Below are 56,456 nucleotides of genomic sequence, written 5' to 3' on the forward strand. Positions count from 1 at the left end.
GGGCGCCGCAGTACGTGGAGGCGGGCGCGGGGTCGGTCACCTTCCACGTCGAGGCGGCCGCCGCGCCGGTGCGGCTCGCCCGGGAGATCCGGGCCAAGGGCGCCCGCGCGTCCATGGCGCTGAAGCCCGCGACGCCGATCGAGCCGTACGAGGATCTGCTGCCCGAGCTGGACATGCTGCTGGTCATGACGGTTGAGCCGGGCTTCGGGGGGCAGGCGTTCCTCGACATCATGCTCCCGAAGATCCGGCGCACGCGTGAGCTGATCAAGAAGCATGGACTGGAGCTGTGGCTCCAGGTCGACGGCGGGGTGTCGGCGTCGACGATCGAGCGGTGCGCCGAAGCCGGCGCGGACGTCTTCGTCGCGGGTTCCGCCGTGTACGGGGCATCCGACCCGGCCGAGGCGGTACGTGCACTGCGCACGCAGGCCGAGGCGGCGACCGCCAAGGCGTCCTGGGCGTGCGACCACTGAGGAACAGAACGTGAACGGCTCCCATCAGGGCTGATCAAGTGCGCCGAATCTGCAAGGATGAACGGCGTATCCAGAGTGTGAACAGCAGTGAGGAGATCGCCGTGTCGGGTATGTCGGCGGGCCGTTCAGCCATGCGGATGGGACCCGCTGAGCTGGTCCAGGCGGCGGCCATGGCCCGCCGCTTCTACCTCGAGGGCAAATCCAAGATCCAGATCGCCGAGGAGTTCGGCGTCAGCCGCTTCAAGGTGGCCCGGGTCCTGGAGACCGCCCTCGAGCGGGACCTTGTACGAATCGAGATCCGGGTGCCGGCCGAGCTGGACGCGGAGCGCTCCGACGCCCTGCGGGCCCGCTACGGCCTCAGGCACGCCGTCGTCGTGGAGTCCCCGGCCGACGCCGAGGAGACCCCCGACCCGGAGAACCTGGGCGAGGTGGCCGCCGACCTGCTGGGCGAGCTGGTCAACGAGGGCGATGTGCTGGGCCTGGCCTGGGGCCGTTCCACCATCCACATGGCGGCGGCCCTGGACCGGCTGCCGCCGTGCACGGTGGTGCAGCTGACGGGCGTGTACGACGCCGGGACCGCCGAGCGCGGTTCCGTCGAGGCGGTGCGCCGCGCGGCCCAGGTGTCGGGCGGCGACGCCCACCCCATCTACGCGCCGATGCTGCTGCCGGACGCGGCCACCGCCGAGGCGCTGCGCCACCAGACCGGGATCGCCCGGGCCTTCGAGTACTTCGACAAGGTCACGGTCGCCTGCGTCTCCATCGGCTCCTGGGAGCCGGGCATCTCGACGGTGCACGACATGCTCAGCGACGAGGAGCGCGCGCACTACGCCTCGCTCGGCGTCGCCGCCGAGATGTCCGCGCACCTCTTCGACGCCGAGGGGCGCCGGGTCGGGCGGGACCTGGGGGAGCGGTGCATCACGGTCAAGGCCGACCAGCTCCGCCGCATCCCCGAGGTCGTGGCGATCGCGGGCGGTCAGCGCAAGGCGGCGGCGATCGACGCGGTGCTGCGCTCCGGGCTGGTCACCAGCCTGGTGACGGACACGTCGGCCGCGGACTATCTGATGACGACGGGCTCCGCGCCGAAGTCGACGCTCAACCGGACGGACCCGGACGGCGTCTGACAGCCGGTCAGGGCGGAAGGAAGGGTGCGAGATGACCGAGGACCCCGCGGGGCGGCTCGTGGTCACGCTGGACCTCGACGGGGTCACGGACAAGGCGGGCCTGATGGACCGCTGCGCCCGTGACCTGGCCCTGCCCGAATGGTTCGGCCGGAACTGGGACGCGCTCGCCGACTCCCTGGCCGACCCCTCGGTCTGGCCCGGGGAGGCGGCGGAGCGGGGGCTGGTCCTCGTCGTACGGGGCTGGCGGGCGTACGCCGAGGCGCGGCCGGACGAGTGGGCCGTCGCCGAGGAGGTCTTCGCGGAGGCGACCGACCGTGGTCCGGGGCTCTTCGTGACCCTCGGCCCTGGAGGATCCTCCAAGGAGGTCGCCGAGCAGCCTGGATGATCCGACCGGGGGTTATCGGCCACCGGCCATGGGAGAATGAAGTACGTGCTCTTTCCCCCTGGCTGACCTGTCCGGGGGCCACCTCTGATCGACTGGGATGTGCAGCACGTGCGTTTCCTGAATGACATCCAGCCCTCGTACGACCTGACGTACGACGACGTGTTCATGGTGCCGAGCCGCTCCGCCGTCGGCTCCCGGCAGGGCGTGGACCTCGGCTCCCCGGACGGCACGGGCACCACCATCCCGCTGGTCGTCGCCAACATGACCGCCATCGCCGGCCGCCGGATGGCCGAGACGGTGGCCCGGCGCGGTGGCCTCGTGGTCATCCCGCAGGACATCCCGATCGAGGTCGTCACCGACGTCGTCACCTGGGTGAAGAGCCGCCACCACGTCCTGGACACCCCGATCGTGCTGGCCCCGCACCAGACCGTCGCCGACGCGCTGTCCCTGCTGCCCAAGCGGGCGCACAACGCCGGTGTCGTCGTCGACGAGGACAACAGGCCGGTGGGTGTGGTCACCGACGCCGACCTGACCGGCGTGGACCGCTTCACTCAGCTCGAGGAGGTCATGTCCAAGGACCTGATCCTCATCGACGCCGACGTGGACCCGCGCGAGGCCTTCAACACCCTCGACGCCGCCAACCGCCGCTACGCGCCCGCCGTGGACCAGGACGGCCGCCTGGCCGGCATCCTCACCCGCAAGGGCGCCCTGCGCGCCACCCTGTACACCCCGGCCGTGGACGCGAACGGCAGGCTGCGCATCGCCGCCGCCGTCGGCATCAACGGCGACGTGGCCGGCAAGGCGAAGCAGCTGCTGGACGCGGGCGTGGACACCCTCGTCATCGACACCGCGCACGGCCACCAGGAGTCGATGATCAGCGCGGTCAAGCTGGTGCGCGACCTCGACCCGCGGGTCCCGATCGTCGCGGGCAACATCGTCTCCGCCGAGGGCGTGCGCGACCTGATCGAGGCGGGCGCCGACATCGTCAAGGTCGGCGTGGGCCCCGGCGCCATGTGCACCACCCGCATGATGACCGGCGTCGGCCGGCCGCAGTTCTCCGCCGTCCTGGAGTGCGCCGCCGAGGCGAAGAAGTACGGCAAGCACGTGTGGGCCGACGGCGGCATCCGCCACCCGCGTGACGTGGCGATGGCCCTCGCGGCCGGCGCGTCCAACGTGATGGTCGGCTCCTGGTTCGCGGGCACCTACGAGTCCCCGGGCGACCTCCAGCACGACGCCAACGGCCGCCCCTACAAGGAGTCGTTCGGCATGGCCTCCGCCCGCGCGGTGCGCAACCGCACCTCGGAGGAGTCGGCCTACGACCGGGCCCGCAAGGCACTGTTCGAGGAGGGCATCTCCACCTCCCGGATGTTCCTCGACCCGACCCGCCCGGGCGTCGAGGACCTGATCGACTCGATCATCGCCGGTGTCCGCTCCTCGTGCACCTACGCCGGTGCCGGCTCCCTGGAGGAGTTCGCCGACAAGGCCATCGTCGGCGTCCAGAGCGCCGCCGGATACGCCGAGGGCAAGCCGCTGCACGCCAGCTGGAGCTGAGCGCCGAATCGTTCCCGCGGCCCCGGGCCCTCCCCTCGCCGGGACGGTCCGGGGCCGCACGGCGTTCCGGCGTCCGCGGTGGTGCGCCCGTCGCCCGGGCGCTGCGGAGCGCCCCCCGGGGACACCGCTGACCAGGGACGACGACCGGGTCGGCGCCGTTGTCGGAACGTTTCAACGACCCCCGCGCAACGAACACGCGCCGCGCCCCGGCGAACGCAACGATCGTGCGGGGACGCGCAAGGTTGCTGCATTACCCGGGCACCGCACCGCTCGTAGTGTTCTGCGCTGTACGTGGCGTGGCGGGAACCCCGCTCGGTGGGTTCCCGCTTTTTCACGGGGTGCCCGCCGTTCCCCGCCGCTCCAGAGACCCGCCGGGAGCCCGCCCGCTCGTCACCGGCGGGCGACCGGCAGCGACAAAGGAGTCAACGCGTGCTCGACCAAGGCGCACCCCCGCACCACGGCGCATCGGCCGGCCCCACGTCCCCGGGCCCGGTCGCGCGCCTCATGCGCCGCAAACCCGTGGAACGGCTGGTCGCCGAGGGCGGCCAGGGCGAGGGCGGAACACTCCGGCGCTCCCTCGGCCTGTGGCAGCTCACGATGATCAGCATCGGTGCCACCCTCGGCACCGGCATCTTCGTCGTCCTCGGCGAGGCCGTCCCCAAGGCCGGGCCCGCCGTCACGCTCTCCTTCGTCATCGCCGGCCTCACGGCGCTCTTCTCCGCCCTGTCCTACGCCGAACTGGCGGGCACCATCCCCGTGGCCGGGTCCTCGTACTCGTACGCCTACGCGACGATGGGCGAGCTGGTCGCCTGGGTCTGCGGCTGGTGCCTGGTCCTGGAGTACGGCGTGTCGGTCGCCGCCGTCGCCGTCGGCTGGGGCGAGTACCTCAACGAGCTCCTCGACGGCACCATCGGCGTCACCATCCCGGCCGCGCTGTCGGCCCCGCCGGGCGACGGCGGCGTCTTCAACCTGCCCGCGCTGATCGTGGTGCTCCTCGCCATGGCGTTCCTGCTGGGCGGTGCCCGCGAGTCCGCCCGCGCCAACACGATCATGGTGCTCGTCAAGATCGCGGCGCTCGTGCTGTTCTGCGCGATCGGCGTGCAGGGCTTCCGCTCCGGCAACTACGAGCACTTCATGCCGCTCGGCATGGCCGGCGTCAGCGCGGCCGGCGCCACGCTGTTCTTCTCGTACATCGGCTTCGACGCCGCCTCGACCGCCGGCGAGGAGGCGAAGAACGCCCAGCGCGACCTGCCCCGCGCGATCATGCTGTCCCTGGTCATCGTCACCGTGCTGTACGTCCTCGTCGCCGCCGTCGCCGTCGGCGCCAAGCCCTGGCGGGACTTCACCGACTCCGAGGCCTCCCTCGCCCAGATCATGACGGACGTCACCGGCCACGACTTCTGGGGCACCCTGCTGGCGTTCTGCGCGGTCGTCGCCATCGCCAGCGTCGTCCTGACCGTGCTCTACGGCCAGACCCGCGTCCTGTTCGCCATGTCCCGCGACGGACTGGTGCCGAAGGTGTTCTCCCGGGTCCACCCGAAGACCGGCGCGCCCCGCGCCAACACGCTCATCGTCTCCCTGTTCTGCGGCGTCCTGGCCGCCGCCATCCCGCTCGGGCAGCTCGCCGACGCCACCAGCATCGGCACCCTCTTCGCCTTCGCCCTGGTCAACGTGGCCGTCGTGGTGCTGCGCCGGACCCGCCCGGACATGCGCCGCACCTTCCGGGTGCCGCTGTCACCGGTCCTGCCGGCGCTGGGCTTCGCCCTCTGCGTCTGGATGATGGGCAGCCTGTCCACCGTCACCTGGGTGGTCTTCGGTGTCTGGATGGCCGTGGGGCTCGTGTTCTACTTCGTGTACGGCCGGCGCCGTTCCCGGCTGGCCGCACCGGACACCGTGACACCAGAAGTGAAGTGAACCACCCGCAGTGCTGAACGATCTCGACGAACGCATCGTGCACGCCCTCGCCGAGGACGCCCGCCGCTCCTACGCGGACATCGGGCAGTCGGTCGGCCTGTCCGCGCCCGCCGTCAAACGGCGCGTGGACCGGCTGCGCGCCACCGGAGCCATCACCGGATTCACCGTACGGGTGGACCCCGCCGCGCTCGGCTGGGAGACCGAGGGGTTCGTCGAGATCTTCTGCCGCCGCAACACCTCGCCGGAGACCATCCAGCGGGGTCTGGAGCGCTACCAGGAGGTCGTGGCCGCCTCCACCGTCACCGGGGACGCGGACGCGGTCGCCCAGGTCTTCGCCTCCGACATGCGGCACTTCGAACGGGTGCTGGAGCGGATCGCCGGGGAGCCGTTCGTGGAGCGGACCAAGTCCGTGCTGGTGCTCTCGCCGCTGCTCCGGCGCTTCTCGTCAGGGTCGCCGGCCTGATCGCCGATTTGATCGCGGTGCCGCTCGCCGTCCTGCTCGCCCGTCCGCCTGACCGGGGCGGGGAACCCGACTAGCATCGGTGCCATGACCTGGCGACATTGATCCACCAGCCGTGCCTGCCCCCGAGGGCCGCCTCGGACGCCGTACCTCCGGTGTCCGAACCGCCCTCTCGGGAAGGCCTCATGACTCTCTCACCCTCACCCGAGCGTGCCCCCGCCACCGCCGGTACCCGGCGGCTGTCGCGCACGCTGTACGCCTCCGCGTTCTGCGAAGACTTCGTCCTGCTCTACCCGGTGTACGCGCTGCTGTTCAGCGACACCGGTCTGTCCGTCTGGCAGATCTCCTCCCTGTTCGCCCTGTGGTCGCTCACCGGCGTCGTCCTGGAGGTGCCCTCCGGCGCCTGGGCCGACGCCACCTCGCGGCGGCGGCTGCTGGTCCTCGGCCCGCTGCTCACCGCGGCCGGCTTCGCCCTGTGGGTGCTCGCGCCCTCCTACGGCGCCTTCGCGCTCGGCTTCGTCCTGTGGGGCGCGGGCGGAGCACTCGGCTCCGGAGCGCTGGAGGCGCTGGTCTACGACGAACTGGACCGGGACGGCGCCGCCGACCGGTACGCGCGCGTGATGGGCCGGGCCCGCGCGGTCGGCATCGCGGCGACGATGGCGGCGATGGGCCTGGCCGGCCCGGTGTTCTCCTGGGGCGGTTACCAGGCGGTGGGTGCGGCGAGCGTCCTGGTCTGCCTGGCCGGAGCGGCGGTGGCGACCCGCTTCCCCGAGCGCCGCACCCCGCCCGCCGGCGGCGGTCACTGGACCGCCACCCTGCGCGCCGGCCTCGCCGAGGCCCGCACCGACCGCTCCGTGCGCGGCGCGCTGCTGCTCGTCCCGGCGGTGACCTCGGTGTGGGGCGCGCTCGACGAGTACACGCCGCTGCTGGTGCGCGACACCGGTGTGGCGCAGGAGGCCGTCCCGTGGCTGCTGCTGGTGATCTGGGCCGGCGCCACGGCCGGCAGCCTGCTGGCCGGGCCCGCCGAACGCCTGAGCCCGGCCGGGTTCGCCGCGCTGCTCACCGGCTCCGCGCTCGCCCTGGCGGTGGGCGCCGCCGCCGGCACCCCGGCAGCCCTGGTCCTGGTCGCGCTCGCGTTCGGCGGCTTCCAGCTGGCGACCGTGCTGGCCGACGCCCGCCTCCAGCGACGCATCGAGGACACCGGGCGAGCCACGCTGACGTCGGTCGCGGGTCTCGGCACGGAGCTGGGCACCCTCACCGCCTACGCCGCCTACGCGGCGACGGCCACGGCGGCCGGGCACGGGGCCGCCTTCGCCTGGTCCGCGCTGCCGTACCTGCTGACGGCGCTGGTGCTCGTGAGGGCCGCCCGCACCTCGGCCGCCCGCGCCGCGGCCGCCAGGGCACGTCCCTGAAGCCGCCGGTCCCCTTCCTGACCTTCCCGGAGGAAGCCGACCGGCGCGTCCCCGCAGCCGGAAGGTGCCCTCGAGGCACCGGAGTCTCCGACGGGCGCGTCCCGCGCTGCCGGGGGCTCACGTGCCGGGGGTGGGTGTCGGGGGCGTCGGTTTCCGGTGTGGCGTGGCGCGGTCGGGGGCCCGGCGGGCGAGGTGCGCAACGAATCGCCGTCGGGCGTCGAGTGGACGCAACGAACCGCTCACCAGCGCGCAACGGCTCCCGCTTGTCCGGTCGAGACCGCCGACCGTACCGTCTATCTGGCCCCCCGACCCCCTCCCACCGGTGAGGATCACGCATGCGCACCGCCCTGCTCCAGAGCTCCGGCCGGCCCGGCTCCACCGCCGAGAACCTCAAGGTCCTCGACGAGGCCGCGCGCCGCGCCGCCGCCGCGGGCTCCGGGCTGCTGGTCACCGCCGAGCTGTTCCTCACCGGGTACGCGATCGGCGACGCGATCGCCGCCCTCGCCGAGCCCGCAGACGGCGACGCGGCCGACGCCGTCGCCGAGATCGCCGGGCGCCACGGCCTCGCCGTCGCCTACGGCTACCCGGAGCGGGCCGGCGCGGACGTGTTCAACTCCGTCCAGCTGATCTCCGCCGACGGCACCCGCCTGGCCAACTACCGCAAGACCCACCTCTTCGGCTGCTTCGAGCGCGAGCACTTCACGCCCGGCGAGAAGTCCGTCGTCCAGGCCCAGCTCGACGGGGTCACCGTCGGCCTGATGATCTGCTACGACGTGGAGTTCCCGGAGAACGTCCGCGCCCACGCCCTGGCCGGCACCGACCTGCTGCTCGTGCCGACCGCGCAGATGCACCCGTTCCAGTTCGTCGCCGAGTCCGTCGTACCGGTGCGGGCCTTCGAGAACCAGATGTACGTGGCGTACGTCAACCGCGTCGGTCAGGAGGGCGAGTTCGAGTTCGTCGGCCTGTCCGCGCTCGCCGGACCCGACGGGACCGTCCGCGGCCGGGCCGGACGCGTCGACGAGCTGGTCCTCGCCGACGTCGACACGGTCCTCCTCGCCGCCTCCCGCGAGGCCAACCCCTACCTGAAGGACCGCCGCCCCGGTCTCTACGGCTCCCTCGTCTGAGTCCCGCGCCGAGCCCTCCCCCTGTTCCACCTGTGCAAGGAGTCCGTACCCCATGACGTCCACCGTGCCCAACGCGATCGAGCACGCAGACGAGCAGCAGCCGCCGATCACCATGTTCGGTCCGGACTTCCCGTACGCGTACGACGACTTCCTCGCCCACCCGGCCGGTCTCGGGCAGGTCCCCGCGACCGAGCACGGCAGCGAGGTCGCGGTCATCGGCGGCGGCATGTCCGGCATCGTGGCCGCCTACGAGCTGATGAAGATGGGCCTCAAGCCCGTGGTGTACGAGGCCGACCGGATCGGAGGGCGTCTGCGCACCGTCGGCTTCGAGGGGTGCGACCCGTCGCTGACCGCCGAGATGGGCGCGATGCGCTTCCCGCCCTCCTCCACCGCGCTCCAGCACTACATCGACCTGGTGGGACTGGAGACCCGCCCCTTCCCGAACCCCCTCGCCGAGGCGACGCCCTCCACCGTCGTCGACCTCAAGGGCGAGTCGCACTACGCGGAGACCCTCGCCGACCTGCCGCAGGTCTACCGCGACGTGGCCGACGCCTGGGCCAGGTGCCTCGAGGAGGGCGCCGACTTCTCCGACATGAACCGCGCCCTGCGCGAGCGCGACGTCCCGCGCATCCGCGAGATCTGGGCGAAGCTGGTCGAGAAGCTCGACAACCAGACCTTCTACGGCTTCCTCTGCGACTCCGAGGCCTTCAAGTCCTTCCGCCACCGCGAGATCTTCGGCCAGGTCGGCTTCGGCACCGGCGGCTGGGACACCGACTTCCCCAACTCCATCCTGGAGATCCTCCGCGTCGTCTACACCGAGGCCGACGACCACCACCGCGGCATCGTCGGCGGCTCCCAGCAGCTGCCGCTCAGGCTCTGGGAGCGCGAGCCGGAGAAGATCGTCCACTGGCCGTACGGCACCTCGCTGCGGTCCCTGCACGTGGACGGTGAGCCCCGCCCGGCCGTGACCCGGCTGACCCGCACCGCCGGCAACCGGATCACGGTGACCGACGCCGACGGCGACATCCGCACCTACCGGGCGGCGATCTTCACCGCCCAGTCCTGGATGCTGCTCTCCAAGATCGACTGCGACGACTCGCTCTTCCCGATCGACCACTGGACCGCGATCGAGCGGACCCACTACATGGAGAGCTCCAAGCTCTTCGTCCCCGTGGACCGCCCGTTCTGGCTGGACAAGGACGAGGAGACGGGGCGGGACGTCATGTCGATGACGCTCACCGACCGCATGACCCGCGGCACCTACCTGCTGGACGACGGCCCGGACCGGCCCGCCGTCATCTGCCTCTCCTACACGTGGTGCGACGACAGCCTGAAGTGGCTCCCGCTGTCCGCGGGCGAGCGGATGGAGGTCATGCTCAAGTCGCTCGGCGAGATCTACCCGAAGGTCGACATCCGGAAGCACATCATCGGCAACCCGGTGACGGTCTCCTGGGAGAACGAGCCCTACTTCATGGGCGCGTTCAAGGCCAACCTGCCCGGCCACTACCGGTACCAGCGGCGCCTGTTCACGCACTTCATGCAGGAGGACCTGCCCGAGGACAAGCGGGGGATCTTCCTCGCCGGCGACGACATCTCCTGGACCGCGGGCTGGGCCGAGGGAGCCGTCCAGACCGCGCTGAACGCCGTCTGGGGCGTCATGCACCACTTCGGCGGGACGACCGACGCGACCAACCCCGGCCCGGGCGACGTCTACGACGAGATCGCGCCGGTCGAGCTGCCCGAGGACTAGCCCGGGTCCGCCGCCGGAGGCGGCCCGCCCCGGCGGCCGCCCCCGGACGGGGAAGCCCCCTACACCCCGGCCGCCCTGGCCTTCTCGTACACCTCGGCGGCGAGGTCCTTCAGCTCCTCGGCGTCCCGCGCGGAGCCCTGCAGGTCGACGAGGATCTCGTCCAGCCCGATGGCGGCGTGGGCGGCGAGGTCCTCGACGATCCGGTCGACGCTGCCGTGGAAGGGCCGGCGCCCGGAGCCCGGCCGGGTCGACGAGCTGTGGCGGGCGTTGGCCCGCAGCACCGTCCGGATCGGCTCCGTACGCCCCCGCTCCTCCGCCAGCTCCCGCAGCTGCCGCCACTGCGCGGCCACGGCCTCGACCCCCACGCCGCCCGGCAGCCAGCCGTCGGCGTGGTCGACGAGCCGGCGCCGGGCCTTCCCGCTGCTCGCCGCCAGCAGCACCGGGACGCGCCGGGCGGGCTTGGGACCGACCACGGCGGACGCGATCCTCGTGAGGTCACCCTCGTACACCACCGGGTCCGGGCCCCAGACCGCGCGGCACACGGCGATCACCTCGTCCAGAGCCTGCCCGCGCTCCGCGAAGGGCCGGAACGAAGCCGCCGCGTACTCGTCGTGGGACCAGCCCGTGCCGAAGCCGGCGACCACCCGGCCGCCGCTCGCCGCGTCCAGCGAGGCCAGCGCCCTGGCCAACTGGAACGGGTTGTGCAACGGGGCGACGAGCACACTGGTGCCCAGCTCCGCCCGCTCGGTGGCCGCGGCCGCGAGGGTCAGGGTGACCAGCGGCTCCGCCACGTTCCGGTACTCGTCCGGCCAGGGCAGGCCCTCGACGCCGTACAGCCCCTGGGCCGCCGGCTCGGGGAAGAGGGCCCGCTCGAAGACCCACAGGCTGTCGTACCCCGTCCGCTCCGCCGCGCGGGCCACGTCGGGGACGTCCCTGCCGAGGTCGTACTGCCGCATCTGGGGGAGGCCGAGTCCGAGCCGGGTCGTCATGTCCGGGTGCTCCTTCGCGGTCGGGTGCGAGGCTGCTGAGAGGGGCAACGTGCGGCGATCGCGCGGGAATTCCGCCCGCCCGGGAAGCGGCCGTTCAGTCCGGCAGCGGGGTGAGCAGCATGCGGCCCGCGAAGCCGACGGCCGCGTCCAGGCGCTCCGTGAACTCCCCGGCCAGGTCCGGGAGCCGGCGCAGCGCCCACAGCGCGCGGGCCGCGGACCAGGTGGCGTCGCGGGCGCGCTCCAGGCTCCAGGAGCCGAGCAGATGGGTCAGCGGGTCGGCGATCCGTAGGAGGTCGGGACCCGGCATCAGCTCGTCGCGGATACGCTCCTCCAGCGAGACGAGGACCTCGCCCACCCGGTCGAACTCGTCCTCCAGCTCCAGGGGATCGCAGCCGAGCGTACGACAGGTGTCCACCACGGCCAGCGCGAGATCGTGGCCGATGTGCGCGTTGATGCCCGCCAGCGCGAACTGCAGCGGCCGTACGCCGGGATGGCGGCGGAACTGGAACAGGGGCCGCCAGCACGCGGGCGGCCGGTGTCCCCTCTCCACGGTGTCGACGGCCGCCAGATAGCGCTCCGCGAACCGCACGTCCAGCGCGATCGCGGCCCGGGCGTCCGGGAACCGGCCGCCGTCGATGTGCCGGTCGACGGTCTCGGTGACGGTCAGGTAGACGCGGTTGAAGACGGCCACCCCGTCCCGTGCGGGCAGCGTCGTGTCGAGGGCGCGCATCCGGGCGAGGACCGTGTCCACCGTCCGGACGGCCGCCGGGAGTTGTTCGCAGTGCGCCATGGCGGCAGGGTCCCAGCTTTAGGCTGGCCGGAGTGCCGGCGGGCCCGACGCTTCCCCAGAACGGGGGAACGCGCCCGCCGTGCGGGGGAGGGGGAACCGTACGTGTCAGGCCTTCGTGCCCGGCGCCTGGCCGCTCGCAGGGCCGAGCGCAGGCGAGCCGCCCGCCGCGGTGCGATGGTCGCGGTGGCGTCCGTCGTGGTGGCAGTGGGCACCGCGACCGGCATGCTGTCCGTGCTCGGGGACGACGGCGGCGGCGTGGACGGGGCACGGCCCCAGGTGACGCGCTCGCCACGGCCGCACTCCCTGCCCGTGGTGCCGTCCCCGACAGCGACAGCGACGGCCACGGCCTCGCCCTCTGCGTCCAAGAAGGCGAGCCCCGGAGCCTCGCCCGGGAAGCCCGGGAAGAGGCCCGAGAGGAAGACGCCCCCGGCCACCGAGGCCTCCACCCGGCTCTACCGGCATCCCGATTCCCAGGTCCTCGACTGGGTCAGCGCCCACCCCGACGACCCGCGCCGGGACGTCATCGGCTCCCGGATAGCCGCCCACCCGGCAGCCGTCTGGTTCGCCGACCACACGCCCGCGAACATCACCGCACGGGTCCGCGCCGTCACCTCGGGCGGCGCCGCGGCGGGCCAAGTGCCGGTCGTCGTGCCGTACGTCGTACCGGGCCGGGACTGCGGCGGCCACTCCGAGGGCGGGGCGCCCGACCTCGACGCCTACGACGCGTGGATCGACCGCTTCGCCGCCGGGCTCGGCTCCGGCGACGTCATCGTCGTCCTGGAGCCCGACTCGGTGGCCCAGGCGGAGTGCCTGTCGGCCGGGGAGCGCGCCGACCGCTTCGCCTCGCTGGCCCGGGCCGGGCGGGTCATGAAGGACGCCAATCCCAGGGCCCGGGTCTACTTCGACGCGGGCCACTCGGGCTGGCACGCGCCCGCCAGGCAGGCGGGTTGGCTGCGGCAGGCCGGCGCCGCCTCGGCCGCCTCCTCCGACGGCATCTTCAGCAACGTCTCCAACTTCCACGCGACGGCCGACGAGGTCGCCTACGACCGCGCGGTGCTCGACGCCCTGGGCGGCCCAGCGAGCCTCGGCGCGGTCATCGACACCAGCCGCAACGGCAGCGGCGCCCCGCCCGACGGCCAGTGGTGCGACCCGGCCGGCCGCACACTGGGCCGCGCACCGACCCTGAGCACCGGCCTGGGACGCGTCGACGCCTACCTGTGGGTCAAGCTGCCGGGCGAGTCGGACGGCTGCAAGGGGGAGCCGGGCACCTTCACGCCGTCCTACGCCTACGACTTGGCGCGCTGAGAGCCGCCGTCGCCGTCCGGCCCCTCGTCCTGCGCCGCCCCGGTCCTCGCGTCGTAGGAGGAGGTGCCCTCGTCGAGCAGCGGCTGCTGCGTCTTGAGGTGGGGGGCGAAGGCCCGCAGTGCGTGGTAGCCGGTGATGACGACCACGGTGCCGAGCGCGATGCCGCTGAGCGAGAAGGTGTCGGTGAACTCCATGCTGACGTTGCCGACGCCGATGATGATGCCCGCGGCGGCCGGCACCAGGTTCAGCGGGTTGCGCAGGTCCACCTTCGCGTTGATCCAGATCTGCGCGCCGAGCAGGCCGATCATGCCGTAGAGGATGACGGTGATGCCGCCGAGGACGCCGCCCGGGATCGCGGCCACGACCGCGCCGAACTTCGGGCAGACGCCGAACAGCAGGGCGAATCCGGCGGCGGCCCAGTAGGCGGCCGTCGAGTAGACCCGGGTCGCGGCCATCACGCCGATGTTCTCGGAGTACGTGGTGTTGGGCGGGCCGCCGACCGCGGTGGACAGCATGGAGCCGACGCCGTCCGCGGAGATCGCCGTGCCCAGCTTGTCGTCGAGGTTGTCGCCGGTCATCTCGCCGACCGCCTTGACGTGCCCGGCGTTCTCCGCGACGAGCGCGATGACGACCGGCAGGGCGACCAGGATCGCCGACCACTCGAAGCTCGGCCCGTGGAAGGAGGGCAGGCCGATCCAGTCGGCCTGGCCCACGGCGGAGAGGTCGAGGCGCCAGTGGTCGGTGAGCTTGCCGCTGCCGTCCACGGAGTGGATCTTGCCGAAGACCAGGTCGAGCACCCAGGACAGCAGGTAGCCGAAGACCAGCCCGAGGAAGATCGCGATCCGGGACCAGAAACCGCGCAGGCAGACCACCGCCAGACCGGTGAACAGCATCACCAGCAGGGCCGTCCACTGGTCCTGCGGCCAGTAGGTGGAGGCGGTGACCGGGGCCAGGTTGAAGCCGATCAGCATCACCACCGCGCCGGTGACGACGGGCGGCATCGCGGCGTGGATGATCCGCGCCCCGAAGCGCTGCACGGCGAGGCCCACCAGGAACAGCGCGGCGCCCACGACCAGGACCGCGCCGGTGACCGTGGCGCTGGTGCCGCCCTGGGCCCGGATCACCGCGGCGACGCCGACGAAGGAGAGGGAGCAGCCGAGGTAGCTGGGCACCCGGCCGCGGGTGGCGAGCAGGAAGATCGCGGTCGCCACGCCCGACATCATGATCGCGAGGTTGGGATCCAGGCCCATCAGGACCGGAGCCACGAAGGACGCCCCGAACATGGCCACCACGTGCTGGGCGCCGAGCCCGACCGTGCGGGGCCACGAGAGCCGTTCGTCGGGGCGGACCACCGCTCCGGGTGCGGGCGTGCGCCCGTCACCGTGCAGCTTCCAGCGCACGCCGAGGTCCATGGTGAGGTTTCGCTTTCTCTGTACCGAGGGCTGTCCGGACCATTGTCAGGGGTGCCCGACCGTGCGGTTGACCTGCACCTTCCCCACGGGGCGTACTGAGCGTCCGCTTAGGATGGAGGGGATCGTCCGTTCGTCGGTACCACCCGCGCCACCTGGAGTCCGCCGTGTCCGCCCAAGTCCCCACCGCCCCCGCCCTGTCCGCCCCGCGGTACGGCCGGCTCGTCCCCGTCACCGTCCACTTCGACGACCTGGACGCCCTCGGGCTGCTGCACAACGCCCGCTACCCCGTGCTGGTCGAACGGGCCTGGACCGAGCTGTGGACCGAGTACGGCTTCCGCTTCGAGGGCGACTGGGCGGCGGCCGGCGACGCCTGCAACGCCGTCAGGGAACTGACCGTCACCTATGACGCGCCGGTCACCCGGCCGGGGGCGTACGCCGTGCACCTCTGGCTGGAGCGCCTCGGCAGGACCGGGCTGACGTACGGCTTCCGGTTCTGCTCCCCGGACGGCGCCACCACCTACGCCCGCGGCACCCGGGTGCTGGTCAGGCTGGACTCGGCGACGCTGCGTCCGGCGCCGTGGAGCGACACCTTCAGGGCTGCCGGTCGGGCACTGCTGCGCTCGGCGGACTGATCTTCGGCCGGTCCCGGTCCCCGGCGCGCAGTACCTTGGCGAACAGCACCAGGCAGCAGGTCAGTGCGGTCACCAGGCCGAAGGAGACCACCAGGCTGGTCAGCTCGGCCAGGCCGCCGATCGCGCCAGGCGCGACCAGGCCCGAGGTGTACGTGATGGTGGCGACGCCCGCGATGGCGAGGCTGGGGTTGGAGCCGGCGCGCCCGGCCGCGGCGAAGCACAACGGCACGACCACGGCGATGCCGAGGCCCATCAGCGCGAAGCCGGCCATCGCCACCGCCGGATGCCCCCCGAGGACGATGAGCAGACCGCCGAGCGCGGCCAGCACACCGCTCACCCGGACCGTGCGCACCGCGCCGAAGCGGTCCACCACCTTGTCGCCGGCGAACCGGGCCAGCGCCATGGTGAGCGTGAAGCCCGTCGTGCAGGCCGCCGCCAGACCGGCCGAGGTCCCCAACTCGTCCCGCAGGTAGACCGCGGACCAGTCCAGGCTCGCGCCCTCGGCGAACACCGCGCAGAACCCGACGGCGCCGATCAGCACCGCCGACCTCGGGGGCAGTGCGAACCGCGGCGGCGGGTCCTCGTCCTCGGCGGGCTGGAGGTCCAGCACCCAGGCGCAGACGACCAGGCCCGCCACGGTCAGCACCCCGGCGGCCAGTGCGTGGTGCAGCCGGGCGTCCGAGCCCAGGTGGGCGGCGAGGGTGCCGGCCGCCGAGCCGATCAGGGCGCCCGCGCTCCACATGCCGTGCAGCCCCGACATGATCGACTTGTCGAGCCGGTTCTCGATCTCGACGCCCAGCGCGTTCATCGCCACGTCCGACATGCCCGCGGTGGCGCCGTAGACGAACAGGGCGAGGCACAGGGTGAGGAGGTTCGGGGCGAGGGACGGCAGGACCAGCGCCAGCGTCCACAGGGCCAGCAGTCCGCGCAGGGCGGTGCGGGCGCCGAGGCGATGACTGATGCTGCCGGCCAGCGGCATGGCGACGGAGGCGCCGAGCGCCGGGAAGGCGAGCGCCAGGCCCAACTGGCCCGCGCTGACCCCGGCATGGTCCTGGATCCACGGCACGCGCGTCGCGAACGAGCCGGTGACGGCGCCGTGCACGGCGAACACGGCCGCCACGGCGTACCGGGCGCGCCTCACCTCGCGCGGCGCGTAGACCACTGTGCTCATTCTCCTGCCCCCTTCGTCGGGTCCACTCGGCAGACTCGGCCCCCTGGCGTCGCTGCGCCGCGTAAACTATCAGGAACCCTGCCTGATAGATAGGGGACACCGGCGCGCGCCACCGCGCCGCCGATCTGGAAGGATCCCGGCATGCCCGCATCCCCGAGCACCGCCCGGGCCATCAACGACCGGCTCGCCCTGCGCCTGCTCCAGCAGGAGGGCCCGTTGACGGCGGGGCAGCTGAAGCAGCTGACCGGTCTGTCCCGGCCCACCGTGGCCGACCTCGTCGAACGCCTCACCGTCTCCGGCCTGATCGAGGTGGCCGGGGAGTCCGGCGAGCAGCGCCGCGGGCCGAACGCCAAGCTGTACGGCATCGTCGCCGACCGCGCCCACCTGGCCGCCCTCGACGTCCGCACGGACAGCGTCGCCGTACTGGTGTCCGACCTGCTCGGCAGGGTGCTCGCCGAGGCGTCCGTGCCGATCGGCGACGACACCGGGACCGGTCCCGCGGTGGAGCAGGCGGTGGGTCTGGTCGAGCGTGCGGCGAAGGAGGCCGGCGCCGTCCGGCTGCACACCGTCGGTATCGGCGCGCCCGGCCTGATCGACCCGGTGGTCGGCGAACTGCGGGACTCCACCGGGCTGCCCGAGTGGCACCGCCGGCTCATGGCCGCGCTGCGGGAGACGTTCCCCGAGGCACGTGTCGACGTCGAGAACGAGACCAACCTGGCCGCCCTGGCCGAACAGCGCGACGGGGCGGCCCGGGACCGGGAGACCTTCGTCCTCCTCTGGCTCGGCCTCGGCATCGGTGCCGCGATCGTCCTCGACGGCACCCTGCGCCGGGGCGTGTCCGGCGGCGCCGGCGAGATCGGCTTCCTGCCGGTGCCGGGCACCTCGGGCCTGCCGTCGGCCACCGACTGCGACGGCGGCTTCCATTCCGTGGCCGGGGCCGCGGCGGTCGCCGCCCTCGCGGCGGACCACGGGCTGACGGCACCCGGGGAGGAACCCGAACCCGAGCGGCACGCCGCCGCGCTGGTACGGGACGCGGTGCGCCGGTCCGGCACGGACCCGGTCGCCGCACGCTTCCTCGACGCGCTCGCCGACCGGGTCGCCCTCGGCGCCGCCGCCGTCGTCTCCGTGCTCGACCCCGGCTGCGTGGTGCTGGCCGGTGAGGTCGGCAGGGCCGGCGCCGACGCGCTGGCCACCCGCGTCCAGCACCGCCTCACCCGGATGTCGCCGCTGGCCACCGAGGTGCGGGCCAGCACGCTGGGCGGCGGCGCCGTGCTGCGCGGGGCCCTGCTGACCGCCCGCGACCGCGCCCAGGACGACCTGTTCGCGCCCCCGGAGCGATAGTCCGCGGCGGCTCGTGATCGGAGGTCTGCGGCGGGCACGACCCGGGGCTCCGCCGACCTCGGCGGCCGGCCCGTGACCGGCACGCGGCCCGGTCCGCACCGGCTTCAGACCCCCCGGCCCGCCGCTCCCGCGCAGTCGCCGTGCCGCGTCCCACCCGCCCCACCCGCAGCCACCCCGTACCCGCGTCCCGTCAACGCCGTCCGTCCGCCCCGCGGCCGTACCGCACCGCCAGGTACTCCTCGAACGTCTCCTTGTCGACCGCCTGTTCGGGTGCGAGGTGGCCGCCCGCGCGGAACCCGCGGTAGGCCTTGCCCGCGAGCGGTACCTCCACCACGGCCCGCCGGCGCCCCGTCGCGCTCAGGTACGCGCGGGCCGGCGACTCGAACGTGCGCACCTCGGGCCCGCCGAGATCGGCGACCCGCCCGGCGTGCGCGCCACCGGCCAGTTCGGCGAGCCGGCCACCTCCACCGGCTGGTCGGACACGTGGGCCGGCGAAAACGACCGGCGTCCTGGTCAGGCCCTGGAGCGCCCGCGCCACCAGGTCGTGGAACTGGGTCGCCCGCAGCACGGTCCAGCCGAGCCCCGACTCCTCCACCAACCGCTCGACGGCGAGCTTGGACCGGTGGTAACCGAGCGGCACCCGGCCCACGCCGACGATCGAGATGGAGACCAGATGTCCCACCCCGGCCCGTCGGGCCGCCGCGATCAGGTTCGTGGCCGCCCGCTCGTCACCTCCGCGAGCACGGCACGTCCAGGTCGCTGTCGCCCTCGCGCAGGTCGACGGCGTACGGCCGGGCGTGCCGGCTGAGCACCCGCACGCCGTGCCCGTCCGCGCGCAGCCGCTCGGCGACGAGGCGGCCGAGGGTTCCGGTGCCGCCGGTCACCAGGATCGTGGATGTCCTTGCCACCTCTCCGCGGTGGACGCCCCGGGGCGGGGCGTCCTGTCGCCAGCTGTGACGGGACAGCCGGTGCGGAATGTGACAGCTCCCGCGCGCAGGTCTCAGAGCTGCCCGAGCACGCGGTCGTCATGCGTCTCACCCTGCCAGAAGCCCGGCGGGGGACCCGAGGAGACCCGGCGGCGGGCAAGGGCCTTCGTCACCGCCGCCGGGCCGGTCTCGCCGGGGTCAGCAGGCGCCGAGGTCCTGCCAGACGCCCCACTCACCCGTGGTGCCGGGCCGCTCGCCCTTCGTCCACCACTTGGACTTCCACGAGTGCCCCGCGTGGGACACCGTGATGCCACCGCCGTAGGGCGTGGCCGCGTCCCAGGCCGGTGCCGTGCACGAACCGGTGCCGCCGGTGGGGCTCGGACTCGGGCTCGGGGAACCGGTGCCCGTGGGCGTCGGCGTCGGCGTACCGGGCTCCACCGGGGTCGTCCCCCGTGCCAGGTCGCCCTCGAGGGCGTACGTCTTCCCGCCGAACGTCACCGTCCAGTTCGACGGCGTCGACACCGGCAGGTAGTACACGAGGTCCAGTTCGGTGGACGCGCCCGGCGCCAGCGACTGCCAGGCCGGCAGCTTCAGCGAGACGCGGTGGTAGTCGCCCTTCAGGCCGCCGACGTTGCCGCCCGTGTGATCGCTGCGGATCACCGAAGTCCCCCAGCCGGACTGGTCCTTGGCGTTGCCGGGCGCGGAGGTCCCGTAGTCGAACCGGAACTCCGTACCGCCCGGGAGCGCCGTCCCCGTGTTATTGGTGATCTTGAGCTTGGGGCTGATCGGGTAGTTGGAGTCGCCGAGCGGGAACTGCCCGAACTCCACGTCGACGTCGACCGCCTCGGCCGGCATGTCGATCGTCGCGCGCTCGGCGCCGTAGGGGGAGGCCGACTTGAACGTATCGTACATCGTGTCCGTCAGCGTCGAGCCCGGCACGTACTGCCCCTTGCCCGCGTCCCAGGCGTAGTCGCCCGCCAGCTCCCAGACCATGGTGCCGCCGATGCCGCGGTCGACCACGTAGTCCGCCTTGGCCCGCACCGACTGCTCGTCCTCGGTGGACAGGAACACCTTCTTCTCCGCGTTCCACAGCCAGGGCGCGACCAGGGTGGCGTCGTACTTGCGGGCGTACGTCCCGGTCAGCTTCGTCGTGGCCGGGAAGCCGTAGTCCGTGACGTAGTCGCCGACGACCCCCTTCTCCAGGTTCATGGCGTGCCACATCGGGTTGGAGCCCGCCGGCGACTCCTTGCCCGCGGTGTCCAGGTCGTGCCACAGGTTGTCGATGCCGACCGCGCCGTCCCCGCACTTGGTCAGCCCGGCACCGGCCGGGCACGACGTGGCGGGCGCCTTGCCCCAGAGCCCGTCGGTGCCGCCGGCGACGTTCTTGAAGCCGCGCGTGTAGTACGGCAGGCCGATGTTGATGCGGCCGGCCGGCATCGAGCCGCGGAAGTAGTGGTAGGCCCAGTCGGTGTTCAGGTAGCCGATGCCGCCGTACTGGGAGGTGGTGTACACGCCCGCCGCGGCGAGTTCGGAGTCCTTGCCGTCGTCGAAGAGGGAGGCGTTCGGGCCGACGTGCTCGTTCCAGGCGCCGTGCAGGTCGTACGACATGATGTTGACGTAGTCCAGGTACTTCTGGACCTGGAAGGTCTCCATGCCGCGCAGCAGGTACCCGGAGGACGGCGCGGCGACGGAGAGCAGGTAGTGCCTGCCGTCCGCGGCGCCCGCCCGGTCGAGCTTCTCGCGCAGCGTCTTCATCAGCGCCGCGTACCCCTTGACCAGCCCGGCCCGGCGGCCGTTGGCGAGGGACCAGTCGAGCGGGTTGCCGGCGTCCTTCATCGTCGTCGGGTACTCGTAGTCGATGTCGACGCCGTTGAAGCCGTACCTCCGGACGAAGTCGACCGCCGAGGCCGCGAAGGTGTCGATGCCCGCCTGGTTGACGGAGCCGTCGGCGTTGGTCGCCATGGAGTAGAAGCCGCCGGAGTCCACGCGCGAGCCGTCGGCCGCGAAGTAGCCGCCCGTCTCGGCCCAGCCGCCCACCGAGATCATCGTCTTGACGTCCGGGTGCTGCTTCTTGAACTTGGTGAGCTGGTTGAAGTGGCCCTTGTAGGGGAGGCCCGGGTCCATCTCGGCGCCCGCCACCCCGGGCCAGGTCATGCCGGTCGCGGTGTTCTTCTCGCCGTCCGGGCCCACGGAGAGCCGGTTGGCCCCGTCGACGTGCGCGAAGGCGTAGTTGATGTGGGTGATCTTGTCCCACGGGATGTCCGACGCGAGGTACGCCGGCTTGCCGTCCTTGCCGGTGCGCCAGCCGGTGAAGTAGCCGATCACCCGGCGCGGGTGGTCGGTGCCCATCTTCTCCCGGCCGGCGGAGTCGTAGACCGAGCAGTAGGGGACGTCGACGCCGGGGGTCCGGTAGAGCCCGTCGGGCCGACAGCTTTCCTGGTCCGCGGCGTGCGAGGCGGTCGCGGGAAGGCCGGCGAGGACCAGACCGGCGACGGCGGCGGCCGCGGCGAACAGGGCCGGTCTCGCTCCGCGGCGCGTTCTGGAGCGTGAGGGGGAAGGCACAGTCGGTTCCTCTCCACGGAAGTTGCGCAGACATTAAGAGGACTAGACCAGTGAGTCAATAGGTATGGACCAATCTCAAGGTGCGGGCGGGAAAGCGAGGTTGGCGGAGCGGCGCCGGCTCGAGCGGCGCTCGCGCGCGGCGTCCTGTGAGCCACTCCACACACTCCGTTCGCATGGACCGTGAGCGGACGTGGCAGACTGGCCCTGTACCAGAAGCAGCGCACTCCGGGGTCGGTGAAAGTCCGAACCGGCGGTTACAGTCCGCGACCCGGTCGCCTCCAGCGACCGGTTGACCAGGTGAAATTCCTGGACCGACGGTTAAAGTCCGGATGGGAGGCAGTGCGCGGCGGGCGAGCATGCGTGCGCGCCGCCGACCTCTGGGCTCGCCCCTTGACGGGCGGGTCCCGTCCGGCGTCGCTCCCGGTGTTCTCGCTCGCGATCTCTGTCGTTCCTCGACAGCCCCGGAGTCCGTGCCCGAAGAGGCAGGAGGACCCGGGAAGTGTTCACCGGAATCGTCGAAGAGCTGGGCGAGATCACCGCCGTCGAGACCCTCGACGACGCCTGTCGCTTCCGCGTGCGCGGCCCTGTCGTGACCGAAGGGGCACGACACGGCGACTCCATCGCCGTCAACGGCGTCTGCCTCACCGTCGTCGACCACGAGGGCGACGAGTTCACCGCCGACGTGATGGCGGAGACCCTGAACCGCTCCAGCCTGGGTGTCCTCGCCACCGGCTCCCGCGTCAACCTGGAGCGCCCCACCGCCGTAGGCGCCCGCCTGGGCGGGCACATCGTGCAGGGACACGTCGACGGCACCGGTGAGATCGTCGAGCGCAAGCCCTCCGAGCACTGGGAGATCGTCAGGATCTCCCTGCCCGCGGACCTCGCGCGCTACGTCGTGGAGAAGGGCTCCATCACTGTCGACGGCATCAGCCTCACCGTCGTCGACGCCGGCCCCGACTTCTTCACCGTCAGCCTCATCCCGACCACCCTCGCCCTGACCACGCTCGGCCACAAGCAGCCCGGCGACCCGGTCAACCTCGAGGTGGACGTCATCGCCAAGTACGTCGAGCGCCTGCTCGGGGCTCAGGGGGGCACCCGGTGAACTGGCTCAACTCCGAGGCGTTCACGCTCTTCGACCAGCACATCAAGTGGTCGGACATGATCGGCAACGTGATCGGGCTGCTCGGTCTCGCGCTCGGCTGGCGGCGCTCGATCTGGACCTGGCCCGTGCAGTTCGTCTCCGGGCTCGTCCTCTTCACGGCCTTCGCCACCGCCCACCTCTCCGGCAGCGCGGGCAAGCAGATCGTCGTCATGGTCGTCGCCGCCTGGGGCTTCTGGCAGTGGAACCGCGGCCGGCGGCAGAGCCAGGACGGCTCCATCGCCGTCCGGTTCGCCACCTGGCGCGAGCGCGGCGCCCTGGTCGGCGCCGCCGCCCTCGGCACCCTCGCGGTCGGCGGCCTGTTCACCGCCTTCCCGACCCTGTCCTGGGACCCCTGGCCGGACGCGTACATCTTCGTCGGCACCGTCGTCGCCATGTACGCCCAGGCACGGGGCATGGTCGAGTTCTGGTTCGCCTGGCTGCTGGTCGACCTGGTCGGCGTCCCGCTGAACTTCGCCAACGGCTTCGCCTTCTCCGGCTTCGTCTACGTCATCTACGGCGCGCTCGTCCTGTGGGGCCTGCGCGACTGGTGGCTGCGCTCCCGCACCGCGGCGCGGCCCGTCCCGGAAGGAGCGCCCGCATGAGCACGGCACCCATCCTCTACAGCCCCGACGGACCCGAGGACCTGCTCCTCGACCCCGTCCAGCAGGCCGTCGCCGACATCGCCGCCGGACGGCCGGTCGTCGTCGTCGACGACGAGAACCGCGAGAACGAGGGCGACCTCGTCGTCGCCGCCGAGAAGGCGACCGAGGAGATCGTCGCCTTCATGATGAGCGAGTGCCGCGGCCTGATCTGCGCGCCCATGGAGGGCGACGAACTGGACCGGCTCCGCCTGCCCCAGATGGTCGACGACAACACCGAGTCGATGAAGACCGCGTTCACGGTCTCCGTCGACGCGACCGCCGCCCACGGCGTGAGCACCGGCATCTCGGCCTCGGACCGCGCCACCACCCTCCAGCTCCTGGCGAGCGGCACCGCCGAGCCGACCGACCTGGTCCGCCCCGGCCACATCTTCCCGCTGCGCGCCCGCTCCGGCGGGGTGCTCGTCCGCAACGGCCACACCGAGGCCGCCGTCGACCTCGCCCGCCTGGCGGGCCTGCGCCCGGCCGGCGCCATCGTCGAGATCGCCGGCGAGGACGGGCGCATGCTCCGGCTGCCCGAGCTGATCCCCTTCGCCCGCAAGCACGGCCTGACGATCATCTCCATCGAGGACCTGATCGCCTACCGCCGCAGCGAGGAACCGACCGTCCGCCGCGAGGCCGAGGTCCACCTCCCCACCCGGCACGGCGAGTTCACGGCGTACGGCTACCGCTCCACCGTCGACGGCGTCGAGCACGTAGCCCTCGTCCACGGCGAGGTCGGCGACGGCGAGGACGTCCTGGTCCGCATCCACTCCGAATGCCTCACCGGCGACGTCTTCGGCTCCCAGCGCTGCGACTGCGGCCCCCAGCTCGACGCCTCCCTGGACCGCATCCAGGCCGAGGGCCGGGGCGTGGTCGTCTACCTGCGCGGCCACGAGGGACGCGGCATCGGCCTGATGTCCAAGCTGCGCGCCTACGAACTCCAGGAGCGCGGCCGGGACACCCTCGACGCCAACCTGGAACTCGGCCTGCCCGCCGACGCCCGCGACTACGGCGCCGGCGCCCAGATCCTGACGGACCTCGGCGTGCGCTCCGTCCGCCTGATGACCAACAACCCGGACAAGAGCGACGCCCTCGTCCGGCACGGCATCGAGGTCAGCGGCCGCGAGCCGATGCCCGTCCAGGCCGGCGAGCACAACCTCCGCTACCTGCGCACCAAGCGGGACCGGATGGGACACGACCTGCCCTGGCTGGACACGACCCCCGTGTCCACCTGCGGCAACCAGTAAGCAAGGACTCCAGGAGAGACATGAGCGGCAAGGGCGCACCGGAACTGACCGTACGCAACGTGGGGGACCTGCGGGTCGCCGTCGTCGCGGCGCAGTGGCACGACAAGGTGATGGACGGACTCGTCGACGGCGCCCTGCGCGCCCTGCACGAGCTGGGCATCGACGAGCCGACCCTGCTCAGGGTCCCCGGCAGCTTCGAGCTCCCGGTGGTGGCCAAGGTCCTCGCCGGCCGCGGCTACGACGCGATCGTCGCCCTCGGCGTCGTCATCCGCGGCGGCACCCCTCACTTCGACTACGTGTGCCAGGGCGTCACCCAGGGCCTGGTCCAGGTCTCCGTGGAGACCGGCGTCCCCATCGGCTTCGGCGTCCTCACCTGCGACACCGAGGAGCAGGCGCTGGACCGGGCCGGCATCGAGGGCTCCCGCGAGGACAAGGGCCACGAGGCGGTGACCGCGGCCGTCGCCACGGCGGCCACGCTCCGCTCAGTATCCGAACCGTGGCGCTAGGCCGCCCGGCACTACGCGTAAAGTGGGCGCCACCATGTCCAAGAAGACTTTCGAGGAGCTCTTCACCGAGCTCCAGCACAAGGCCGCAAGCGGCGACCCCGCCACCTCCCGCACCGCCGAGCTGGTGGACAAGGGGGTTCACGCCATCGGCAAGAAGGTCGTCGAGGAGGCCGCCGAGGTCTGGATGGCCGCCGAGTACGAGGGCAAGGAGGCGGCGGCCGAGGAGATCTCCCAGCTGCTGTACCACGTCCAGGTGATGATGGTCGCCCGCGGCATCTCCCTGGACGACGTCTACGCCCACCTGTGAAGCCGCACCCCCTCTCCCCACCCCACCACGCGAAGGAAGCCGACCTCATGCTGCGCATCGCCGTCCCCAACAAGGGTTCCCTGTCAGGCCCCGCGGGGGAGATGCTGCATGAGGCCGGCTACCAGCAGCGCCGCGAGTCCAAGGAACTGCGGATCGTCGACCCGGTCAACGAGGTCGAGTTCTTCTACCTGCGCCCCCGCGACATCGCGATCTACGTCTCCTCCGGCCGGCTCGACATCGGCATCACCGGCCGGGACCTGCTCGTCGACTCCGGCGCCGAGTCCGAGGAGATCCTCCCGCTCGGCTTCGCCCGCTCCACCTTCCGCTTCGCCGGCAAGCCCGGCACCGCGACCGGCGTCGAAGACCTCAAGGGCCGCACCGTCGCCACCTCCTACGAGGGCATCGTCGCCGCCTACCTGGCGGACCGGGGCGTCGACGCCTCCGTCGTCCACCTCGACGGCGCCGTCGAGACCGCCATCGAGCTCGGCGTCGCCGAGGTCATCGCGGACGTCGTCGAGACCGGGACCTCGCTGCGCAACGCGGGCCTGGAGGTCTTCGGCGAGCCCATCATGAAGTCCGAGGCCGTCGTGATCCGCCGCTCCGGAGCGGAGCCCGACGCCACCACCGAGCCCAAGGTGCAGCAGTTCCTGCGCCGCCTCCAGGGCGTCCTGGTGGCCCGGACGTACGTGATGATGGACTACGACTGCCGGGTGGAGCAGCTGGAGAAGGCCGTCGCCCTCACCCCCGGCCTGGAGTCCCCGACCGTCTCCCCGCTGCACAACGAGGGCTGGGTCGCCGTCCGTGCGATGGTCCCCGCCAAGGAGGCCCAGCGGATCATGGACGACCTGTACGAGATCGGTGCCCGGGCCATCCTGACCACGGCCATCCACGCCTGCCGTCTCTGAGCACGACCCGGAGCGACACCATGCCCGACACCACGCCGGATCTGCCCGCCCTGCCGGTGACCTTCCGCCCGGGGCGCACCCGCGCGGTCCTGACCGTCCTCGCCGTCATCACCTTCGCGGCGATCACGGCGGTCGGGCTGCTGCTGGACGGCCTCGGCCCGGGGGAGAGGCTCAGCTTCGCGCTGACCGGACTTCTCCTGGCCGGCGTCGTGCTGCTGCTGGCCCGACCCCGGGTCGTCGCCGACGACGCCGGGGTGACCGTCGTCAACCTCACCACCAAGCGGCGCCTCGCGTGGGCCGAGATCGTGCGGGTCAACCTCAGGCAGGGCGATCCCTGGGCCTTCCTGGACCTCAGCGACGGCACCAGCCTGCCCGCGCTCGGCATCCAGCCGGGCATCGCCCGGGAGCGCGCCCTCCACGACGCCCGTGCGCTGCGCGCCCTCGTCGAGGCCCGGTCCCGCGGCGCGTCCGAGACGCCGCGAGGCTGAAGCGGACGCGGCGCCCCTGCCGCGGGCGCCCTTTTCGTGATTAATCTGGGAACGAGGACGCGGTCGTCGCGTCCTCACCCCTGTCGCTCCGCCCGGTGCGCGGGGGACCCCGCTACCCGAGGAGTGACCCCCTCCGGCGATGGACGGACCGTCCTGCAGTACCTGCGCCGCCCCCTGCTGTGACCCCTCACAGGCGGCGGCATCATGACCACCCCCCTGCTGCTCCTGGCAGCCGCGTTCCTGCTGATCCTCGCCAACGGCTTCTTCGTGGCCGCCGAGTTCGGCCTGGTGACCGTCGAACGGCCGGACGCCGAGCAGGCGGCCGCCGGCGGCGACCGACGCGCCCGCCGGGTCGTCGAGTCCCTCAAGGAGCTGTCCTTCCAGCTCTCCGGCACCCAGCTCGGCATCACGATCACCTCCCTCGTCGTCGGCATGCTCGCCGAACCGGCGCTCGCCCGGCTGCTGGACGGCCCGTTCACGGCGATCGGCGTCCCCGAGGGCGCCGTACCCGGCGTCGCGGTCGTCGTCGGCATGCTGCTGGCCTCGGCGGTGCAGATGGTGATCGGCGAACTGGTGCCCAAGAACTGGGCGGTGTCCAAGCCGCTGCAGGTGGCGCGCTTCGTCGCGGGCCCGCAGCACGCCTTCGCCCGTTTGTTCCACCCGGTGATCGCCGCGCTGAATGCCGTCGCCAACCGCCTGGTCCGCGCGCTGGGCATCGAGCCCACCGAAGAGCTGGCCTCCGCCCGCACCCCCGGCGAACTCGTCTCCCTGGCCCGGCACTCCGCCCGGGCCGGCGCCCTGGAGCAGGACACCGCGGACCTCTTCGTACGGACCCTCTCCCTGGGCGGACTGACCGCGCAGCACGTCATGACCCCACGCGTGAAGGTCAGCGCCCTGCAGTCGTCGGCCACCGCCGAGGACGTGGTCAACCTGACCCGTGCCACCGGTCTGTCCCGCTTCCCCGTCTACCGGGAGAAGATCGACGAGATCGTCGGCATGGTCCACCTCAAGGACGCCCTCGCCGTCCCCGCGCCCGACCGGCTGCGGACCTCCGCCGGCCGGATCGCCCGCCCGGCGCTGCTGGTCCCCGAGACCCTGCCCGTCCGGCCGCTGCTGACCCGCCTGCGCAGCGAGCAGCCCATCGCGGTCGTCGTCGACGAGTACGGCGGCACGGCCGGCGTCGTCACCCTGGAGGACATCGTCGAGGAGATCGTCGGCGAGGTCCGCGACGAGCACGACGGCCACGACGTCCCCGAACTCGCCGCCGCCGCGCCGGAGGACGGCCGGCCCGCCTGGGACGTGGCCGGAAGCTGCCGCGTCGACGCCCTGCGACGCGTGGGCCTGGAGGCTCCCGAGGGCCCGTACGAGACCGCGGCCGGGCTCGTCGCCGACCTGCTCGGCCGTATCCCCGCCGTCGGCGACCGGGCGGAACTGCCCGGCTGGCGGCTCTCCGTCCGGCAGGTCGGCCACTACCGCGCCGAGCGGATACGCCTGGTGCGCACGGCTCCGGCGTCCGTGCTGGAGGCCGCCCGATGAGCGTCCTGCAACTCCTCTTCGCCGCGCTGCTCGTGCTCGCCAACGGCTTCTTCGTCGGTGCCGAGTTCGCGCTCGTCTCGGTGCGCCGCAGCCAGATCGAGCCCCTGCGCACCGCCCGCGCCCGCCAGGTGCTGTACGGCCTGGAGCGGCTGCCGCAGATGATGGCCGCCGCCCAGTTCGGCATCACCGTCTGCTCGCTGACGCTCGGTGCGGTCGCCGAACCCACGGTGGCGCACCTGCTGGAGCCGGTCTTCGCGTGGATGCACCTGCCGCACGGGGTGATCCACCCCCTCGGCTACGTGATCGCGCTGGCCGCGGTCGTCTTCTGCCACCTCGTCATCGGCGAGATGGTCCCGAAGAACCTCGCGATGGCCGCCCCCGAGAAGGCGGCGCTGTGGCTGAGCCCCGGCCTGGTCGCCTTCGCCCGCCTGTGCAGGCCGATCACCGCAGCGCTCGGCGCCTGTGCCCAGGGCATCCTGCGGCTGTTCCGCGTGGAGCCCAAGGACGAGGTCGAGGCCGTCTTCACCAGCGAGCAGCTCAACCGGCTGGTGGGGGACGCGGGCCAGGCCGGACTGCTCGACCCGGAGGAGCAGGAACGTCTGGAGGACGCCCTGGAGCTGGGCTCCCGCCCGGTGACCGACGTGCTCCTCGCCCGGGAGTCGCTGGTGACGGTCAGCCCGTCGGTCACACCCGGCGGGATCGTCGCCCTCACCGCCCGCACCGGGTACTCGCGCTTCCCGGTCGCCGTGGAGAAGGGCGCCTTCATGGGGTACCTGCACGTCAAGGACGTCCTGGACCTCGAGGACTCGGAGCGTGCCGTCCCCCAGCACCTCTGGCGTCCCATGACCACCCTCCGCCCCGAACTGCCCCTGGACGACGCCCTCACCGTGATGCGTCGCGCGGCGACCCACCTGGCCCAGGTGACGGACGCGTCGGGACGGGTGCTCGGCGTGGTCGCCCTGGAGGACGTCCTGGAACTCCTGGTCGGGGAGGTGCGCGACCCGGCCCACCGGGAGGTGACGCTGGCCACCTAGGGCTCAGGGGCCGGCCGGGTCCTGCGGCCCCCGCCCGGAGAGGACCTCCCCGTAGGCCTGCATCAGGTCCGGCAACCGCAGCGTGGCCAGGTCGTCCCGGGTCAGCGACCCGGGATACACCGACAGGCGCAGGTCGCGGTACGCGCAGCTCTTCTCGTACAGCGTCCGCAGGAAGCGTCCGTTGCCCAGCTCGTCGATCCATCCCTGGTCCACCACGTGCCCCGCGATGGAGCGCAGCTCGTCGAGGGCCTCCTCGTCCCAGACGTCCCCGTTCTCGGCCGCGAGCACCTCGCCGATCGAGGTCAGCTCCAGCGGCCGGTACGAGGGGAAGTCCACGCGGGTCGTGAACCGGGAGGACAGCCCGGGGTTGGCGGACAGCAGGCGGTCCATGCCCTCCGGGTAGCCGGCGAGGATGACGACGAGGTGGTCGCGGTTGTCCTCGGCGCGCTTCAGCAGCACCTGGAGCGCCTCGTCGCCGTAGGCGTCGCCCTTGCCGTACCCGGAGTTCGACAGGGAGTAGGCCTCGTCGACGAAGAGGACGCCGCCGAGCGCGGAGTCGATCAGCTCGTTGGCCTTCACGGCGGTCTGGCCGAGGTATTCGCCGACCAGGTCGGCCCGCTGCGCCTCCACGAGGTGGTCGCCGCCGAGCAGGCCGAGGGCGTAGAAGACCCGGCCCAGGATGCGGGCCACGGTGGTCTTGCCGGTGCCGGAGGGGCCGGAGAAGACGAAATGGCGTTTGGGCGGCTGGACCGGCAGCCCCTGACCGGCCCGCAGCCGAGCCATGTTGAGCTGCGCGGACAAGGCTTTGACCTGGCGTTTCACCGGCTCCAGACCCACCATGCGCTCCAGCTCCGCGAGCGCCTCCTCCAGCAAGGCCGGATCGGTGGGCCCGGTGGGCAGGGAGGAGTGCGGCCCGTCGGTCCGCTCGCGCACGGCGGGGCCGCTCAGCGAGGGCAGCGGGGCGCCCGGCGGGGGCTCGGGGACCTCGGGGACGGAGAGCTTGAGGCCGCGTTCCTCGGCGCCGAAGAGGGGGTCGAGTCCGTCGGCGCAGTCCAGCCCGTCCGGTCCCGTGCCGGCCTGGGCGAGTCCGGTGAGATCGCCGGTGTCGTCGTAACCGTCTCCCTCGGCGATCGCCGCCAGCCGGGCCGAGGTGTCCATGAAGGCCGGGTCGACGCGGTGCACGGCCCGGTACAGCGGGAGCGCCGCGGCACTGCGGCCCGTCCCCTCGTGGGCCCGGGCCAGCCAGTACCGCAGCTCCTTGCGCTGCGGCTGCTCGCTGCGGCAGCGCATCAGAGCCGTCGACAGCAGCGGCTCGGCCTGTCCGTACATCTCCAGACGCACCCGGGCCATGCCGCTGAACAGGCCGGCCTCGATACCCAGCAGGGGATCGCCGAGCAGCGGGTCGGTGTGCCGTACGAGTTGCTCCCAGTCCTTGACCAGGTAGGCGCGGCAGGCGTGCAGGAAGCGGACCTGGGCGTCGGCGTCCACGGGCGGCAGCCCGGCCAGGGCCCGGTCCAGCTCCGGGACGTGGCGGCCGTCCAGCCAGTGGGAGGCGTGCGCCAGCAGCAGGTCGCGGGGGCTCTCCAGCACGGGCTGCACCCACCAGCCCAGCCAGTACCAGGAGTTGAGCGTGCGGCGATGGCGGGCACGCTGCTCGCCGAAGCGCTCCCGGTGCCGGAACATCCTGAGCAGGGCGTTCGTGGTGTCGACGCGCAGCGCGTGCAGTCCCAGCCAGCCGTCGGCCATCGCGGGATCGATGCGCACCGCGGTCCGGAACTCCTCCTCGGCCTGCGGATAGGCCCCCATGGTGTAGGCGTCCACGCCGCGCAGCCAGGCGAGGTCGGCCGGGGCCTGGGGGCCCCGCGTGCCGAAGTCCATCCCGTCCCCCACGTACCGTGCCCCCGTCGGTATGCCGACGAGCCGTCGCCCGCCGACCGCCTCGGTCAACGGGTGTACCGCGGACCGGAGTTGCAAGGTGCGCGCGGCAACCGCCCGTAGGTCGCACCGTGGGCATCGTACCCGCGGGGGTCTGTCCTCCGAAGGGTGCCGGGGCAGGCCGTTGCGCGAGGCGGGCACGGTCGGGGCGTGCGCCGGACGGTGACTGAGGGTGAGCGGATCGACTCGCGCAGCAGCCGGAAAACGTGCTCGGGGCAGAACGAAGCCCCCGATCACGGGGGAACAATCGGGGGCTTCGCGTCTGTCGGCGGCACCGAATGGCCGCACATCCAGAACGTAAGACCTGTACGACCCCTGGGTCAAGCGAAGTTGAGGCACTCCGGCAGGTTGCCGCGGGGCGATCTTCACGAGTTCAGCACATTGCGGAGGGTCCGTCACCCTGCGTGAAAAAGTGGGCCTCAGAGGTGGTTCCCGCGGGTCCCGGCAGCAACTCGTACCCCTTCTCCCCCTGACGCACCAGAAGGTGCGCGAAGGGGCGCGAGGGGTCGTCGGCGAAGTGCCGGCGCTCCGCGGGGATCCACGCGTCCCAGAACGTCCGCTGCTCCGCGCCGTCGCGCGCCCTGCCGCGCGCCCACGCCTCCTCGCGCGGCAGCTCCATCCAGACCAGCCGGGCCAGGTGGGGGCGGAGTGCCTCGCGGCCCGCGCCGACGCCCTCCACGAGGACCACCGGGGCGGGCGGCAGCGGGCGGGGCGCTCCGAAGCGCCGGGTCCGCCAGTCGTAGGGGGCGTAGTGCGCGGTGTCGCCGCGCTCCAGGGGCTCGATCACCTGGCTCAGCAGCCGGCCGGTCCAGTCGAACAGTTCGTCGTGGCTGGCGATGTCGTCGAGCCGCAGCACCGGGGCGCCGCCCAGCTCGGCGGCCAGCCGTCCGGCGAACGTGGACTTCCCGGACCCGGCGTGCCCGTCGACGCCGACCAGACGCACGGGTCCGCAGGACGGGGGGAGCCGGCGGAGCAGGGCTGCGAGGGCGTGGATGGCGGATCCTGGGCTGCGCGAGGGAACGGACGACGTCCCCCGCACTCTAGCCGCGCCCGTCCGGGACGTGCGTCCGGCCGGCGGCCGGCCCCGCACGCCGTCGGGGTCCGGTGTGCGGCTCGGGTCCTGCGCCTCGCCCGGGCCCCGCGACCGGTTCGGCCGCGCCCCGCGACGCCCGCCCCGGGGCACGCCACTGGTCGACACCAATATTCGTGGCGCGGCGTGCGGAGAAGTGCTGGCAGGACCGGGTTCCTGCGGCCATAGTTGGCGCACAACCGTGCAACGGACCCGCCCGACTCGGACACCTGGGGGTCTTCCACCCATGAGCAGAGCCGAACAGCCGTCCCGCAGAACCGTCCTGGCCGCAGCCGTGGTTGCCGCCGTGGCGGGCAGTGCGGTTCCGGCCACCGCCGCAACCCCGCCCGCCGCGGACGAGGGCCCTGCGGACCGCGAGCGCACTCCCGCCCGGCAGGTCGACTACCGGGCCTGGACCACGTTCCGCGACTGGCGGCGCGGGACCGCGGAAGGGGCCCGCGCGGTCGCGGGCGCCCGTCCCGGTGTGGTGATCGGCGCCCCGGCCGGCACCGCGGACTACACCGACCCGCACACCGGCACCACCGCCGCCTGGGAGTACGCGACCTGGACGTCGCCCGTCCACCGGCTCGCCGTGCCCTCGACGGAGGTCATCGCCTCCTGGAACGCGCACACCCCGAGCGGCACCTGGCTCCAGGTCGAACTGAAGGGGAGCTACTCCGACGGTACGGACACCCCCTGGTACGTGATGGGCCGCTGGGCGGCCGGCGACCAGGACATCAAGCGGACCTCGGTCGACGACCAGGGCGACGGCAAGAGCAGCGTCTGGACGGACACCTTCGCCGTCGACGACGCCTCCACGGGGCTGCGCCTGGTCTCCTACCGGCTCAGACTCACGCTCTACCGCCGCCCCGGCACGAGGACCACGCCCACCGTCTGGCGGCTCGGCGCGATGGGCTCGGACATCCCCGACCGCTTCACCGTCCCGGCCTCCGCTCCCGGCCTCGCCCAGGAGCTGAGCGTCCCGCGTTACTCGCAGGAGATCCACAAGGGTCAGTACCCCGAGTACGACAACGGCGGCGAGGCCTGGTGCAGCCCCACCTCCTCGCAGATGATCATCGAGTACTGGGGCGGCCGGCTCACCGCCGAGCAGCTCGCCTGGGTCGACCCGTCCTACGCCGACCCGCAGGTCTGCCACGCGGCCCGGTACACGTACGACCACCAGTACGCCGGCTGCGGCAACTGGCCCTTCAACGCCGCCTACGCGGCCACCTTCGAGGGCCTCCAGGGCGTGGTCACCCGCCTGGGCTCCCTCACCGACCTGGAGACGCTGATCGCGGCCGGCATCCCGGCCATAACGTCCCAGTCCTTCCTGGAGGAGGAGCTGACCGGGGCCGGCTACGGCACGTCGGGCCATCTGATGACGGTGATCGGCTTCACCGCCGACGGGGACGTGATCGCCAACGACCCCGCCTCCGACGACAACGAGGCCGTGCGCCGCGTCTACCGGCGGCGCGAGTGGGAGAACATCTGGCTGCGCACCAAGCGCTACAACGCGAGCGGCAAGGTCGCCTCCGGCACCGGCGGCGTCTGCTACCTGTACTTCCCGGCGCACCCGAGCCCGCGCCAGCGCAAGGCGCTCGCGGCGGTGGGCGTGCTCTGACCGCGCCGCGACGACGGCCCCCGGCAGCGCGAGATCGGCTCCGGGGGCCGTCCGCTGTGAGCAAGGTCTCCGCCACATATGCCGCCGGCGGTGGCAAGGTGGACAGCGTCACCGCGGGGGTCGCCCTCGACGGGAGGCGGGGGGAGTCCACCCGAACTCCGAGATCAGCGAGTAGCCATGACCGCACACACCGCCACAGCCGCCCGTGTCCGTACCGGCGGCCCCGAGGACGACGGCCCGAAGGTCCTCGAACACGTCATGGGCTGGACCCTCGTCGTGGTAGTCGCGATGCTCGTGGTCCAGCTGGGCCTGCTGTGACGTGACCCGGGTGTGACCTGGCCCACGATCCGACCTGCCATACTGCGGAAGTCCCGCTGCCCGTAGGAAACCAGGGTCGAAATTGAATATCAGTCAACAGCGTGCCGACGCCCGCCCCCGGGCGCGCGGCACCGAGCGTTCGCTGGCACGCCGGGCCGAACTCATCGCCATCGGGCGCAGGCTGTTCGCCGACACGTCCTACGACGCGCTCTCGATGGACGACATCGCCCGCCAGGCGCATGTCGCCAAGGGGCTGATCTACTACTACTTCCAGTCCAAGCGGGGCTACTACCTGGCGATCATCCAGGACTCCGTCGCCGAGCTGGTCACGACCGCGGCGGGCGGTACCGAACTGCCGCAGGTGGACCGCGTCCACCGCACCATCGACGGCTATCTGCGCTACGCCGAGCACCACCAGGCCGCCTACCGCACCATCGTCAGCGGCGGAGTCGGCTTCGACACCGAGGTGCACGCCGTCCGGGACGGGGTGCGCGAGGCGATCGTCGCCACCATCGCCGAAGGGGCGTACGGCCGCTCCGACGTCGGCCCGCTGGCGCGTATGGGCCTGCTCTCCTGGGTGTGCGGGGTCGAGGGCGCCACCCTGGACTGGATCGGCCGTCCCGGTCTGCCCCGCGAAACCATGCGTGACCTGCTGGTGAAGTCGCTCGGCGGCACCCTGCGCGCCATCGAGGAGCTGGACCCCGCCTGCCCGGCCCCGGCCGCCGCCCGCCGGGACGCCTGACGCGCACAGCGGAGGGGCGGAGACCCGAGCCGGCCCCCGCCCCTCCGCCCCCCCTGTGGGTCAGGTCAGCCGATCGCCCTGATCAGCTCGCCGTTCGCGGTGTCACCGCTCAGCTCCCAGAAGAAGGTGCCGCCCAGCCCCTGCTGGTCCTTGTACGCCATCTTGGTCGCGATGGTCTGCGGCGTGTCGTAACTCCACCAGTCGTTCCCGCACTTGGCGTACGCCGTACCGGCCACGGTGCCGGTCGCCGGGCAGCTGGTCCTCAGCACCTTGTAGTCCTCGATGCCCTTCTCGTACGTCCCCTTGGCGGGGCCGGTGGCGGTGCCGCCCGGTGCCGCCTGGCCGACGCCGGTCCAGCCGCGGCCGTAGAACCCGATCCCGAGCAGCAGCTTCGAGGGCGGGATGCCGAGGCCCTTGAGCTTGTCGATGGTCGCCGAGGAGTGGTAACCGGGCTTCGGGATACCGGAGTACGAGGTCAGCGGCGAGTGCGGAGCGGTCGGGCCGGCGGCGTCCCAGGCGCCGAAGAAGTCGTACGTCATCGGGTTGTACCAGTCGACGTACCGGGCCGCTCCCGCGTAGTCGGCCGCGTCGATCTTGCCGCCGGACGTCGCGTCGGCCGTGATCGCCGCGGTGAGCAGGTTGCCGGAGCCGAACTCGGCGCGCAGGGCGCTCATCAGCTTCGGGAACGCGTCCCGGCCGCTGGTGTCGCAGCTCAGCCCGCAGGAGTTGGGGTATTCCCAGTCGATGTCGATCCCGTCGAAGACCTCGGCCCACCGGGAGTTCTCGACCAGGTCGTGGCAGGACCGGGCGAACGCGGCGGGGTCCTTCGCGGCCTCCGCGAAGCCGCCGGACCACGTCCACCCGCCGAAGGACCACAGGACCTTGAGACCGGGGTGCTTCTTCTTCAGCTTGAGCAGCTGGTTGAAGTTGCCCCGCAGCGGCTGGTCCCAGGTGTCGGCGACGCCGTCGACGGAATCGGCCGCCGTGTACGCCCGGTCGGTCGCCGCGTAGGCGTCGCCCATGGCGCACTTGCCGCCGGTGACGTTGCCGAACGCGTAGTTGATGTGGGTCAGTTCGGCGCCGGAGCCGGACGTCTCGATGTTCTTGACGTGGTACTTGCGGTCGTAGGTGCCCCATTCGGTGAAGTAGCCGACGACCTTGGAGCCGGCGGCGGCACTCGGCGCGGGTGCCGCGGGGGCCGCCGCGGCGGTGGTCGTGGCCGCGCCGGCCAGCAGCCCCGCGCCGAGCGCCGCGGAGCACAGGGCGGCGAGGAGGGCCCGGACGGGGGCCCTCCGGCGTGAGCGGGGCCGGGCGTGGGGGAGGACGCGGGGGAGGTGCGGGACGTGCATCGGGTGTCTCCTCGTGGGGGGAAGAGGGAAACGCGCGCCGATTGGCATGAACGCGGTAATGCGTTCGGTCCGTCACCGTAGGAGGACTAGACCAGTGGGGTCAATGGTTCGGACCATCTTCGGGTCGGGGCGCCGGAATCGAGGGCTCGCGGACCGGCCGGAGCATTTCCTGAAGTAAGCGGTCGTTAACTGGTGACTCCATGCCTCCGATCGGGCATACTCACAGCGCACAGCCGCTGGTCAGCCGCTTCCGCGACCCGGGAGTGCGAGCATCGGCCTGGCCCGAACGACCCGGCGGAACCGCCTCCACCCAAGGCGCACGTCCGCCGTTGCGCCCGACAGGGAGGAGAGCGTCGCCATGCCCGACCGCGCCCCGCAGCCGGTGGACCGGCAACTGCCCACGGACGAGGCACGGGATCTGATCTCGCTCGTCCGCGACATCGCGCAGCGTGAGATCGCCCCGAACGCGGCCGAGGAGGAGGACGCCGGACGCTTCCCGCGCCAGGTCTTCGCCCTGCTCTCCGACTCCGGCCTGCTCGGCCTGCCCTACGACGCCGAGTACGGCGGCGGCGAGCAGCCCTACGAGGTCTATCTCCAGGTCCTCGAGGAGCTGGCCGCGGCCCGGCTCACGGTAGGCCTCGGCGTCAGCGTGCACACCCTCGCCTCCTACGCCCTCGCCGCCTACGGCACCAAGGAACAGCAGGTCGAGCACCTCCCCGCGATGCTCGGCGGCGGCCTGCTCGGTGCCTACTGCCTCTCCGAGCCCGCCTCCGGGTCCGACGCCGCCTCGCTGCGCACCAAGGCCGTGCGCGAGGGCGGCGACTGGGTGATCACCGGCACCAAGGCGTGGATCACGCACGGCGGCGTCGCCGACTTCTACACCGTCATGGCGCGCACGGGCGAGGAGGGACCGCGGGGCATCACCGCCTTCCTGGTCCCCGCCGACGCCGCGGGGCTGAGCGCCGCGGTGCCGGAGAAGAAGATGGGGCTCAAGGGCTCGCCCACCGCACAGGTCCACCTCGACGGCGTGCGGGTGTCCGACGCCCGACGCCTCGGCGACGAGGGGCAGGGTTTCGCGATCGCCCTGTCCGCGCTCGACTCGGGGCGGCTGGGCATCGCCGCCTGCGCGATCGGTGTGGCCCAGGCGGCGCTGGACGAGGCGGTGTCCTACGCGGCGGAGCGCCGGCAGTTCGGCAAGCCGATCGCCGACTTCCAGGGGCTGCGCTTCATGCTCGCCGACATGGCCACCCAGATCGAGGCCGGCCGCGCGCTGTACCTGACCGCGGCACGGCTGCGGGACGCCGGACTGCCCTTCGCCAAGCAGGCCGCCATGGCCAAGCTGCACTGCACCGACACGGCGATGCGGGTCACCACCGACGCCGTGCAGGTCCTCGGGGGGTACGGCTACACCGCCGACTTCCCCGCCGAGCGCTACATGCGCGAGGCGAAGGTGCTGCAGATCGTCGAGGGCACCAACCAGATCCAGCGCATGGTCATCGCCCGTCACCTCGCGGGTCCCGAGGGACGCTGAAGTCACCGGTGACGCTCCAGGCACCGGTGACGGCGAAGTCGCCGGCCACGCCGAACCCGCCGGTGACGCGCAGGTCGCCGGTGGTGAAGAAGTCCCCGAGTCCGCGCGGGGGCGCCGCCAGTCGCACCCACTCCGGGTCGTCGCGTCCCGGCAGGGTGCGGCCGCGGTCGGCCCAGGTCCGCATCAGCTCACGGTAGATCGGCGGGTCCGGGGGCTGCGGGGCCGGCGGAACCGGTCTCGCGGGCACCGGGACGAACGCGCGGCGCCGAGGCCCGGTCGCCGAGTACGTGGGGGTCATGCCCGGGCAACGCGGCGGAGTGCGGACAGGTCACCGGCGCCCGGAATCGAGAGTGAGTTCGCGGCTGTCCGCCGCCGAGTCGGCGGCGTCGCACGGTGTCTGACGCACCGTCGCTCACGGCGGCCCTCCCGCGACCTCCCGCGGACAGCGCTCCACCCGCTCCACGGCCGTGCGTGGGCCGTGGAGCGGGTGGGTGGACGCATCGGGGCGACGCACCCGGACGGCGCCCGTCCGGGTGGCACACGTGGGCTCAGGCCGCCTCGCGCCGCATCGTCGGCACGCGCATCGGGCGCGAGCCCGGACCGCCGACGTGGGAGAAGGGCTGGGTCCGCCAGTCGAGACCCTGGGGGAGCGTCAACAGCAGGGCGGTGTCCTGCTCGTGGGGCTGGAACGACTCGTCCGCCGGACGGGCGTCGGTGGCCCTGCGGCCGGTGCCCGCACACGCCGTGAGGCCGAACGGGTTCCACGGGGAGGCGCACAGCGCGTGCTGCGGCAGCACCTCCTCGTCCGCCAGCAGCGCGATGGGCTGCGCGCAGTCCGGGCAGATCACCCGGTACATCTCGAACGTGTCGTAGGTGTCGAGCTCCTCCTCGTCGAGGGCGTCGGGTTCGACGCCCTCCGGAAGGGGCTCGATGACCGGCTGCTGCCGCTTGGACGTGGTACGTCCAGGGCGCTTAAGACTCTGCATGGGATTCTCCCCCTCGGGCTGGGCCGTGACGGCACTGCGGCCTCGACCACAGCAAGCACTTCCCGTCCCCCCTACGGGGTAATCACGAGAACATCACGGAGAACGGCCGGGGGGTGTGGTCTTCGTCACATGCCTCGCGCAGCCGCCCCCTGCGGCGGTTTTGTACCCGGCCGGTCCGTCGGCCGACCGCCCGTCACATCACGAACAGGGCATGACCTGGGCCGCTCAGGTATCCGAGGAGATCAAGCGCACTGTAGGTTCTTGCGCCATGGAGGAGCTGGACCGACAGATCGTGCAGCTGCTCGTCAGGGACGGGCGGATGAGCTACACGGACCTGGGCAAGGCCACGGGCCTGTCCACGTCCGCCGTGCACCAGCGGGTGCGACGGCTGGAGCAGCGTGGCGTCATCCGCGGGTACGCCGCGGTCGTCGACCCGGAGGCCGTCGGGCTGCCGATGACCGCCTTCATCTCCGTGAAACCGTTCGACCCCAGCGCTCCCGACGACATCGCGGACCGGCTGGCCGGGGTTCCCGAGATCGAGGCCTGCCACAGCGTGGCGGGCGACGAGAACTACATCCTCAAGGTGCGCGTGGCCACCCCGCACGAGCTGGAGGAGCTGCTCGCCCGGGTCCGCTCCCTGGCGGGCGTGTCGACCCGGACCACCGTGGTGCTGTCCACGCCCTACGAGGCCCGGCCGCCCCGCGTCTGACCGTCGCCGCGGGCCACGGTGCCGGCCCGGCAGGGGACGGCCGCCCGCTGCCGGTCACCGGTCGGGGGCGGGGCGCCCCCCGTGCAGCGCCGACCTGCGTGCCGGTCGGCGGGCACGAGGGGCGAGACTGGTGTCCATGAGCGAGCCCACCACCCCGTCCACGACCGTCCTGCTGCGCCGCGGCGAGGTCCACAGTCCCGCCGACCCCTTCGCGACGGCGATGGTCGTCGAACGCGGCCAGGTCGCCTGGGTCGGCTCCGAGGGCGCCGCCGACGCCTTCGCGGACGGCGTGGACGAGGTGATCGACCTGGACGGCGCCCTGGTCACCCCGGCGTTCACCGACGCACACGTGCACACCACGAGCACCGGCTTCGCCCTCACCGGCCTCGACCTCTCCGGCGCTCCGACCCGGGAGGCCGCCCTCGCCCTGGTGCGGGACTTCGCGGCGGCCCGCCCGGGCGACCGCGTCCTCCTCGGGCACGGCTGGGACGCCTCCCGCTGGCCCGACGGGCTGCCCCCGACACGCGCGGAGCTGGACGAGGCCACCGGCGGCCGCCCCCTCTACCTCAGTCGTATCGACGTCCACTCGGCCGTCGTCACCACCGCCCTGCTCGACCTGGCCCCCGGGGCCGGCGACCGCGCGGACGGTCCGCTCACCGCCGACGCGCACCACGCCGTACGCGCGGCCGCCCTCGGAGCCGTGTCCCCCGCCCAGCGCACCGAGGCCCAGCGCGCCGCCCTCGCGCACGCCGCCTCCCTCGGTATCGGCACCGTTCACGAATGCGCAGGGCCCGAGATCTCCTCCGAGGACGACCTCACCGGCCTGCTGCGGCTGTCGGCCACCGAGGCCGGACCCCGGGTCATCGGCTACTGGGCCGAACGGGATGTCGACAAGGCGAGGGAACTGGGCGCGGTCGGCGCCGCCGGCGACCTCTTCGTCGACGGCGCCCTCGGCTCCCACACCGCCTGCCTGCACCAGCCGTACGCCGACAACGGTCACACCGGCATCGCCTACCTGGACTCCGCCGACGTCGCCGCGCACGTCGTCGCCTGCACCGAGGCCGGTCTCCAGGCGGGCTTCCACGCCATCGGGGACGCCGCCGTGACCGCCGTCGTGGAGGGGGTGCGCGCCGCCGCCGACAAGCTCGGCCTCGCGCGCGTCCGCGCCGCCCGCCACCGCGTCGAGCACGCCGAGATGCTCACCCCCGAGACCGTCGCGGCCTTCGCCGAACTGGGCCTGACCGCCTCCGTCCAGCCCGCCTTCGACGCCCTGTGGGGCGGCGAGGACGGCATGTACGCCCGCCGCCTGGGCGCCGAACGGGCCCGCACCCTCAACCCCTACGCCGCCCTGCTGCGCGCCGGTGTCCCGCTCGCCTTCGGCTCCGACAGTCCGGTCACGCCCCTCGATCCGTGGGGCACCGTCCGGGCCGCCGCCTTCCACCGCACGGCGGAACACCGCGTCTCCGTGCGGGCGGCGTTCACCGCGCACACACGCGGCGGCTGGCGGGCGATCGGCCGCGACGACGCGGGCGTCCTGGTGCCGGGCGCCCCCGCCGACTACGCGGTCTGGCGTACCGGCGCCCTGGTGGTCCAGGCCCCCGACGACCGGGTCGCACGCTGGTCGACCGACCCGCGTTCCGGCACCCCCGGCCTGCCCGACCTCACCCCGGGCCGGGGACTGCCCGTCTGCCTGCGCACCGTCGTCGGGGGCCGGACCGTCTTCGTACGGCCGGGCGAGTGATCTCCACGGCCGACGGGGCGATGATCTTCCGCCGCGTACGACCTGCGGCTCCGCCCCGCTGACCTGGGCATTGCTGCGGAAGCCGCAGGTCGAACGACTGTTGACAGGCGACGGCGGGGGGCCGGTAGGTTCGGCCGAGTCCACCACCGGACGTCCGACCGGGGAATCCTCCGCGCACGCGTCGCGGCGCCGCTGGGTCAGGGACGGTGTGCCGCATTCGGGGCACCGTCGCTGGGAGCCAGGCTCAGCGCTCACGCCGCGACGAGGGAACGTTCCCGCCGGTCGGGAGGTGTGACCCGGGTGGGGCCCGGGCGCTCAGTAGACAACGGCTTTCGGTCGATCCGCAGCCAGCGGGTCCCAGGTCGGCCCGAAGGGCGCCGGGCCCCCATCCGCAGCGGTAACGGTCCGCAAGCGTGCATCCCTACCCCGGTCCACGGGAAACGACACCGCCGTACGCACGTCCTGTCACGTCGGCGCAGGCCGCGGCCATTAAGGTGGTGCTCTGCGTACGGACATGAAGGGGCAGCGGTGAACGACGGCGACGGGACGCCCGCGGCAGCGGGGCGGGGGAGGCGGTTCGATCCCCTGGGTACGGCCTTGGTGATCATCCCGACCTACAACGAGGCGGAGAACATCAAGGCGATCGTCACGCGCGTGCGCGAGGCGGTCCCCGAGGCGCACGTCCTCGTGGCCGACGACAACAGCCCGGACGGCACGGGCAAGCTCGCCGACGAGCTGGCCGCCGGGGACGACCACGTCCAGGTCCTGCACCGCAGGGGCAAGGAAGGCCTGGGCGCCGCCTACCTCGCGGGCTTCCGCTGGGGCCTGGAGCACGGCTACGGCGTGCTGATCGAGATGGACGCCGACGGTTCCCACCAGCCCGAGGAACTGCCCCGCCTGCTCACCGCCCTCAAGGGGGCCGACCTGGTGCTCGGTTCCCGCTGGGTGCCCGGGGGCCGGGTGGTGAACTGGCCCAAGTCCCGCGAGTTCATCTCCCGGGGCGGCAGCATGTACTCGCGCCTCGCGCTCGACCTGCCGCTGCGCGACATCACCGGCGGCTACCGCGCCTTCCGCCGCGAGACCCTGGAGGGCCTCGGCCTGGACGAGGTCTCCTCGCAGGGCTACTGCTTCCAGGTCGACCTCGCCCGCCGGGCGATCAAGGCCGGCTACCTCGTCGTCGAGGTGCCGATCACCTTCGTCGAGCGCGAGCACGGCGACTCCAAGATGAGCCGCGACATCCTCGTGGAGGCCCTCTGGCGGGTCACCACGTGGGGTGTGGGGGAGCGGGTCGGCAAGGTCCTGGGGCGCGACAAGCAGCCCGACAGGGCAGCGGGTGAGCCGACCGCCGGAGCGTCCCACGAGAGGGCCGCGGACCGGACGGAGCCGGCGTCGGGGCCGTCCGGAGAGGGCGCCCAGAGGCAGCCCGGGAAAAGCGACAAGTCGACCCCGGCGCCCGACGAGAGCGCCTGACGCCCCCTTACGCCGCGCTGAGCCGGGGGCAGGCACACTGGGGGTATGACGACTGGCGCTCAGACCCCCAGGTCCCCCGCCCGGCCCCCCCGCTCCCGCCTGCGCGCGTTCCTGCCGTTGGGTGTCGCCGCCTGGCTCGTGCTGGAGATCTGGCTGCTGACCGTGGTCGCGGGCGCCTCCAGCGGCTTCGTGGTCTTCCTGCTGCTGGTCGCGGGCATCGTCCTCGGCTCCGTCGTCATCAAGGCGGCGGGCCGCCGAGCCTTCCGGAACCTGACCCGGACGGTGCAGCAACAGCAGTCCGGCATGCCCCCCGAGGCCCGGCCGAACAGCGAGGGCAACGGCCTGATGATGCTGGGCGGGCTGCTCCTGATCCTCCCCGGCCTGATCTCGGACGCGCTGGGGCTGCTCATGCTGCTGCCCCCGGTCCAGAAAGCGGTGAGCCGGTACGCGGAGCGGACGGTGGAGCGCAAGCTCCGTGAGGCCCGTCCCGGCACCCTGGGCGACGCCTTCCGCCAGGCCCGCATGCACCAGCCGGACGGCAAGGTCGTCCAGGGCGAGGTCGTGCGCGACGACCCGGACGACGCCCCGCAGGGCCCCCGCCCGCCGCTGGCGCGCTGAGCGGAAGCGTGCCGCCCGGGGGAGCGGTCCTCTGACGGCACGCGGCAGCAAAAACCGCAGGTGCCGTACGTGAGGTTCACGTACGGCACCCGCGGTGTGTTCGTTGCCTACGGTTTCCCGCTACGCACTCTTGCGGCTGTCACGCGGATGCACCGCGATGTTCATCGCGCCGGAGCGCAGAACGGCCAGCCGCTCCTCGAGGACCTCTTCGAGTTCCTCGCGGGTGCGGCGCTCCATCAGCATGTCCCAGTGCGTACGCGCGGGCTTGGCCTTCTTTTCCTCAGGGCCGTCGCCGTCCACGAGGAGTGCCTGGGCCCCGCAGACCTTGCACTCCCACTCCGGCGGGATCTCCGCCTCCACCGAGAAGGGCATCTCGAACCGATGCCCCTTCTCGCATGCGTACTCCACGGCCTGGCGCGGGGCCAGGTCGATGCCGCGGTCCGTCTCGTAGCTGGTCACCACGAGGCGCGTGCCGCGAAGAGCTCGCTCACTCATGAATCGTGCCTCCCGGGCTTGTCGCCCACAGGACAGGTGTCGCTGTCGTCGTCATCCGGTCAACGTCCGGGCGGCGGTAAAGATTCCCGTCCCGACTCCCGTTCCGGGCGTCTGCGTCGCCGTCGCAGTCGCAGCCTTGCTCCAGTGCAGTACCCGCCGACGCCCGGTTTGTCACCTCTGCTAACAGATGTGACATAGCGTTTCGGCGCCATTGACGCGCAGTAACGGTACGCCTGGCAGGCCAAACGCGTACACTACAGCGCTTTCGTGCCGAGTGCTAAATCCTCGCCGGTACGGGATTGCCCGCGTCGTCGATGGCCCGCCGCACCGGGACCCGCGCGAGCAGCGCGAAACCGATGACGAAGAACGCCACCAGGGAGATGATCGCGTCCCGGTAGCTCCCGGTCAGCTGGTAGGTGAGACCGAACAGCAGGGGCCCCAGCCAGCTCATCCCGCGGTCGCTCAACTCGTACGCCGAGAAGTACTCGGCCTCCTTGCCGGGCGGCACCAGGTGGGAGAAGAGGGAGCGGGACAGCGCCTGGCTGCCGCCGAGGACGAGTCCGATCCCGGCGGCCAGCACGAAGAACCACACCGGTTCCCCGGCCGGCAGGAAGTACCCGGCCGCGAGGGTCACCGTCCAGGCCACCAGCGACCCGAGGATCGTGCGCTTCGCCCCGTACGCGCGGGCCAGCCTGCCGAGCGCCAGCGCGCCCGCCACCGCCAGGAGCTGCACCAGCAGCACGGCCACGATGAGCGTGGACTGCCCGAGGCCGAGTTCCTCGGAGCCGTAGACCGAGGCCTGGGAGATCACCGTCTGGATGCCGTCGTTGTAGACGAGGTACGCCAGCAGGAAGGCCAGGGTCAGCGGGCGGCGGCGCATGTCGCGGACGGTCGCCGCGAGCTGCCGGAAGCCCGGCAGCGCCGCCGCGCGCGCGGGGACGCGGCGGTCGCGCAGCCGTCGCAGCGGGATCAGCGCGAAGGCGCCCCACCAGAGTCCGGCCGACGCCAGGCAGACGCGGACCGCCGCGCTCTCGCTCAGCCCGAAGGAGTCGTGGGCGGTGTAGAGGATCAGGTTCGCGACCAGGACCAGCGCCCCGGCCGCGTAGCCGAAGGCCCAGCCCCGCGAGGAGACCGCGTCGCGTTCTTCGGGCCGGGCGATCTGGGGGAGGTAGGAGTTGTAGAGCATCATCGCCACGGACTGCGCGGCGTTGGCGACGACCAGGAGCAGTCCGCCCAGCAGGTAGCGGTCGCCGTCGAGGAAGAACATGGCGGTCGTCGCCCCCGCGCCGGTGTACGCGGCGGCGGCCAGCAGCGGCTTCTTGCGCCCGGAGCGGTCGGCCGCGGCGCCCACCAGGGGCATCACGAGCACCGCGACGATCACCGACAGCGAGACCGAGTACGCGAAGAAGGACCCGGCGCGCACCGGAATGCCGAGCGGGTGGACATAGCCGTCCGGGCCCGCCGCCGACTCGGCGACCGACGTCAGATAGGGGCCCAGGAACACGGTGAGCACGCTGGTGGAGTAGACCGAGCACGCCCAGTCGTAGACGTACCAGCCGCGCTGCTCGCGCCGTCGGCCGTCCGCGTCGTCGGCCGCGTCCGTCCTCAGGGTGTCGGTACCCACCCGTGCCCTCGCCTCCCCGGGAGCGCGCGACGCCCGGGCTCCGGTCGCGGGCCCAGGCGGTCCCCGACGGTCTCAGACCCAGACGCCGCGGTCCTCCATGACCTCGCGCAGTGTGTCGATGTGATCGGTCATGATGCCATCCACTCCCAGGTCCAGGAGCCGGTGCATCCGGTCGGGATCGTTCACCGTCCACACGTGCACCTGGAGCCCGCGGGCGTGGGCGGCGCGCACGAAGCGGTGGTCGACCACCTGGATGCCCGACTGGGCCTCGGGCACCTGCGCCGCGACCGCCGAACGGCGCAGGGCGGCCGGCACGCCCCACGAGCGCAGCCGCAGGTTGAGGACGCCCCGGGTGCCGTACGAGGTGGCCAGGCGCGGGCCGGCCAGGCGCTGGGCGCGGACCACGCGTGCCTCGGAGAAGGAGCCGACGCAGATCCGGTCCCAGCTGCCCGTCCGTTCGATCAGCTCCAGCAACGGCAGCAGCGCCGACTCCGCCTTGACGTCGATGTTCCAGCGCACCTCGGGGAAGGTCTCCAGCAGCTCCTCGAAGAGCGGCACCGGCTCCTCGCCCGCCACGCGCGCCCGGCGCACCCTCTCCCACGGGAGGTCGGCGATCCGCCCGGCCCCGTCCGTCACCCGGTCCAGGGTCGCGTCGTGGAAGGCGACGAGCTTCCCGTCCCGGGTCGCGTGGACATCGGTCTCGATGTACCGGTAGCCCGCCTCGACCGCGCGCCGGAACTGCCGGAGGGTGTTCTCCAGGCCGTCCGCCGCCCCACCGCGGTGGGCGAAGGCGATCGGTCCGGGGTGGTCCAGATAGGGGTGGCGGGGGTGGCGTATCGGGGTGGTCACCGACGCAGTATCGCGTGGCGGGGTTGAGCGGCGGCAACCACCGTGCTGCCGCCGGATGCCGGCGGGACGGCGAACAGGCGCAGGAACACCTGGGCGAGCGGGCCGATCGTCACGGCGTACAGCAGGGTGCCGACACCCACCGTGCCGCCGAGGGCGAAGCCCGTAGCCACCACGGTGATCTCGACGGCGGTCCGCACCAGACGCACCGAGAGGCCCGTCCGCCGGTTCAGCCCGGTCATCAGGCCGTCCCGCGGGCCCGGACCGAACCGAGCGGCGATGTACAGGCCGGTCGCCGCGCCGTTCAGGACGATCCCCGCCACCATCATGGTGATCCGCGCCGTCCAGCCGTGGGCGTCGGGCACGACGGCCAGCGTCGCGTCCATCGCGGCGCCGATCACCAGCACGTTGGAGACCGTGCCGAGGCCCGGGCGCTGGCGCAGCGGGATCCACAGCAGCAGCACGGCCGCGCCGACGACGGTCAGCACCAGGCCCATCGACAGGCCCGTGCGCTCGGCGAGGCCCTGGTGCAGCACGTTCCACGGCTCCAGACCGAGCCCGGACGCGACCAGCAGCGCCGAACTCGCGCCGTACAGGACGAGGCCGCCGTAGAGCTGTGTCAGTCGCCGCGTGAGATGCCGCGGTCCGGATCGCCTGGACATGAAATGCCCCCTGGGTGGTGGTAGTGGCCTGCTGCATGACACCCTGTGGCTTGGTAAGCAGAGCCAACCAGGGCCAATTCGGGGAAGGTGGACTGATTTCCATGGCGCAGTGGACTTCTGCCGTGGGGGCGGGACAGCTCGCGCGGCTGCTCGGTTCCCAGCAGGACCGCCCGGCCGGGCCCGGCACCCGCCGTCCGCCGGCCTACCGCGCGCTCGCCGACGGCGTCCGCCTGCTCGTCCTGGAAGGGCGCGTCCCCGTCGCCGCCCGGCTGCCCGCCGAACGCGAGCTGGCCCTCGCCCTGACCGTCAGCCGCACCACCGTCGCCGCCGCCTACGAGGCCCTGCGCGCCGAGGGCTTCCTGGAGTCCCGGCGCGGCGCGGGGAGCTGGACCGCGGTCCCGGCCGGCAACCCCCTGCCCGCGCGCGGCCTGGAGCCCCTGCCCCCGGAGGCCCTCGGGTCGATGATCGACCTCGGCTGCGCGGCGCTGCCCGCGCCCGAACCCTGGCTGACCCGGGCGGTGCAGGGCGCGCTGGAGGAACTCCCCCCTTACGCGCACACCCACGGCGACTATCCGGCCGGACTGCCCGCGCTGCGCTCGATGATCGCCGAGCGCTACAGCGCGCGCGGCATCCCGACCATGCCCGAGCAGATCATGGTGACCACGGGGGCCATGGGCGCGATCGACGCCATCTGCCACCTGTTCGGGGGCCGCGGCGAGCGCATCGCCGTGGAGTCGCCGTCGTACGCCAACATCCTCCAGCTGATGCGTGAGGCCGGGGCCCGGCTCGTCCCCGTCGCGATGGCCGAGGGGCTCACCGGCTGGGACGTGGACCGCTGGCGCCAGGTGCTGCGCGACGCCGCGCCCCGCATCGCGTACGTGGTCGCCGACTTCCACAACCCCACCGGCGCGCTCGCCGACGACGACCAGCGGCGGCGGCTGGTGGACGCCGCCCGCTCGGCGGGGACGGTGCTCGTGGCCGACGAGACGATGAGCGAGCTGTGGCTGGACGACGACGTCGAGATGCCGCGCCCGGTGTGCGCCTTCGACCCGGCCGGTTCCACGGTCGTCACCGTCGGCTCCGCCAGCAAGGCGTTCTGGGCGGGCATGCGCATCGGCTGGGTCCGCGCCGCGCCCGACGTGATCCGCAGCCTGGTCGCCGCGCGCGCGTACGCGGATCTGGGCACGCCGGTACTGGAACAGCTGGCGGTGAACTGGCTGTTCAGCACCGGGGGCTGGGAGCAGGCTGTGGCGGTGCGCCGCGCACAGGCCCGGCAGAACCGGGACGAGCTGGTGGGCGCGGTGCGGCGGGAGCTGCCCGACTGGGAGTTCGAGGTGCCGCGCGGCGGGCTCACGCTGTGGGTGCGGACCGGGGGGCTCTCGGGCTCCCGGCTCGCCGAGGCGGGGGAGCGGGTGGGGGTGCGGGTCCCCTCCGGGCCGCGGTTCGGGGTCGACGGGGCCTTCGAGGGCTATGTCCGGCTGCCGTTCACCGTGGGCGGCGCGGTGGCCGAGGAGGCCGCGGCGCGGCTCGCCGCGGCGGCCCGGCTGGTGGAGAACGGCGGCGTCGGCGGCGGTGGCGAGGGGCCGCGGACGTTCGTGGCGTAGCGGGGACGCGGCGACCCCGGCGACGGGACCCGGGCGCCCCCTCCGTCGGGCGGCCCGGATCCCGGCGAACCGGGACCGCGGTGTGACGCGTGGGTCAGGAGGTCTCCGCCGCGACCGCCTCGGCCGGGACCTTCTCCGTGCGGACCGGGCCGATGGCCGCTGACGTCTCCGAGGGGGTCTGCGCGACGGTCGCCGCTTCCAGCGCGACCGGCGCCGGCGGGGCGTCCGCCAGGGGCTTTCCGGGCTCGTCCGGCTCGCCGGGCTCCTCCGTCCCGGACCGGGACTCCGCCGGGGTGCCCGTCTCCCTCGTGGCGGGGGTGCTGGTCCTGTCGGCGGCGACGGTCTTGTCGGTGACCCCGGTCGTGACGGTGAGGACGGCCTTGTCGAGGGCGATGACCTTGTCGGGGGAGGCGGCCTTGCCAGGGGCGACGGCCGTGTCGGGGGAGGTGGCCTTGTCGGTGGCGACGGTCTCCCCGGTCGGGCCGTGCTTCCCGGTCGTGTTGCCCTTCTCGGTCGTGTCGCCCTTCTCGGTGGTGTCGGCTCGGTCGGCGGTGTCGCCTCTTCCGGTGGTGGCGGTCTCCGCCTGAGTCGTAGTCCCGGACTCGCCCTCCGCCTCCGCCTCCGCCGGCACCGGGGCCCGCTCGCCGTCCGCGGGCGTCGTGCGGGGCGGGAGCAGGTCGAGGACGGCCTGCCGCTGAGCCTCGCTGGTGGCGTCGTCGTAGGGGTCCGGGGTGGCCGGGACCTGGAGGCGGTGCACCGGGCCGGTGCCCAGGCGGGCGTAGCCGCGACCGGGCGGAACCTGTTCGACGGGGGTGGTGTGCGGCGGCGCACCCAGCACGGCCGCGAGTTCGTCCGCGGTGGCCGGGCCGAGGACGACCCGCGCGCGGGTGTGCTGCCGTACGGCGTCGCCCAGGCCGGCCAGGGCGTCCAGCTGGTCCGCGACGACCACCGTCACGTTCGCGGCGCGGCCGTGGCGCAGCGGGACCTGGAGCAGGGTCTGCGGGTCTCTGCGGCCGTCCGCGGAGGCCAGGTGCGCGAACGCGCTCGGCCGGTCGAGGAAGATCCACAGGGGCCGCCGGGTGTCGTCGGGCGCCGGCCGGCCCTCCTGACGAGCCCGGTTGACGGCGATCAGCCGCCGTTCCGTCTCGGCCGCCGCCCACTCGAGGCTGGTCAGCGCCCCGGTGAGGCCGCACTCGACGGCGAGCACGCCGTCCCGGCCGACCAGGCAGGCGTACTCGCCGGTGCCGCCGCCGTCGACGATGAGCAGGTCGCCGTGGTGCACCGCCTGCAGCGCGACCGAGCGGAGCAGGGTGGAGGTGCCTGTTCCGGGCTGGCCCAGCACGAGCAGATGGGGTTCGGTCGAGCGGATGCCGGTGCGCCAGACCACCGGCGGTACGTCCCGTCGCTCCTCGCCGTGGGTGAGCGGGAGCGTGCGCTGGACCCGGGTCGGGTCGGTGAAGCCGAGGACGGTCTCGCCGGGCGCCGTCACGAACCGCTGGGCGGCGATGTCGGTGGGCAGCGCGGTGAGCACGTCGACCGAGAGGTGGTTGGCCTCCTCGTTCCACGCGAAGTGGTATTCGCGCCCTCGGCCGGACTTCGCCGCGAGCAGGTGCTCGATGCGCGCCCGGGACTCGGCCTCCCCGTCGGTGAAGAACGCGGGGTAGCGGATCACCAGGTGGGCGAAGCGGCCGTTGTCGTCGAACTCGTACGCCGGGAAGGCCTTCTCCCACTCGCCGCCGTGGGCGTAGAGGGGGTCGGGGTCCTCGGCGAGCGAGAAGTAGGGGACCAGGGCCTCGTAGAGGGACTGGAGGCGCTGGGTCTGGGAGTCGTCGGGGCCCTCGGGCTCCGCCGGGGTGCGGTCCCGGCCCTGCCAGGCAGCCGCCGCCATCAGGCTGATGGCGGCCAGCAGCGGGCCGTACGGCACGAGTGCCACGACCAGGACCACCGAGGCCACCAGGAACAGCAGCGCGCCGCGCCGGTCCTTGGGGGTCTCGGTCCATCTGCGCCGCGCGGCCGCGGCCAGGCGGCGCAGACCTCGGGCGATCGTGATCAGTGGCTGGAGGACGTCGGTGGCGCTGTCGGCCGCCGTCCGGGCCAGCTCCCGGCTTCGGGCGAGCTGTGCGCCGCCGTTGCTCAGAATGCGGGGGAGGGGCCGCCGGGCCACTGCTGCCTCCTGGAGGTGCGTACGTGCGGATGTCGGGCGGTGGTGCGGGCCGTCAGAACTTGATTCCGCCGAGGAGGCCCGCCAGGCTCTCGCCGCCCGCCTTGATGCTCGGGGCGATGGCGGTGCTCGCGAGGTAGAACCCGAAGAGGACCGCGACGAGCGCGTGGGAGGCCTTGAGGCCGTCCTTGCGGAAGAAGATGAAGACGACGATGCCGAGCAGGACCACGCCTGAGATCGAGAGGATCATGTGAGTTCTCCTGGTTCGCGGGGACAGTCACCATGAGTACTTCCAGGATCACAGCATGTATCCATACGATTAAAGGTGCAAATGGGGGAAATTCGGCGAATTTGCCCCGGGTGGCGTAGCGCTTCTCTCGGCCGGTTGAGCAGGGCGGTTGCGCCCTGCCGGGTCCGTGCTGATCTTTACCTCGGGCACGTCGGCTGGGGTGCGGCACGAGCCGCTACCCTGGCGATTCACTCGTACGGCCGCGCCGCTCGCCGCCGTACGCACACCCAGTCCCCAACGTTCACGTCGTGAAGCGTTCGTAGTGAGAGGTGGTCCGGCCGATGAGCGAAGCCCCCGACCCCGAGGTCGTGGAGCTGGCGACCAAGATCTTCGATCTGGCCCGTCAGGGGCGGACCGAGGAACTGGTGGCGTACGTCGACGCCGGTGTGCCGGCCAACCTCACCAACGACCGCGGCGACTCCCTCGTCATGCTCGCCGCCTATCACGGCCACGCCGACGCGGTGCGTGCCCTGCTGGCGCGCGGCGCCGAGGCCGACCGCGTCAACGACCGCGGGCAGACGCCGCTCGCCGGCGCCGCCTTCAAGGGCGAGGCGGAAGTGACCCGGGCGCTTCTGGAGGCCGGCGCCGATCCGGCCGCGGGCACTCCGTCGGCCGTGGACACGGCGCGGATGTTCGCCCGCACGGAGCTGCTGGAGCTGTTCGGCGTCCAGTGACCGGGCGCCGGGCCGGTACTGCTCCGGATCGGCTCTACCCATCCTGACCAGGTAAAACACGAATAACGGGGGAGGCGGTACCGGGCCGCCGTAATTTCGGTCGCGGCAGATGTGACCGCCGGGTCATCATGACGACGTGGTTCACGGACGCGATGGCTGGGCAGGTGTTGCCGCACCGCGCGGGCCGTGACACGGCCCGCACGGGCCATCGACGAGAGGCAGAGGAACATGGTCTTCAGCAAGCAAGAGACGGTGGGCGCTTCGACGTGTCGGCGTACGGCCAGGTAACGCGTGGTTCCCGGTTGCGTCGACGCTTGATGTGAGGCTGTTTCCCATGTTCGATCCGGTCATAGCGCCCAGCGGTACGCTGCTCGGCCTGCTTCAGCGGGGTCGCGGCGACGGCACGCTGCACGCGCTCACCGCCCCGCGGGCCGAGGCGCTCGCGGCACTGAACCACTGTGTGCTCCACGACCCCCGCCACGACTGGCAGGTCGAGAACCGCTCCCTCTACTACGCCCGGCTCTACCTCGACCTCAACGGCGAGCTGGACGCGATCGAGGCCCACCTCTTCGACCCCGAGGACGTCCTCGACTCCGACGAGTCGCGCACCGGGCTGGCCCTCGCCGTCCTCGGCCACCTCGCGTCCTACGGCAGGCTCGACGCGCTCGAGCTGCTGCGCAGGTACGCCGCCCGCGGCGTCAACTGGGCGTGGGCCCTGGACGAGCTGGCGCTGCGCGACGACGACGCCGGACTGCGCGCCCTCGCCGCGCCCGTCCTGGCGCGCTTTTCACGCGATCCCGAGGGCGACGCCGAGCTGGCCGTCGCCGTCCGCGACGCCTTCGAGCCCCGCCCCTGGCGTCTTTGGGCCGACGATGCGCGCGAGTCGATCGCCGCGCGTGTGCGGGCCGCCCAGGAGACGGGGTGCTTCGACCGCTGGCAGCGGCAGATGAGCCCCGCCGGACCGCGTCCGGGCTGGAGCGTGCGCGCCGTGTTCGAGTGGGCCGACCAGGGCGTCGAGCGGGGCGCCGCGCTCCATGTGCCGGCCGCCCGGTGCCTCACGGCCGTCGCCGGCCCCGAGGACCGGCCCGAGATCGTCCAGGCCGCGCGCTCCGGCGACGAGGGGGCCCGCTGCACCGCCCTGCGCTATCTCGCCGACGGCAACGACCCGGACGCCCTCGACCTGATCGAGGGCGCCGTGACCACCGGCCCGGCCCCGGTCGTGGAGGCCGCCGTGGCCGCCTTCGAGCGGATGCGCAGTCTTTCCGCCGTCGCCGCCGCACGCCGCTGGGTGCACCGGCCGGACGCCCTGGGCGCCGCCGCCGGTCGCGTACTCGCCTGCCGGGGCGGAGCACAGGACCGCGACCTCGTCCTCGCCGCCCTGCGGGAGGCGGTGCGGGGCGAGGGGCCCGACGCCCAGACCCTGTGGACCCTCGTCGACGGCACCGGACGGCTCGGCATCGCCTGCGCCGCACCCGTACTGCGCCACGTCTACCGGGAGACCGCCTCCTCCCACCTGCGTGGCCGAGCCGCCCGAGCGCTGGCCGCCACCGACCCGTCCTTCGCCGCGGGGTTCGCCATCGAGTGCCTGTGGGACTGCGAGGAGACCACCCGCGAACTCGCCGCACGCCACGCCGAGACCGGCGACAACCGGGTCGTCGAGCGGCTGCGCAGGCTGGCCGCCGATCCGGCCGAGGAGGACGAGGTCCAGACGGCCGTACGCAGCCGCTTCGGCCCCGACGCGCCCGCCGTGTGACGGACGGGCCCGGTGACTCGCCGGGCGGGGTGGTGCGAGCGGCGGCCCCCACCTGGCGCCGCCCTCGTCCGCGGGTGGTGGCGCCCGTGGGTGAACGGCGGATGGCCCGCGCGTTCGACGGGCATGGCCGATGTCCGACCCGCTCGGGTGGGCAGGGCAACGCTCATGGGACGTTCCCCGCCCGGAAAGATCGACGTTGACGCGAGCACGTCCGGTCCGGCGACAACACCGGTATGCGTGTCGTCATCGTGACCGAATCCTTTCCCCCCGATGTGAACGGCGTGGCCCACTGCGCGCTCCAGACCGCCCGGCACCTCGTCGACCGCGGTCACGACTGCGTCGTCGTCGCTCCGGCCACCGCCCCCGGCAACGCCGCGGACGCCTCCGCCCCGTGCCCCCTCGTCCGCGTCCCCTCCCTCCCGCTCCCCGGCTACCCCCAGGTCCGCGTCGCCCTCCCCAGCCGCCGCGTGGCCGCCGCGATCGCCGAGCACCGCGCCGACCTGGTCCACCTGGCCGGCCCCTTCGTCCTCGGCGTCCGGGGCATGGCCGCCGCCGCCCGGCTCGGCGTCCCCGCCGTGGCCGTCTACCAGACCGACCTCGCCGGATACGCCCGTACGTACATGGGCGCGGGGGAGGCGGCGGCCTGGCGGCGCCTGCGCTCCGTGCACTCCGCCGCCGACCTCACCCTCGCCCCCTCCGGCGCGGCCCTGCGCGACCTGAGGGCGCACGGCGTGCCCAGGGTCGCGCTGTGGCCCCGCGGGGTGGACACCCTCCGCTTCCGGCCCGACCGGCGCGACGAGGCACTGCGCCGCGAACTCGCCCCGAACGGCGAACTGATCGTCGGCTACGTCGGGAGGCTCGCCCCCGAGAAGCAGGTGGAGCTGCTGTCCGGCGTCTGCGGCCTGGACGGCGTACGCGTCGTGGTCGTCGGGGACGGGCCCAGCCGGCCGGGCCTGGAGCAGGCGCTGCCGGGCGCGGTCTTCCTCGGCCGCCGTACCGGCGACGACCTCGCCCGGATCTTCGCCTCGCTGGACGTCTTCGCGCACACCGGCCCCTTCGAGACGTTCTGCCAGACCGTGCAGGAGGCCATGGCCAGCGGTGTGCCCGTCGTCGCGCCGGCCGCGGGCGGCCCGCTGGACCTCGTCGCACCCGGGCGGACCGGCCTGCTGGTACCGCCGCGCGACGCCGCCGCCGTACGGGACGCGGTGTGGTCCCTGTCCGCCGACCCCGTACTGCGGGCCGCGTACGGGGCCGCCGGGCGGACCGCCGTGGAGGGGCGCACCTGGGCGGCCGTCGGCGACCGGTTGATCGGGCACTACACGGACGTGCTCGTCTCCCGGAAGGCGGTGCTGGCGGCATGAGCGCCCTGCGGATCGTCCGCCTCGCCAACTTCGTGGCGCCCGCGTCCGGAGGGCTGCGCACCGCGCTGCGTGAGCTGGGCAAGGGCTTCCGGGCGGCCGGACACGACCCCGTCCTGGTCGTCCCCGGCGAGCACGCCGACGACCGGGAGACCGAGCAGGGCCGGGTGATCACCCTCCCCGGACCACTGCTGCCGGGTACCGGCGGCTACCGCGTCCTGACCGACAGGCGGCGGGTGGCCGCACTCCTGGAGGAGCTGGCCCCCGACCGCCTGGAGGTGTCCGACCGCACCACCCTGCGCTGGACCGGCAAGTGGGCCCGGCGGGCCCGGGTCCCCGCCGTGATGGTGTCCCACGAGACCGCCGACGGCGTGCTGCGCACCTGGGGCCTGCCCGAGCGCACCGCCCGCCGCACGGCGGACGCCCTCAACACCCGCACGGCGCACACCTATGCGCGCGTGGTGTGCACCACGGAGTTCGCCGAGCGGGAGTTCGTCCGCATCGGGGCCCGCAACGTCGTACGGGCTCCCCTGGGCGTCGATCTGGCCGGGCGTCACCCGGCGCTGCGCGATCCGGCTCTGCGCGCCCGGCACGCGCGCGTGGACGAGACCCTGCTGGTCATGTGCTCCCGGCTGTCCGTGGAGAAGCGGCCCGGCACGGCGCTCGACGCGCTGGCCGCGCTGCGCCGGCGCGGGGCGCGGGCGGTGCTGGTGGTCGCCGGGGACGGACCGCTGCGGCCACGTCTCGAACAGCGGGCGCGGGAGAGGGGGCTGCCCGTGACCTTCCTCGGACACGTCGCCGACCGCGCGGTGCTCGGCGCGCTCCAGGCGTCCGCCGACGTGTGCCTGGCGCCCGGGCCGGCCGAGACCTTCGGACTGGCCGCGCTGGAGGCGATGGCGTGCGGCACCCCCGTGGTGGCCAGCGCGTCGTCGGCGCTGCCGGAGGTGATCGGCTCCGCCGGCGCCGTCGCCGCCGACCGCGGGGAGGCCTTCGCGGACGCCGTGGAACTGCTCCTCGGGCGCCGGGAGGCGGACCGGCGCCGGGCCGCACGCGCGCGTGCCGAGTGCTTCGGCTGGGACGCGGCGGTCGAGGCGTTCCTGGCCGCGCACGAGGCGACGGCGGCGACGGCTCCCGCGTCTCCCGTACCGCCGAGGCCCGTGCCGTGAGGCACGGCCTCTCCCCCCGCTCCCGCCGGGTTCGCGGGTCTGCTGCGGGGCGGAGGCTCCGGGCGGGGGCCTCGGCGCGGCGCGGGGGTCACAGCACGCGGTACTGCTCGTCCCGGGCGTCGGTCAGGAACATCTGCCCCGGCGCGTGGGTGATCGTGAAGGGCGGCCGAGAGGCCATGACGGCTGCCTGCGGGGTCACCCCGCAGGCCCAGAAGACCGGGATGTCGTCCGGCTCGGCGTCCACCGGGTCGCCGAAGTCCGGCCGGGCCAGATCGCGGATGCCGAGCGCCGACGGGTCCCCGCAGTGCACCGGGCCGCCGTGCACCGCGGGGAGCAGGCTGGTCTCGCGGATCGCGGCGGACAGGTGCTCCGGAGGGACGGGGCGCATGGAGACGACCAGCGGCCCGTGCAGCCGCCCGGCCGGACGGCACTGCCCGCTGGTGACGTACATCGGGACGTTGCGGCCCTGTTCGACATGGCGGACGGGGACGCCGGCCGAGACCAGCGCCCACTCGAAGGTGAAGCTGCACCCGATCAGGAACGACACCAGGTCCTCCCGCCACTGGGCACGGACGTCCGTCGGCTCGTCCACCAGCTCACCGTCCCGCCACACCC

50 protein-coding genes, 2 pseudogenes and 1 riboswitch (2 of these 53 cut by a window edge) are annotated in these 56,456 nt (G+C 73.1%); of the genes and pseudogenes, 34 read left to right on the forward strand and 18 right to left on the reverse strand.

All coding sequences use genetic code 11. From position 1 onward, the window contains the following. The 9 genes from rpe to ACZ6EG_RS21685 form a co-directional block, all read left to right on the forward strand. A protein-coding gene (gene rpe, locus ACZ6EG_RS21645) for a ribulose-phosphate 3-epimerase (RefSeq protein ID WP_356605642.1) crosses the window boundary here: on the forward strand, positions 1–470 show its 3' portion. It extends 217 nt beyond the left edge of the window; the window shows 470 of its 687 coding nt (coding positions 218–687); its start codon lies beyond the left edge, outside the window; its stop codon occupies positions 468–470. A 77-nt stretch (positions 471–547) separates the two neighbouring features. Further along, positions 548–1,591: a sugar-binding transcriptional regulator gene (locus ACZ6EG_RS21650; protein WP_391970349.1), complete on the forward strand. Its 1,044-nt coding sequence runs from the start codon at positions 548–550 to the stop codon at positions 1,589–1,591. 31 nt (positions 1,592–1,622) lie between these two features. Further along, complete coding sequence (locus tag ACZ6EG_RS21655; RefSeq protein WP_391970350.1) at positions 1,623–1,976, forward strand: barstar family protein; 354 nt, start codon at positions 1,623–1,625, stop codon at positions 1,974–1,976. Between the two features lie 108 nt (positions 1,977–2,084). Then, positions 2,085–3,527 carry a GuaB1 family IMP dehydrogenase-related protein gene (locus ACZ6EG_RS21660; protein WP_391970351.1) on the forward strand — a complete coding sequence of 481 codons (1,443 nt, stop codon included), beginning with the start codon at positions 2,085–2,087 and terminating at the stop codon, positions 3,525–3,527. A 429-nt stretch (positions 3,528–3,956) separates the two neighbouring features. Further along, positions 3,957–5,441, forward strand: a complete 1,485-nt coding sequence (locus tag ACZ6EG_RS21665; RefSeq protein ID WP_469606656.1) for an amino acid permease — start codon at positions 3,957–3,959, stop codon at positions 5,439–5,441. 10 nt (positions 5,442–5,451) lie between these two features. Beyond that, entirely contained in the window at positions 5,452–5,904 is a 453-nt protein-coding gene (locus tag ACZ6EG_RS21670; protein ID WP_133888152.1) for an Lrp/AsnC family transcriptional regulator, read from the forward strand. A gap of 182 nt (positions 5,905–6,086) precedes the next feature. Then, positions 6,087–7,313 (forward strand): MFS transporter, encoded by a 1,227-nt coding sequence (locus tag ACZ6EG_RS21675; protein WP_391970352.1) that lies wholly within the window; start codon positions 6,087–6,089, stop codon positions 7,311–7,313. Positions 7,314–7,648: 335 nt separating this feature from the next. Next, positions 7,649–8,437, forward strand: a complete 789-nt coding sequence (locus tag ACZ6EG_RS21680; protein WP_469606660.1) for a carbon-nitrogen hydrolase family protein — start codon at positions 7,649–7,651, stop codon at positions 8,435–8,437. A gap of 52 nt (positions 8,438–8,489) precedes the next feature. After that, positions 8,490–10,187, forward strand: coding sequence for a flavin monoamine oxidase family protein (locus tag ACZ6EG_RS21685; RefSeq protein ID WP_391970354.1), 1,698 nt, complete (start codon positions 8,490–8,492; stop codon positions 10,185–10,187). Positions 10,188–10,246: 59 nt separating this feature from the next. Here the strand turns inward: ACZ6EG_RS21685 and ACZ6EG_RS21690 are convergent, their stop codons facing one another. Continuing rightward, positions 10,247–11,176: an LLM class F420-dependent oxidoreductase gene (locus ACZ6EG_RS21690; protein WP_469606664.1), complete on the reverse strand. Its 930-nt coding sequence runs from the start codon at positions 11,174–11,176 to the stop codon at positions 10,247–10,249. A gap of 94 nt (positions 11,177–11,270) precedes the next feature. Next, entirely contained in the window at positions 11,271–11,966 is a 696-nt protein-coding gene (locus ACZ6EG_RS21695; protein ID WP_391970356.1) for a DUF5995 family protein, read from the reverse strand. 174 nt (positions 11,967–12,140) lie between these two features. On the opposite strand from ACZ6EG_RS21695, the gene ACZ6EG_RS21700 reads away from it, so the two are divergent. Further along, a complete protein-coding gene (locus tag ACZ6EG_RS21700; RefSeq protein WP_469606766.1) occupies positions 12,141–13,271 on the forward strand; it encodes a glycoside hydrolase family 6 protein in 1,131 nt (376 codons plus the stop codon). Here the strand turns inward: ACZ6EG_RS21700 and ACZ6EG_RS21705 are convergent. Continuing rightward, on the reverse strand, positions 13,253–14,683 hold the full coding sequence (locus ACZ6EG_RS21705) for a uracil-xanthine permease family protein (RefSeq protein WP_469606668.1): 1,431 nt from the start codon (positions 14,681–14,683) through the stop codon (positions 13,253–13,255). The two genes, ACZ6EG_RS21700 and ACZ6EG_RS21705, sit on opposite strands and share 19 nt — an antisense overlap. A gap of 164 nt (positions 14,684–14,847) precedes the next feature. On the opposite strand from ACZ6EG_RS21705, the gene ACZ6EG_RS21710 reads away from it, so the two are divergent. Then, complete coding sequence (locus ACZ6EG_RS21710) at positions 14,848–15,315, forward strand: acyl-CoA thioesterase (RefSeq protein WP_391970358.1); 468 nt, start codon at positions 14,848–14,850, stop codon at positions 15,313–15,315. Here the strand turns inward: ACZ6EG_RS21710 and ACZ6EG_RS21715 are convergent. Further along, positions 15,275–16,486: an MFS transporter gene (locus tag ACZ6EG_RS21715; RefSeq protein WP_391970359.1), complete on the reverse strand. Its 1,212-nt coding sequence runs from the start codon at positions 16,484–16,486 to the stop codon at positions 15,275–15,277. The genes ACZ6EG_RS21710 and ACZ6EG_RS21715 overlap by 41 nt on opposite strands. 141 nt (positions 16,487–16,627) lie before the next feature. Between ACZ6EG_RS21715 and ACZ6EG_RS21720 the strand changes: the two genes are divergently transcribed. Continuing rightward, complete coding sequence (locus ACZ6EG_RS21720; protein WP_391970360.1) at positions 16,628–17,827, forward strand: ROK family transcriptional regulator; 1,200 nt, start codon at positions 16,628–16,630, stop codon at positions 17,825–17,827. A gap of 190 nt (positions 17,828–18,017) precedes the next feature. Here the strand turns inward: ACZ6EG_RS21720 and ACZ6EG_RS21725 are convergent. Then, positions 18,018–18,714: pseudogene (locus ACZ6EG_RS21725) on the reverse strand (SDR family oxidoreductase). Between the two features lie 237 nt (positions 18,715–18,951). Continuing rightward, entirely contained in the window at positions 18,952–21,315 is a 2,364-nt protein-coding gene (locus ACZ6EG_RS21730) for a chitinase C-terminal domain-containing protein (protein ID WP_469606674.1), read from the reverse strand. A 216-nt stretch (positions 21,316–21,531) separates the two neighbouring features. After that, a riboswitch (FMN riboswitch) is annotated at positions 21,532–21,662 on the forward strand. Positions 21,663–21,814: 152 nt separating this feature from the next. On the opposite strand from ACZ6EG_RS21730, the gene ACZ6EG_RS21735 reads away from it, so the two are divergent. The 9 genes from ACZ6EG_RS21735 (at position 21,815) to ACZ6EG_RS21775 (ending at position 29,120) form a co-directional block, all read left to right on the forward strand. Beyond that, positions 21,815–22,417: a riboflavin synthase gene (locus ACZ6EG_RS21735; protein WP_391970362.1), complete on the forward strand. Its 603-nt coding sequence runs from the start codon at positions 21,815–21,817 to the stop codon at positions 22,415–22,417. Further along, positions 22,414–23,058 carry a nicotinamide mononucleotide transporter family protein gene (locus tag ACZ6EG_RS21740; protein ID WP_391970363.1) on the forward strand — a complete coding sequence of 215 codons (645 nt, stop codon included), beginning with the start codon at positions 22,414–22,416 and terminating at the stop codon, positions 23,056–23,058. The genes ACZ6EG_RS21735 and ACZ6EG_RS21740 overlap by 4 nt, the downstream gene beginning before the upstream one ends. Further along, entirely contained in the window at positions 23,055–24,344 is a 1,290-nt protein-coding gene (locus ACZ6EG_RS21745) for a bifunctional 3,4-dihydroxy-2-butanone-4-phosphate synthase/GTP cyclohydrolase II (protein ID WP_391970364.1), read from the forward strand. The genes ACZ6EG_RS21740 and ACZ6EG_RS21745 overlap by 4 nt, the downstream gene beginning before the upstream one ends. Before the next feature lie 20 nt (positions 24,345–24,364). Beyond that, the gene (gene ribH / locus ACZ6EG_RS21750) at positions 24,365–24,850 is read left to right on the forward strand and encodes a 6,7-dimethyl-8-ribityllumazine synthase (RefSeq protein WP_356605608.1); all 486 of its coding nucleotides are present in this window, start codon (positions 24,365–24,367) and stop codon (positions 24,848–24,850) included. Between the two features lie 34 nt (positions 24,851–24,884). Further along, on the forward strand, positions 24,885–25,157 hold the full coding sequence (locus ACZ6EG_RS21755; RefSeq protein ID WP_356605606.1) for a phosphoribosyl-ATP diphosphatase: 273 nt from the start codon (positions 24,885–24,887) through the stop codon (positions 25,155–25,157). Positions 25,158–25,204: 47 nt separating this feature from the next. Further along, on the forward strand, positions 25,205–26,062 hold the full coding sequence (hisG, locus tag ACZ6EG_RS21760; protein WP_356605604.1) for an ATP phosphoribosyltransferase: 858 nt from the start codon (positions 25,205–25,207) through the stop codon (positions 26,060–26,062). Between the two features lie 20 nt (positions 26,063–26,082). Beyond that, a complete protein-coding gene (locus tag ACZ6EG_RS21765) occupies positions 26,083–26,550 on the forward strand; it encodes a PH domain-containing protein (protein ID WP_391970365.1) in 468 nt (155 codons plus the stop codon). 204 nt (positions 26,551–26,754) lie between these two features. Continuing rightward, a complete protein-coding gene (locus ACZ6EG_RS21770; protein WP_391970366.1) occupies positions 26,755–28,086 on the forward strand; it encodes a hemolysin family protein in 1,332 nt (443 codons plus the stop codon). Then, positions 28,083–29,120, forward strand: a complete 1,038-nt coding sequence (locus tag ACZ6EG_RS21775) for a hemolysin family protein (protein WP_391970367.1) — start codon at positions 28,083–28,085, stop codon at positions 29,118–29,120. Before ACZ6EG_RS21770 ends, ACZ6EG_RS21775 begins: the two co-directional genes overlap by 4 nt. A gap of 3 nt (positions 29,121–29,123) precedes the next feature. Here ACZ6EG_RS21775 and ACZ6EG_RS21780 read toward each other — a convergent pair whose 3' ends face one another. Then, positions 29,124–30,998 carry an AAA family ATPase gene (locus ACZ6EG_RS21780; RefSeq protein ID WP_391970368.1) on the reverse strand — a complete coding sequence of 625 codons (1,875 nt, stop codon included), beginning with the start codon at positions 30,996–30,998 and terminating at the stop codon, positions 29,124–29,126. Between the two features lie 430 nt (positions 30,999–31,428). Next, positions 31,429–32,049 carry a uridine kinase family protein gene (locus ACZ6EG_RS21785; protein ID WP_469606768.1) on the reverse strand — a complete coding sequence of 207 codons (621 nt, stop codon included), beginning with the start codon at positions 32,047–32,049 and terminating at the stop codon, positions 31,429–31,431. A gap of 322 nt (positions 32,050–32,371) precedes the next feature. Here ACZ6EG_RS21785 and ACZ6EG_RS21790 point away from each other — a divergent pair, with 322 nt between their 5' ends. The 3 genes from ACZ6EG_RS21790 to ACZ6EG_RS21800 all read left to right on the forward strand — a co-directional run bounded on the left by ACZ6EG_RS21790 (position 32,372) and on the right by ACZ6EG_RS21800 (position 34,805). Next, positions 32,372–33,745 carry a peptidase C39 family protein gene (locus tag ACZ6EG_RS21790; RefSeq protein WP_391970369.1) on the forward strand — a complete coding sequence of 458 codons (1,374 nt, stop codon included), beginning with the start codon at positions 32,372–32,374 and terminating at the stop codon, positions 33,743–33,745. Between the two features lie 177 nt (positions 33,746–33,922). Next, positions 33,923–34,063, forward strand: coding sequence for an SCO1431 family membrane protein (locus tag ACZ6EG_RS21795; RefSeq protein ID WP_391970370.1), 141 nt, complete (start codon positions 33,923–33,925; stop codon positions 34,061–34,063). 82 nt (positions 34,064–34,145) lie between these two features. Then, positions 34,146–34,805 carry a TetR/AcrR family transcriptional regulator gene (locus ACZ6EG_RS21800; RefSeq protein ID WP_469606686.1) on the forward strand — a complete coding sequence of 220 codons (660 nt, stop codon included), beginning with the start codon at positions 34,146–34,148 and terminating at the stop codon, positions 34,803–34,805. A gap of 65 nt (positions 34,806–34,870) precedes the next feature. Here ACZ6EG_RS21800 and ACZ6EG_RS21805 read toward each other — a convergent pair whose 3' ends face one another. Continuing rightward, positions 34,871–36,154 carry a glycoside hydrolase family 18 protein gene (locus ACZ6EG_RS21805; RefSeq protein WP_391970371.1) on the reverse strand — a complete coding sequence of 428 codons (1,284 nt, stop codon included), beginning with the start codon at positions 36,152–36,154 and terminating at the stop codon, positions 34,871–34,873. 358 nt (positions 36,155–36,512) lie between these two features. Here ACZ6EG_RS21805 and ACZ6EG_RS21810 point away from each other — a divergent pair, with 358 nt between their 5' ends. Next, positions 36,513–37,685, forward strand: coding sequence for an acyl-CoA dehydrogenase family protein (locus tag ACZ6EG_RS21810; RefSeq protein WP_391970372.1), 1,173 nt, complete (start codon positions 36,513–36,515; stop codon positions 37,683–37,685). On the opposite strand, the gene ACZ6EG_RS21815 is transcribed toward ACZ6EG_RS21810, so the two are convergent. Continuing rightward, a complete protein-coding gene (locus ACZ6EG_RS21815) occupies positions 37,648–37,869 on the reverse strand; it encodes a hypothetical protein (protein WP_391970373.1) in 222 nt (73 codons plus the stop codon). The genes ACZ6EG_RS21810 and ACZ6EG_RS21815 overlap by 38 nt on opposite strands. A gap of 364 nt (positions 37,870–38,233) precedes the next feature. Beyond that, positions 38,234–38,671 carry a hypothetical protein gene (locus ACZ6EG_RS21820; protein ID WP_469606690.1) on the reverse strand — a complete coding sequence of 146 codons (438 nt, stop codon included), beginning with the start codon at positions 38,669–38,671 and terminating at the stop codon, positions 38,234–38,236. Between the two features lie 268 nt (positions 38,672–38,939). On the opposite strand from ACZ6EG_RS21820, the gene ACZ6EG_RS21825 reads away from it, so the two are divergent. The 4 genes from ACZ6EG_RS21825 to fxsA all read left to right on the forward strand — a co-directional run bounded on the left by ACZ6EG_RS21825 (position 38,940) and on the right by fxsA (position 43,209). Next, positions 38,940–39,380, forward strand: coding sequence for an Lrp/AsnC family transcriptional regulator (locus ACZ6EG_RS21825; protein ID WP_332886433.1), 441 nt, complete (start codon positions 38,940–38,942; stop codon positions 39,378–39,380). A gap of 136 nt (positions 39,381–39,516) precedes the next feature. Further along, a complete protein-coding gene (locus tag ACZ6EG_RS21830; protein ID WP_469606693.1) occupies positions 39,517–41,121 on the forward strand; it encodes an amidohydrolase in 1,605 nt (534 codons plus the stop codon). Between the two features lie 528 nt (positions 41,122–41,649). Beyond that, entirely contained in the window at positions 41,650–42,591 is a 942-nt protein-coding gene (locus tag ACZ6EG_RS21835) for a polyprenol monophosphomannose synthase (protein ID WP_469606696.1), read from the forward strand. Between the two features lie 45 nt (positions 42,592–42,636). Continuing rightward, entirely contained in the window at positions 42,637–43,209 is a 573-nt protein-coding gene (fxsA, locus tag ACZ6EG_RS21840) for an FxsA family membrane protein (RefSeq protein ID WP_391970376.1), read from the forward strand. 120 nt (positions 43,210–43,329) lie between these two features. Here fxsA and ACZ6EG_RS21845 read toward each other — a convergent pair whose 3' ends face one another. The 4 genes from ACZ6EG_RS21845 to yczE all read right to left on the reverse strand — a co-directional run bounded on the left by ACZ6EG_RS21845 (position 43,330) and on the right by yczE (position 46,836). After that, positions 43,330–43,704, reverse strand: coding sequence for an RNA polymerase-binding protein RbpA (locus ACZ6EG_RS21845; RefSeq protein ID WP_003977404.1), 375 nt, complete (start codon positions 43,702–43,704; stop codon positions 43,330–43,332). Between the two features lie 277 nt (positions 43,705–43,981). Beyond that, positions 43,982–45,328 (reverse strand): MFS transporter, encoded by a 1,347-nt coding sequence (locus ACZ6EG_RS21850; RefSeq protein WP_391970377.1) that lies wholly within the window; start codon positions 45,326–45,328, stop codon positions 43,982–43,984. 72 nt (positions 45,329–45,400) lie between these two features. After that, a complete protein-coding gene (locus tag ACZ6EG_RS21855; protein WP_391970378.1) occupies positions 45,401–46,177 on the reverse strand; it encodes a glycerophosphodiester phosphodiesterase family protein in 777 nt (258 codons plus the stop codon). Continuing rightward, positions 46,174–46,836 (reverse strand): membrane protein YczE, encoded by a 663-nt coding sequence (gene yczE, locus ACZ6EG_RS21860; RefSeq protein ID WP_391970379.1) that lies wholly within the window; start codon positions 46,834–46,836, stop codon positions 46,174–46,176. The genes ACZ6EG_RS21855 and yczE overlap by 4 nt, the downstream gene beginning before the upstream one ends. A gap of 101 nt (positions 46,837–46,937) precedes the next feature. Here yczE and ACZ6EG_RS21865 point away from each other — a divergent pair, with 101 nt between their 5' ends. Continuing rightward, a complete protein-coding gene (locus ACZ6EG_RS21865; protein ID WP_391970380.1) occupies positions 46,938–48,440 on the forward strand; it encodes an SCO1417 family PLP biosynthesis transcription factor in 1,503 nt (500 codons plus the stop codon). A gap of 607 nt (positions 48,441–49,047) precedes the next feature. On the opposite strand, the pseudogene ACZ6EG_RS21870 reads toward ACZ6EG_RS21865, so the two are convergent. Together ACZ6EG_RS21870 and ACZ6EG_RS21875 are read right to left on the reverse strand one after the other, a co-directional pair. After that, a pseudogene (locus tag ACZ6EG_RS21870) lies at positions 49,048–50,604 on the reverse strand (hypothetical protein); the annotation flags it as partial. A 52-nt stretch (positions 50,605–50,656) separates the two neighbouring features. Beyond that, the gene (locus tag ACZ6EG_RS21875; protein WP_003977410.1) at positions 50,657–50,851 is read right to left on the reverse strand and encodes a hypothetical protein; all 195 of its coding nucleotides are present in this window, start codon (positions 50,849–50,851) and stop codon (positions 50,657–50,659) included. Positions 50,852–51,171: 320 nt separating this feature from the next. Here ACZ6EG_RS21875 and ACZ6EG_RS21880 point away from each other — a divergent pair, with 320 nt between their 5' ends. From ACZ6EG_RS21880 to ACZ6EG_RS21895, 4 genes are all read left to right on the forward strand, one after another. Further along, positions 51,172–51,564, forward strand: coding sequence for an ankyrin repeat domain-containing protein (locus tag ACZ6EG_RS21880; protein ID WP_391970381.1), 393 nt, complete (start codon positions 51,172–51,174; stop codon positions 51,562–51,564). A 334-nt stretch (positions 51,565–51,898) separates the two neighbouring features. Then, positions 51,899–53,317, forward strand: a complete 1,419-nt coding sequence (locus ACZ6EG_RS21885; protein WP_469606704.1) for a HEAT repeat domain-containing protein — start codon at positions 51,899–51,901, stop codon at positions 53,315–53,317. A 233-nt stretch (positions 53,318–53,550) separates the two neighbouring features. After that, positions 53,551–54,678 (forward strand): glycosyltransferase family 4 protein, encoded by a 1,128-nt coding sequence (locus tag ACZ6EG_RS21890; protein WP_391970383.1) that lies wholly within the window; start codon positions 53,551–53,553, stop codon positions 54,676–54,678. Continuing rightward, positions 54,675–55,841, forward strand: a complete 1,167-nt coding sequence (locus tag ACZ6EG_RS21895; RefSeq protein ID WP_391970384.1) for a glycosyltransferase — start codon at positions 54,675–54,677, stop codon at positions 55,839–55,841. Before ACZ6EG_RS21890 ends, ACZ6EG_RS21895 begins: the two co-directional genes overlap by 4 nt. A gap of 88 nt (positions 55,842–55,929) precedes the next feature. Here the strand turns inward: ACZ6EG_RS21895 and ACZ6EG_RS21900 are convergent, their stop codons facing one another. Further along, positions 55,930–56,456, reverse strand: partial view of a putative hydro-lyase gene (locus ACZ6EG_RS21900; RefSeq protein WP_469606772.1) — the 3' portion only. It continues 271 nt past the right edge of the window; 527 of the gene's 798 nt are visible here — the last part of the coding sequence; its start codon lies off the right edge, out of view — the gene reads right to left on this strand; the stop codon is at positions 55,930–55,932.

It is taken from the genome of Streptomyces sp. NPDC041968 (assembly GCF_055589025.1).

Excerpts from the sequence above, each read along its gene's own strand:
- fxsA (WP_391970376.1), top strand. The coding sequence starts at position 42,637 with ATGACGACTGGCGCTCAGACCCCCAGGTCCCCCGCCCGGCCCCCCCGC.
- ACZ6EG_RS21805 (WP_391970371.1), bottom strand. The coding sequence starts at position 36,154 with ATGCACGTCCCGCACCTCCCCCGCGTCCTCCCCCACGCCCGGCCCCGC.
- ACZ6EG_RS21765 (WP_391970365.1), top strand. The coding sequence starts at position 26,083 with ATGCCCGACACCACGCCGGATCTGCCCGCCCTGCCGGTGACCTTCCGC.
- ACZ6EG_RS21820 (WP_469606690.1), bottom strand. The coding sequence starts at position 38,671 with ATGCAGAGTCTTAAGCGCCCTGGACGTACCACGTCCAAGCGGCAGCAG.
- ACZ6EG_RS21890 (WP_391970383.1), top strand. The coding sequence starts at position 53,551 with ATGCGTGTCGTCATCGTGACCGAATCCTTTCCCCCCGATGTGAACGGC.
- ACZ6EG_RS21770 (WP_391970366.1), top strand. The coding sequence starts at position 26,755 with ATGACCACCCCCCTGCTGCTCCTGGCAGCCGCGTTCCTGCTGATCCTC.
- ACZ6EG_RS21815 (WP_391970373.1), bottom strand. The coding sequence starts at position 37,869 with ATGCGGACCTGGGCCGACCGCGGCCGCACCCTGCCGGGACGCGACGAC.
- ACZ6EG_RS21790 (WP_391970369.1), top strand. The coding sequence starts at position 32,372 with ATGAGCAGAGCCGAACAGCCGTCCCGCAGAACCGTCCTGGCCGCAGCC.
- ACZ6EG_RS21675 (WP_391970352.1), top strand. The coding sequence starts at position 6,087 with ATGACTCTCTCACCCTCACCCGAGCGTGCCCCCGCCACCGCCGGTACC.
- ACZ6EG_RS21865 (WP_391970380.1), top strand. The coding sequence starts at position 46,938 with ATGGCGCAGTGGACTTCTGCCGTGGGGGCGGGACAGCTCGCGCGGCTG.
- ACZ6EG_RS21880 (WP_391970381.1), top strand. The coding sequence starts at position 51,172 with ATGAGCGAAGCCCCCGACCCCGAGGTCGTGGAGCTGGCGACCAAGATC.
- ACZ6EG_RS21720 (WP_391970360.1), top strand. The coding sequence starts at position 16,628 with ATGCCCGCATCCCCGAGCACCGCCCGGGCCATCAACGACCGGCTCGCC.
- ACZ6EG_RS21825 (WP_332886433.1), top strand. The coding sequence starts at position 38,940 with ATGGAGGAGCTGGACCGACAGATCGTGCAGCTGCTCGTCAGGGACGGG.
- ACZ6EG_RS21775 (WP_391970367.1), top strand. The coding sequence starts at position 28,083 with ATGAGCGTCCTGCAACTCCTCTTCGCCGCGCTGCTCGTGCTCGCCAAC.
- ACZ6EG_RS21875 (WP_003977410.1), bottom strand. The coding sequence starts at position 50,851 with ATGATCCTCTCGATCTCAGGCGTGGTCCTGCTCGGCATCGTCGTCTTC.
- ACZ6EG_RS21680 (WP_469606660.1), top strand. The coding sequence starts at position 7,649 with ATGCGCACCGCCCTGCTCCAGAGCTCCGGCCGGCCCGGCTCCACCGCC.
- ACZ6EG_RS21795 (WP_391970370.1), top strand. The coding sequence starts at position 33,923 with ATGACCGCACACACCGCCACAGCCGCCCGTGTCCGTACCGGCGGCCCC.
- ACZ6EG_RS21690 (WP_469606664.1), bottom strand. The coding sequence starts at position 11,176 with ATGACGACCCGGCTCGGACTCGGCCTCCCCCAGATGCGGCAGTACGAC.
- ACZ6EG_RS21810 (WP_391970372.1), top strand. The coding sequence starts at position 36,513 with ATGCCCGACCGCGCCCCGCAGCCGGTGGACCGGCAACTGCCCACGGAC.
- ACZ6EG_RS21695 (WP_391970356.1), bottom strand. The coding sequence starts at position 11,966 with ATGGCGCACTGCGAACAACTCCCGGCGGCCGTCCGGACGGTGGACACG.
- ACZ6EG_RS21755 (WP_356605606.1), top strand. The coding sequence starts at position 24,885 with ATGTCCAAGAAGACTTTCGAGGAGCTCTTCACCGAGCTCCAGCACAAG.
- ACZ6EG_RS21705 (WP_469606668.1), bottom strand. The coding sequence starts at position 14,683 with ATGGACCTCGGCGTGCGCTGGAAGCTGCACGGTGACGGGCGCACGCCC.
- ACZ6EG_RS21715 (WP_391970359.1), bottom strand. The coding sequence starts at position 16,486 with ATGAGCACAGTGGTCTACGCGCCGCGCGAGGTGAGGCGCGCCCGGTAC.
- ACZ6EG_RS21845 (WP_003977404.1), bottom strand. The coding sequence starts at position 43,704 with ATGAGTGAGCGAGCTCTTCGCGGCACGCGCCTCGTGGTGACCAGCTAC.
- hisG (WP_356605604.1), top strand. The coding sequence starts at position 25,205 with ATGCTGCGCATCGCCGTCCCCAACAAGGGTTCCCTGTCAGGCCCCGCG.
- ACZ6EG_RS21780 (WP_391970368.1), bottom strand. The coding sequence starts at position 30,998 with ATGGACTTCGGCACGCGGGGCCCCCAGGCCCCGGCCGACCTCGCCTGG.
- ACZ6EG_RS21685 (WP_391970354.1), top strand. The coding sequence starts at position 8,490 with ATGACGTCCACCGTGCCCAACGCGATCGAGCACGCAGACGAGCAGCAG.
- ribH (WP_356605608.1), top strand. The coding sequence starts at position 24,365 with ATGAGCGGCAAGGGCGCACCGGAACTGACCGTACGCAACGTGGGGGAC.
- yczE (WP_391970379.1), bottom strand. The coding sequence starts at position 46,836 with ATGTCCAGGCGATCCGGACCGCGGCATCTCACGCGGCGACTGACACAG.
- ACZ6EG_RS21745 (WP_391970364.1), top strand. The coding sequence starts at position 23,055 with ATGAGCACGGCACCCATCCTCTACAGCCCCGACGGACCCGAGGACCTG.
- ACZ6EG_RS21885 (WP_469606704.1), top strand. The coding sequence starts at position 51,899 with ATGTTCGATCCGGTCATAGCGCCCAGCGGTACGCTGCTCGGCCTGCTT.
- ACZ6EG_RS21895 (WP_391970384.1), top strand. The coding sequence starts at position 54,675 with ATGAGCGCCCTGCGGATCGTCCGCCTCGCCAACTTCGTGGCGCCCGCG.
- ACZ6EG_RS21700 (WP_469606766.1), top strand. The coding sequence starts at position 12,141 with ATGGTCGCGGTGGCGTCCGTCGTGGTGGCAGTGGGCACCGCGACCGGC.
- ACZ6EG_RS21830 (WP_469606693.1), top strand. The coding sequence starts at position 39,517 with ATGAGCGAGCCCACCACCCCGTCCACGACCGTCCTGCTGCGCCGCGGC.
- ACZ6EG_RS21655 (WP_391970350.1), top strand. The coding sequence starts at position 1,623 with ATGACCGAGGACCCCGCGGGGCGGCTCGTGGTCACGCTGGACCTCGAC.